This is a genomic window from Thalassospira sp. A3_1, from assembly GCF_017744215.1.
Taxonomy (GTDB): Bacteria; Pseudomonadota; Alphaproteobacteria; order Rhodospirillales; family Thalassospiraceae; genus Thalassospira; species Thalassospira lucentensis_A.
This window is the reverse complement of sequence record NZ_JAGHQQ010000006.1, coordinates 1-57,671: the sequence shown is the minus strand read 5'-3', so window position 1 is coordinate 57,671 and position 57,671 is coordinate 1. Positions and strand designations below refer to the sequence as shown.

Sequence of the window (57,671 nt, the reverse complement as noted above, 5' to 3'; positions counted from 1 at the left end):
CGGGCCAATCCCCGACACGGTCAGACGCAACCGTTCACCCAGATACGACACCGCCTCGACCCGGCCGGTAAAATGCGCCTCGTCCAGATCGCAGGGCGAAAGCCCGTCCGCCCGGAAATAAAGCTCCACCGCACCCTGATCGATAATCGCCCCGTGGCGCGGATCAAACGCATCGACCGCATCAAAAACATGGGCGCCGATATGCAGCCGCCCGTCGCGCATCTGCCCTGTCATCCGGTTGGCCGCTCCGACGAAATCGGCAACAAACGGGTTTTGCGGCTTGCGGTAAATCTCGCGCGGGGTGCCGATCTGGGCGATCTCGCCCTTTTGCATCACCACAATCCGATCCCCCAGCGCCATGGCTTCTTCCTGATCGTGGGTCACGTAAACCGCCGTAATGCCAAGCTTGCGCAACAGCGCATTGATCTCGGTGCGCAACCGCACGCGCAGTTTCGCATCCAGCGCGGTCAGGGGTTCGTCCAGCAACAATACACGCGGCTGCACCGCAATCGCACGCGCCAGTGCCACACGCTGGCGCTGCCCACCCGAAAGCTGATCAATCCGCCGGTCCGCCAGCATATCGATATGCATCATTTCCAGCATCGCATCGACGCGGGCATCACGTTCCGCGCTGGGTACCCCATGCCCCTTAAGCCCATAGGCAACGTTTTCCGCCACCGTCATATTGGGAAACAGGGCATAGGACTGAAACACCATGCCGACCCGGCGTTTTTCAATCGACTGGCGGGTGACATCATCCCCGTCAAAGCTGATCACACCGCCCGCGTCAGAAAATTCAAGCCCGGCAATCATGCGCAAAATCGTTGTCTTGCCGCATCCCGACGGGCCCAGCAAAACAATCGTTTCCCCGCCCTCGATCGTCAGGTCAAAGGGGGCCAGTGCGCGTGTGCCATCGGCAAAGGTTTTCGCACAATTGCGAAGTCTGATCTGCGTACTCATAACGTATCCTCCGCCGTATCGATGCGTCTGGATGCGCGCTTGCCCCGGTCGGCAAGTGCCTGCATCGCAATCAGCAACGGCATGATCAAAACAAAGAAAATCAGGGTATAGGCACTGCCGATCTCAAGGCGCATCGATGCATAGGCATCGGCAAGGCCGACTGGTAATGTTTTGGTAAGCGGCGTATGCAGCATCCAGGTCAGGTTGAATTCCCCGATGGATAACGTCACCACCATAAGCGCACCTGCCAGAATACCCGGCTTGGCATTGGGCACGATGACACCAAAGAACCGCCGCCAGAACCCGGCACCAAGGCTTGCCGCCCCTTCTTCCAGCATCTTCATATCCATCGCCGCCATCACGGCCGCGACAGAGCGCACCATGAATGGCAGGGTAAACAAAACATGCCCGGTCAGGATGAAAAGCCAGCTCGACCGATACCCGCTAACCCCGCCATAGGTAATCAGCAACGCCAGCGCCAATGCCAGCCCCGGTATGGCTACCGGCAGTGTCAGCAATTCCTCAAACAGCCGCATCATCCGGCTGGGCCGTCGCACCAGCACATAGGCCAGCGGCACACCCGCCACCAATGTCACCACAAGGCACGCCATCGCAATGCCAAGCGACAGCAGGATGCTTTGCGCATAAAGGTCCCAGACCTCAAACACCCAGCGCAGGGTAAGCCCCGACGATAGCCCCTTGAACACATTGACCGTCACCCCGGCCAGGGCCGACATCACCACCGGCACCACGATAAACAGGCACAGCACAATCGTCAGGCCAAGCTGGCTGTAAAATTTCCAGTCACGCCGCATGATCACGCTCCCCCACCGGTGCCCGATGTCGCACCATTGCCAACGAAAACCCGCACCGCAGCCAGAACCGCCCATGTCATCGCGCCCAACGCGATGCTAAGTGCTGCGGCCACCGCGATATTGGCGTTTCGGGTAAATTCGGTATAGATCACCATCGGCAGAACATCGATATCGGTCGCCAGCGTAAAGGCCGTGCCAAACGCCCCCATCGCGGTCGCAAAACAGATCGCACCCGACGACACAAGACCGGGCATAAGCCCCGGCAGGATCACATCCCTGACCACCCGCCATGTCGGCGCGCCCAGCGACCGGGCCGCTTCTTCAAGCTGCGGATCAAGCTTCTCGGCCGATGCCATCACGGCTAAAATCACCCGCGGGATCGAAAAATAAAGATAGCCGACAAACAACCCGGTGATCTCATAGGCAAAGACGATCTTCTCGCCCCAAAGCGCATCCGTGATTGATCCGATCACGCCCTGCCGCCCGGCCAGCATGATCACCATGAAACCAACCACCGTCCCCGGAAACGAGAGCGGCAGGGTCAAAAGGGCCGTAATCACATTGCGCCCGGCAAACCGGTTACGCACCAGAAACAGCCCGCAAATCCCGCACAGCACAAGGGCCGTCACCGTAACCCCCGCCGACATCACAAGCGTCTGGATCAGGCTTGCCAGATACCGATCATTTGTCAGGATCACGAAATAGGTCGCAAGCCCGTCGGGGCCATCCGCCACCCGCATCGCCACCAGCGCCATCGGAATGATGAAAAACGCCGCGACAATGATCAGGCCGGGCAACATCAGCAATGCCAGAATGGCCGGGCTTCCCGCCCCCGGTGTTGCCCGCCCGAATAAAGACGACATGAAAAATGGCGGGAAAGAAGGGCGCGAACGCCCCTCTTTGATATGTTCAACCGACGACACTTACCGCACCTCGGACAGATAACGCTCGCCAAAACCGGCCTGAACTTCGGCCATTTTGGCGTAATCGACCGGCTGGGAACGTTCATATTCCGCGGCCGGAAGGAACTTTTCGGAGGCTTCCGGCGACATCGCCGATGCAATCACCGGGCGCAGGAACGCATTGGCCCAATGGGCCTGTCCGGCATCCGACATCACATAATCCAGAACCTTTTTGCCGTTATCGGCATGCGGCCCGTTTTTCACGAGACTCATGACATAAGGAACGGCAACCGTACCTTCAGACGGGATGACGAAGGCCACACTCGCCTCGTCCTTGTATTTCGCACGATAGGCATTGAAATCATAATCGATCAGGATCGGAATTTCGCCCGACAGAACCCGCGCATAGGCGGTCTGTTTCGGCACGATCGGATCGTTTGCCTTCAGCTTCTTGAAAAACTCGATCCCCGGCGTGAAATCGTCAAGCGACCCGCCCATCGCCCGGTTGATCGCAACCGCACCGGCATAACCGACAAACGCGCTTGACGGGTCAAGATAGCCCACCATGCCCTTGTATTCCGGCTTCAGAAGGTCCGACCAGCTTTGCGGAACCGGCGCCCCGCCAAGGGCTTCGGTATTCACAAACAGGCCAATCGTGCCGGAATGAATGGCAAACCACGCGCCTTCCGGATCTTTCAGGCCGTCCGGGATCTTGTCGAAATTGGCCGGTTTGTAATCGGCAACAACGCCTTCCTCTTTGGCCTTGATGCCAAACGAAACCCCGTAATAGGCAACATCGGCAACCGGATTATCCTTTTCCGCCAGAAGCTGCGACAGCGTCTGACCGGAATTCTTGTTATCCTGCGGAACATCGATCTTAAGGTCGCGCGCAATGTTTTTAAGCTGCCCGCCCCAATCGGCCCATTCCGGCGGACAGTTATAGCAAATCGCAACATCTTCGGCGAAGGCGGGCTGCGCAGCCGCAACAGCAAACGCCGCACCCATGACAAGTTGTTTGAAACGCACTTTTGATCTTCCTATACTCGGGTTGATGAACGGCGTCGGGATGATCCTCGGATTGATCCAATGGAGTCCCCGTCGCTTAGATGATGAGGCAGCAACAAACTCTGCGGGTTTGTCTGCCCCTTGATCAGGCCGCGCAGGAATGCAAGCGCCTGCCGGCCCATCTCCTGGGTGGGTTGAACTGCCGAACACAGCTTTGGCGTGATCAGCCCACCCACCGAAATTCCGTCAATACCGCCAACCGAAACATCACCGGGCACCGATAACCCATGCGCCCGGCACGCGCTGATCGCGGCAATCGCCAGCATGTCGGTCGAACAGACAATCCCCGTGACCGCATCCGGCCCCAACAGCAGATCGCGTAATGGCTCCACCAGGTCGGTTTCACCAAACCGCACCTGCACCAGATGCTTTTTCTCAATCCCGGCCTGATCCAGCGCCCGGCAAAACCCGTCATAGCGCTGGCGCGACCGGTCCGAACTTTCAAACTGGCCCGCCACCATCACAAGCGACCGGTGCCCCTTGGCAATCATCGCGTTGGTGATGTCAAAGGCCGACTTGGCGTTATCAACACTGATCGCGGCAATGTCGGCGCGTTCCGGCTGGTTAAACAGCAACACAAACGGGATTTTCTCGGCCAGCAGCAAATCCACCACCGGATTGTTGTCTGCATTGGCAAGGGTCAGGATCAACCCATCGACGCGATTGTTCAAAAGCGCTGAAACCGCCCCCATTTCGCGTTCGGGATCGTAATTCGAGGATGTCAGAAGAACCGTAAGCCCCTCTTGATTGGCTTCCTGCTCGATCCCCTGCACAGATGTCGCAAAAACCGGGTTGGCAAGGGTCGGCACCAGAACGCCCACCGTGCGGGTATGGGTCATCTTCAACCGGCGGCCATTGATGTTGGGCCGGTAATTCAGATATCGCATCGCCGCGGTCACGATTTCGGCCGTCTCCGCCGGAACCTCGCCGGGGTAATTGATCACGCGTGACACGGTCGCAATCGAAAGACCGGATTTACGCGCCACATCGCGCATGGTGGGTTTTGACGACATACCAGAACTCCTGTAACGCCCCCACCATACGGAAATTACAAGTCAGTCTGATAACGCATTTGTTTCCGTTTTATGAATGTTTGAAACGTTTACATTGGCGGAAAACTGCCACTTCTCATATCGACCGATTGCGCCAGATTTTCCCGTATAGGCTTGCCGTTAACAGGGCTTCCGCGCCACGTCCTCCCCGCTTTGCCTTCCCCTTGCCCGGTGTTCCGGTGTAACCTCGGCCAAGACAATTCCAATGATCAGGAGCCCCCCGATGCGCTTTCCCTTTCTTGCCCCCGCAACTGCACTTGTCCTTGCCTTTGCCGTTTCGGGCTGCACGGGGAAAACCGGTGAATATGCCGGGCGCGGTGCCGGGGTCGGCGCGATTTCGGGCGCGGTCGGCGGCTTTGTGACCGCCGCGATCTTTGGCGGCAACCCGGTCGAGGCCGCGGCACGCTCCACCGTTTACGGGGTGGCTGCCGGGGCAACCGCCGGGGCAATTTCGGGGGCCGCGGCCGATGCGCAGCAGGAAGAAACCTTCAGGGCCGCCCAACAGGAAAAGCAGGATCGCATCCGCGCCAAAATCGGCGATGATGCCTTTGCCGGACTGACGGCTCTTGCCAAATGCGATCACGCAACCGCCCTGTCAAATGCCGCCACCGCAACCGGGTCACCCAATGCGGATTACGCGCTTGCCGGTTTGTGGCTCGAAGCCATCACCTATTCCGATCAGGCACGGGAAGACACCGCACGCGGCCTTTACCCCGACATCATCGCCGCCGATCCCAAAATCGATGACACCACGGGTGCCGAGGCGCGGCGTCGCGAACTCGTCGAAGGCCTGACCCGCATTCGCGGTGAATATGACCTGCCAACCGTCTGCGCCTGATCATCGCTTCCGGCCAGTAGCGCAACGGTTCAGGGGATCATCCGGTCGAACATCGCCCGGCAATCGCAAAGCGCGCCAACATCCTGTCGGCTTTTGGCCATTGCCATCGCCCCGGAATAGGATGCGATGACAAACCCGGCAAGCCGCCCTGCTTCCGCCGCCTCATCCACAGCACCATCGCGCATCAGGGCCTTCGCAATCCCATCTTGCCAGCGATCAAAAACCGCGGCACAGGCCACCTGAAAATCCCGATCCCCGCCCGAAAGCTCGTGCGCAAGATTGTTAAGCGGGCAACCGGTGACTTTGGCCTTGGCCGACAACTCTTCAATGATCGCCGTCATCACTGCAAGGATACCTTCCTTGGCGGTGGCTGCCTGCTGCACCGGTGCGATCCAGCTTTGCATCACCGCATCGGCAACCCGTTCCTTCAGAACCGCAAGGCCAAGCTGCTTTTTGCTGGGAAAATGATGCGCGAATGCCCCGCCGCTCACCCCGGCCAGATCCCGGATGTCGTTCATCGCGGTCGCGTGATAGCCCCGCGTGACAAAGGCCTCAAACGCCGCATCCAGAATGCGGTTGCGCATGCCTTCCGGGTCATTGCTGCGTGAACGCACCGGGCTTGCTGGTGATCTCTTGGACGCGCTCATCGGTGATCTCCTGACAGATTTGGGCATATCCTTTTGCCTTCCTATCCTATCGCAGCTTGACAAAACAGGACAAACATCCTGTTAATCAAAACAGGTCATTCATCCTGTTTTATAACCAAGGTCCAAAACCATGCATACCAGCATCATCGAACTGCGCCGTTACCGCCTGAAACCCGGCACGCGGCAGGCCCTGATCGATCTGTTTGATCGTGAATTCATCGAAAGCCAGGAAGCCTGCGGCATGTCCGTCATCGGTCAGTTCCGCGACCTTGATGACGCCAACAGCTTCGCCTGGCTGCGCGGCTTTGCCGATATGGATGATCGCGCCAAGGCCCTTGGCGCATTTTATACCGGCCCCGTCTGGGCGCAGCATTGTGATGCGGCCAATGGCACCATGGTCAATTCCGATAATGTCCTGCTGCTGCGCCCGGCCCATGCCACCACCGGCTTTGCCACACCCGCGCGCCCCCGCCCGGCAATAACGGACGGCATCCCGGCAACCGGCTTTGTCGAGGCCAGCATCTGCGCACTCGCCCCCGGCCGGGCTTCCGAATTCGCCGCTTTCTTTGCTGAAAAACTACGCCCGACCTTGCGCGATTGCGGGGCGGATATTCTGGCCGAACTGATCAGCGAAACCGCGCCCAACAGCTTCCCCCGCCTGCCGGTCCGCGAAGGCGAAACCGTCTTTGTCTGGCTGGCCCGCTTTGACAGCCCATCGGGTTACGCCACCTTCTCCGATCGGCTCGCCAGCCACCCGGACTGGCAAAATCATCTGGCATCCGAACTTGATCAATGGCTATGGCGCCCGCGCGAAATCCTGCGCCTTGCGCCAACCGCGCGCTCACACCTGCGATAGGGATTGCCCCTGTCCACCCATCACCCGCGCCGGGTTGCCAACAACCGTTGTGCCCGGTGCAACATTCCTCGTCACCACCGCACCCGCGCCGACAATCGCATCATCGCCGATGCTGACCCCGGCCAGGATGATGGCACCACCACCGATCCAGACATTCCGGCCAATCGTCACCGGCAGGGCGATTTCAAGATGCTGCTTTCGAAGCTCCGGGTCCTTGTGATGCTGCGCGCAGTAAATCTGCACATTCGGACCCAGCATTGAATGATCACCGATGATCACCGAAGCCGTATCAAGGATCGTGCAGCCGACATTGATGAACACATCGCGCCCAAGGTGGATATTGACCCCATAGGCACAATGAAACCGTGTTTCGATCCGCGCGTCTTCGGCACATTGCGCAAACAGCGCACGCAGCTTTGGCGCGATATTGCCGCGATCAGACGGCGGCAGGATGCTGTGTTCATGCACCGCCTCATGGGCACGTGCCCGCATGGCGTCCAATTCCGGGTCAAGGCAGCTATACCACTGCCCTGCCTTCATTTTTGCAAGCTCGCTTTGGGGCATCTCGATCCGGGGCGTTGTTGATGATGGCGGGGCTCAGACTACGCCTGCGCCTTATCTCGCGCAAACAAAGAAAACCCGCAAAAAAGAAACCCGCCCAAAAGAAACCCGCATGTGTGGGGGCACATGCGGGTCAGGTCGGCAGATCACCATAAAACGTCACAGATCATCTGATCAGGGGGGAGACGGGAAACCTGCCAATCAGTTTTTCAGGGAGGAGGCAAAAAATCGTTACTTCACCACAAGCCTGTAATTGGGCGTGGTATTAAGCGGGCAGCTATAAAGATACTCACCGGGCTCAAGCGTCACGGCATAATCCTTGGTCTTGCCCTGCAAAAGGCCGCCACCCGACACCGAAATCTTCTGGCTCAATATCTTGTCGGTCCAGTCGTAATCCTTGTCACGCAGCCAGAAACCGACCTCGTAGGGCACACCATCATTGGCCACCCGGAAAATGTAATCACCGGGGGCGAGCGTCATTTCACCAGCCTTTTCCACCCGCGCATCACCGCTTTCCTTGTTGATCGCGACGCAATCGGCTTTCTTGGTGCTGGTGTAATGATGGTTGGTGCCCTCGGGCTCCAGAAACTGGCAGGGCACCTGCGTGATTTCGATAACCTTTGGGGCGGCCTGCGACGGGGCGGCAAACCCCGCCAGCATCGCCATCGCAATCCCGCCACCCATAACAACCGATTTCAACATCTGCTTATCTCCGGATTGATCTTTCCATCCGGTGTAAACGGCTTTGTCGATAATCGGAAATCAAGCCCCGATCACAGCTTGGCGAGCAGCGCGAGAGGACCCGCCCGGCGCCACAAAACAAGCCCGCCCACCCCCGTCATTCCCGCGAAGGCGGGAATCCAGTCCTCCGCACCGCAACCTCAAACCCAACCACCGAGCCCGCAGCCCCATGGACTCCCGCCTTCGCGGGAGTGACGAACGGATGGAAAAGCCATACCCAAAAAAAACCGTCATTCCCGCGAAGGCGGGAATCCAGTCCTCCGTGCCGCACCCTCAAACCCCGCCACCGAGCCCGCAGCCCCATGGACTCCCGCCTTCGCGGGAGTGACGAACGGATGGAAAAAACATTCCCCAACCCCGTCATTCCCGCGCACGCGGGAATCCAGCCTTTCGTGCCGCAACCTCAAACCCCGCCAAATTCCCCGTCAATCCGGCGCAAACAGATCAAGGTCCAGTGTCGGCCGTTCGCCAATATCGCGCCGATGCTTGCGCAAGAATTTCGCTGCCGCCTCGCGCCCCTTGTCGCGCAGCATGGTCATGAAATCCCATTCGGCGTTGAGTTTGGAGGATTGATCAAGCTCCAGCATCACATCGCTTGCGATGCAATGCATCCGCATCGCCCCCCATTTGCTGGCTTCACACGCATGGTCGGGCATGTCCTTTCGCAGGATCGAAATCATCCGAAGCTCTTTCATCAGGCTGCTATTGAACGATACCTCGTTCAGACGATTGGCAATCTCGCGCGATGTTTTCGGCACACCGGGACGTTTGACCGGATTGATCTGCACCAAAACCGTATCATCCGATCCGCATTCGCGCACCAGCGGCCCAAGGCTCGGATTGCCGGAATATCCGCCGTCCCAATACGGCACCCCGTCAATCTCGATCGCCTTGTAAATCGTCGGCAGACAGGCCGACGCCAGCAGCACATCGACCGTGATATCGGGGTTGCGAAACACCCGCCCCTGCCCGGTTTCAACATTGGTCGCGGTGACAAAAAGCTTGGCCGGACTTTCATTAAGCGCCCTGAAATCGACGACCTCGTTCAAGATCGCGGCCAGCGGATTATCCCCCGCCGGGTTCAGGTCATAGGGCGAAAACACCCGCGCACTCATATCAAGCCACATATAAGCCAGCGAGTTTTCAAGCGACCAGTTGCCAAACAGGATATCAATCGGGCTGCGCTGAAGCGGGCTGAACCGGGCGGCTTCCGATACCGCGCGCCAGAATGTCTCAAGGTCGATCCGTGCGCCCTCATAACCACCCTTGGCAAAGCCCGACGTCACCACCGCGGCATTCATCGCCCCCGCCGAGGTCCCGGAAATCGCCTCAACCGTGATTTCCTCATCCTCAAGCAGCCGGTCAAGCACCCCCCACGTAAACGCCCCATGCGACCCGCCCCCCTGCAACGCCAGACTGATATGCTTGCGCGGCTTCTTGGCCTTGCCGTTCCCGTTGCCGTTGGTCTTGTTCTTCGCCGTCGGTTTCTTCGCACTCTCGCTCATGCCAACTCCTGCGCCATCTCACTCGCGGGCCACGCCCACCCTCATGATATGTTGCACATGCGAAGAATTACCAGTTTGGAGGGGTTAAAAGGCTATCGCTAAAAAGAACTCAGACTAAATTCGTGATTGTACGGTCAGGAGATGGTATTTTGACCCATGTGAAGGTAAAGCAGATTTATCTTTACTCCTTCCTTCAAATTCCGCAGTCTAATAGATATTTAAACATATATTGGAGCATAAAAAATGAATGGAAATGTTTTTTTATCTCACTCTAGCAAAGACAAATCACTAGTCGACCAAATTTATAAAAGACTTGATGCTTCTGGTACATTTTACGACATCAAAACAATTAATCCTGGTGGTGGGTTCACAGAGGAAATGAAGAGAGGAATCTCGGAGAGCGGTATCTTTGTTTTATTTCATTCACCAAACACCAAAAATTCTTGGGTTGAATTCGAGGTCAACCTAGCAGAAATAGAAAACATTAAATCAAAGAAAAATAGAATACTCGTTTGCCCAATAAATGGAGAGACACATAATTCTCTACCAGATTGGATGAAGTCTTACATGACAACAACTGAACAATATACCATATCTGACATATCAAGATCCATTTTACACATACTAAACAAAAATATAACACAAAACAAAAGCAAAATAGTTGGAAGAGAAGAAATACTTGACGACATTCACCTCTCGACAATACAGGCGCTACCAAAACATGGCCGACCACTACAGCACATCGTACTATCTGGAATCCCGGGGATGGGAAGAACGACTGTTGCCAGTAAAATAATTTCTCGTTCATTTTCGATGATGCGGCAAGGAGGCCCCATATTCGACTTACCGGATATGGCAGAGGCCGTAGATTTTTATATCGCGCTAAAAGAAGACCTTGATGGCATTATGTCGAAGTCCGATCTAGCAGAACAAATACAAAGATTCAGCCCCCTCTCGCCAGAAGAACAAGCCAAAGCCATCGCCCTACAGGTGGATCATTGGTCTGAAATAAATCAACCAATAGTGTTTAAAACTAGGTGGGGGCTTCGGGATAGGAGCATACAACTCAAGCCGTGGCTCAATGAGTTTTTTAGAATCACGACAGAGCAAACAGGCTTGAGAGTGATATACGTTTCCGAGAGGCGCCTGCCAGATGACGAAATAGCAGGAAGAGCAAATATCGCTCAGTTTGCAATTAATGAAGTATCCCAAACAGCGATTCAAGTGCTCTTAAATAACATAGTCACTCCAAGGTACTATGACTCTCAAAAAGTAGAGATATTATCGAGATTGATTGGGGGCCATCCTGCCACCGCACATCATACAGCACTGTTATTAAACGCAGGCCGAAATGCGGATACATTAACAGCAAACCCTGACCCAATTATGGCTTTTCAGGCAAAAGCATTAAAATCTATTTTTAGCGGAGAAATACTCAACGAAACGCAAATAAAAATAATATCATTACTAGGTGTATTCCCGAAACTTTCTTTCAGAATGATCCATCAAGTACTTGAAATAGAAGAAAAAACCCTATCAAACGAGATATGGGAGCTAATTGATTTTTCATTACTCCAATCAGTAGACGCAGAATACTTTAGCTGTCCTGATATGGTAGCAACTCATTCCCGAACTAATCTACAGAGCTTTTCTCAACCTTTACTTATTAAAGTAAGATCAAAAATAGAAGAAAATATAGAACACGGAGAAATGGACTCTCAACTTGTTAGTGCGTTACTCATTGCCGCGATAGAAACATCAGGAGAAATACCTGAGGAATTATCAAACCTGCTAACAAGCTCTTCTCTTCTTGCTATTGTCAGGAGCCAATTTGATCGGGCAAGGTCGATAAAAGGAAATAACAGGGAGGAATTTGCCTCAATTTATAAAACATCTAAACTAGCGATGACAATGAGAGTATCTGATGATGCTATTGAGCAAATATTATTTACCGGGGGAGATAGTGCAATTAGGGCGGGAATTTTCCCAAAAGACATCATAGATTTCATGGAAAGAAACGCCCTTCCCAGTGTTTACTACTTGAGAGGAAGTTACGAATTTCATGTTAGCAGAGATATGGACGCCGCCATTAAAAATCTGCGCCAATCCCTATCACTTAAACACTTTAAGCTGAGAAATATCCGACTTCTTGCCAAAGCTTATATTAGGAATCAAAAATTTTCTGAAGCACTGGAAACCCTAAACCAGCTTGGAAAAAACCAAATTCAACGAGAAACAGGACTTCTCATCCTTAAAATAAGGGCACTTCGAGGACTCCGACTTTTCACAGAAGCAACTGAACTTGAAGCAACGCTCAAACCCGGCGGCGATGAATACGGTGAAGTTCCATTATTTCGGGCTGGTAGATATCTTCGGGAAATGAAACTTGATCTGGCGCAAGAAGAACTCAAGATAGCACGAGATGCCCCAAAAGTGAACCAATTGAGCTGTCAATTACTAGAATGCGCAGTAAGAATTGAAGCTGGAGATGCTTCTCTACTACCTGCAACCGTTGAATTCTCTAATGCAGTTAACAGGCACTTTGACGCTTTTCAACTTCAAGCTCGACATGCTGTTGTAGAAGGACGCTGGGTTGATGCCGAGAGGTTCCTCTCACAGATAACTAGAAAAGATTACTTCGACCTACAGATTGAAAAGCGCTGCTTAGAACTAAAAATTACCGACAAAGCTATTAGCAGGGATTTGGTAGCAGTTGAAAAATGCAAAGAAAGGCTGGATGAAGTAGCAAGATTAAGTACTTCATCACCGGAAGGATATCGTGACGCGTAAGCCTTACCCTCTCCCCCCCCCAAAAAGGGACGACATGTAAGAAAAACTCACCCCCACTCAATCGCCGCAGGCAAATCCATTTTGGGCGCCTGTTCGATCACCATCGCAAGGAAGATCCGCGCAATCGGGGACAGGCTTCTGCTTTGGCGGGTGATGATGCCAATCGGGCGTTTGCGGATGGGCTCGCACAGCGGCACGAAGGCCAGTTTGCCGGGTGCGGCAAGGTCGGCCACCCTTGCTGCCAGTTCCGGCAGGACCGTGATCCCCACCCCTTCGGCCACCATCGCGGCCAGCGTGATCGTGTTGGATGTTTCGACAATCGGGCGCAATTGCGCGATCGGGTCGATCATGGTGCTGCCCGATCCGTCCGCCGCACGGCTTCCGTTTTTGGCGTCCTCCGCACGCTTGGCAAGGTTTGCCTTCGCCACCCGTTCAATCGCCCGTTCGCTGGCATTCGCCCGGCGCAAGGCCTTTTGCGCCTCGGGCAGGCCAAGGGCCGCGGCCCGCTTTATCGCAGGCGATGCCGCGACCTCCGCCGGGTCAACACCGGCATAAGTGGCACCACCAGCGCCACCAGCGCCCCCCGCTTCACCGGCAAAGCTTCCCTGTGCCGCCATCATGGCGCGTGTGCCCGATTCCGGGCCCAGCCCGACAAACGCCTGATCGGCCAGTTCCGACCACGCAATCGCGCTGCGTTTGGCAAAGGCATGGGTCGGGCGGCACAGCACCCCGAACCGGTCGGAAAACAGCGGGCTGAACGCAATATCGGGCAGGGCATGCCATTCCCCGGCAATGCCAAAATCCGCCTCGTTACGCGCCACCGCCTCATGCACCTCGCCCGCGTTAAGCTCGTCCAGGCGAAGCCGTGCGTCGGGATGTTCCCCCACAAACCGGCTGATCACACCGGGCAGAATACGGGTCAGGACCGATGGGGCAGCCGCAATGCGGATCGTCCCGCCAATGCCCTTGGACAGCGCATCCAGATCGCCAAGCGCCTCCTCAAACTCGCTGATCAACCGGCGTGCCGTGGGTAAAAACCGCGCCCCCGTGGCACTCAACGTCACCTGTCGCGTCGTGCGATCAAAAAGCGGGGTGCCCGCCACATCCTCGAACTGGCGGATCGTCGCCGTCAATCCCGACGGCGTCAGCCCCAAAACCTCCGCCGCGGCGGTAAAGGTGCCATGATCGGCGACCGCAACAAAAACCCGCATATGGCGCAAACTGATGGAAGACAGCATGTTTCATCCGCTAACTGGTTGACCGGACTGCAACACTAACGGGTAACGCGCCGATTGTGCAGCTATTCCTGCACGCACCCACGCACCCCGCCGCCAAACCGCCCCAAACCACGCCGCCCCACACCACGGCACAACACGGAACGGCAAGCCTCACCACGCCCCACCACCCCGTCATTCCCGCGAACGCGGGAATCCAGTCCTCCGTGCCGCATCCGCAAAAATCACCACTGAACCCGCAGCCCAATGGATTCCGGGTCTTCGCCCGGAATAACGGATAGGGGATGAGCTTGCCGACGGCAAAACCTCTCCCAACGACACCGGTTTTATATCGCCAAACGCTACTTTAAAGGGCATTCTGGTGCCCAACTGCACCTACGCAAAACAGAGAATGAATTCAGGGATATGACGGAAGAAGCGATACCGGCAAGACAAAAGTTGGAAGGCGAAGCAGCCCTCAAACTGTGGCGTCAAGGTCGAGACGCTTGGAACTCTTGGATTGATCAACATCCAGGCTGGGATATCAGCTTTGCCGGTGTCGATTTCTCAAGCAAACGGGACCCTAAAGGAAACCTCTCCTTCTCAGGTTACCATTTTGGCGACGGCCTCGTGGATTTTTCTTCTGCCATTTTTGGCGACGGCCTCGTGGACTTTTCTCTTGCCAAATTTGGCGAAGGCCATTTGGATTTCTCTTTTGCTACTTTTGGTAATGGCAATGTGAGCTTCATTTGGGCCACTTTCGGTAATGGCAACGTGGACTTCGCTTATACCACTTTCGGCAACGGCAATGTGGACTTCGCTTACATCACTTTCGGCAACGGCTTCTTGCACTTCTATCGAGCCTCGTTCCTAAACAGCGACGTGCACTTCCCCGGAACCACATTCGGCAGCGGAGAAATAAGCTTCCGTCAGGTGAAGATCAACAACTTAAACTTTAACCCTGAATCCGTTGAATTAAGACATATTCAAGCCAAAGAATTATCAATCAAAGGCCGAGCTATTTTCGCCCTTCCCTCCTCTGCCTCTAGTTTAAAATCCTTCAATCTGCACAGCGCATCTTTTGACGGCCCGCTTACTCTTCAAGGTAATCTAACCATCATCCCGGATCTGCGCGCCACCCGATCCTCACATCAGGTCGAACTCAGCGACCTGAATGTCAAACTCCCGCGCATATCGCCGAAACTTGGTTGGCCCCCAAAACTCTCCCGCATGGCAGAAGACCCGCAGGACGGCGCACGCCTACGCCGCCTCAAAGAAATCGCCGAAACCAACAAGGACCATCAGGCCGCCCTGCGATTTTCCGCCGATGAAAACCGAGCGAAACGCTGGATAGAAACCTCTTGGTTTGGCTCGGTTCTTGACATGGCCTTTAGTGCATTCAGCGACTACGGCCAGAATATCCTGCGGCCCTTTGCCGCCCTTATCGTGCTCACCGCCGCCAGCATGGGTCTGTATAAAACACTGGCGACAGAAACATCCGCCGCCGGGTGGGCAGGTTGGGCACAGGCAGCCCTGCTATCCGCCAGCAACAGCCTACCGTTTCTCCCGCAATCACGAGATTTGCGCGAAGATGCGCTAACGGCGCTTTATGGCACGGACCCCGGCTCATGGGTCAATGCCCTCATGATCACCCAAGGCGCGCTCAGTTTCATCTTCCTGTTCCTGATCGGCCTTGGTTTGCGCAACCGGTTCCGTCTGTAAGGCGCGGCACGGTCAATCCCACCACCCCGGTCATTCCCGCGCAGGCGGGAATCCAGTCCTTTGTGCCGCATCGACTAAAATCGCCACCGAACCCGCCGCCCGATTTCACTTCGCGGAAATGTCGGGACGGGAACGGGCCAGAGTTGGAGACAGGACCAGAATCAGGACCAGAGCCCGGGGCGAAAATGTGGCTCAGACAGCATAAATAAAAATCATATGATAAGACTTTTATAATTTCCCGCACCGACAGCGCCTCAAAGCTCTGAACGCCGCAGGTTTCCTGATGGATCGGGACCATTTGCGCGCCAGAACGGCGGTATAATTTATACCAAATCCATTTTAATCATATAATATGACTTTAACAAAACCGACCCCGGAGCCCTTTTTTGCCCCCTCGGCACGGTCGGCATGCGGGTTCCGACCGGGTTGAAAAATCGGATTATTCACTAAAAATGAATAATCCTTCGGAATTTTAAATTTGTCTATTTAATCCACCTCCTGTCAAATGGGTCAAATGACGCCGCCCGCGCGCCGAAAAAGAGACCAGAGAGACATCATGACCGCGCCCGCCCCGACCGCCAGCCCGACCACCAGATCAACCGCCAGATCAACACCCGCCCGCCGCAGCTTTTCCCGGCTCAACCGCCTGCCGGTTCTGACCCCGGACCGGTCGCTTGACAGTCTCACACTTGGTTTCCTCAAAACCCTTGAAAAAGAAGGGAAATTTGCCGGTGAAATCCATGCCGATTTCCCGTCCCGCCTGATCAATGCGACCGATAACAGCGTCTATCAGGTGATGCCAACCGCCGTCCTGCAGCCCAGAAACCGCAATGATATCAATGTGGTGATGGAACTGGCCGGGCGCGAGGAATTTAGCGAGGTCAAAATCACCCCGCGCGGTGGCGGTACGGGCACCAACGGCCAGTCGCTCAACAACACCATCACCCTTGATACATCCAAGCATCTCAATAACATACTGGGTTTTGACGCCGAAAAAGGGCTGGTCCATGTCGAGCCCGGCGTGGTGCTGGACCAGCTTAACGCGTGGCTCAAACCGCATGGTTTCTTCTTCCCGCCCGCCGTTTCCACCGCCAGCCGGGCGACCATTGGCGGCATGATCGGGTCCGATAGCTCCGGCAAGGGATCGCGGATTTATGGCAAAACAAGCCATTATATCAATGACATGACCACGGTTCTGATCGACGGCACCGATTTCCGCACCCATGCGATGAGTGCCGCGGACGCCGCCGAAATCATGGCGCGTGACGACCGCACCGGTCGGCTTTACCGCAAAATCCACGATGAAATCATGCCGCGCCGGGATCAGATCAACGCGATTTTCCCGGAAATGAATCGCGGGCTTACGGGCTATAACCTCAAGGAAGCCGTTTCAGATCAAGGGGATATGAATTTAAGCTTCCTGATCGCCGGGGCCGAGGGCAGCCTTGGCATGGTCAAGGAAATCACGCTGCGTGTCATTCCCCTGCCAAAGCACAAGGCGGTCACGGTGGTGCGTTATGACAGCTTTGACAGTGCGCTTCGCCATGTCGGCACCCTTGTGCAGTTTGACCCGGTCGCCATCGAAAGCATCGATGACAAGGTCATGGAGCTGGCAAAGCAGGATGAAAGCTGGCATCTGCTGGGCAAACTGCTGGGGACCGAGGATAGCACTGTGCCGACCCGCGGCTTCAATGTCGTTGAATTTGTTGGTGAAACGCCCGAAGACGTCGCGGCAAAACAGGCTGAACTGCGCGCCCATCTTGAGGCCACCCCGGATGCGGATTACGCCCCCATCGGCTTTGTGCAGGCCACCGATCCGACGCAGATCGCCGCCATCTGGTCAATCCGGGCGAAATCCGTTGGATTGCTTGGCAATCTTGAAGGCAAACGCCGCGCGACCCCCTTTGTCGAGGATACCGCCGTTCCCCCCGAAAACCTTGCCGATTTTATCGCGGAATTCCGCGCTTTGCTCGATGCCGAAGGCCTTGATTACGGCATGTTTGGCCATGTCGATGTCGGCTGTCTGCATGTCCGCCCGTTGCTTGATATGTGTGACGAGCAGGACGAAGCGCGCCTGCGCCGTGTATCGGACAGGGTCGTTGACCTGACCAAAAAATATAACGGCCTGATCTGGGGCGAACATGGCAAGGGTTTTCGCGGCGAATATTCCCCAACCTATTTCGGCCCTGAGCTTTATGATGTGCTCAAGCGCATCAAGGAAGCCTTTGATCCGGAAGGACAATTAAACCCCGGCAAGATCGCATCCCCCTATTCGAAAAACACCCCGATCACCGCGATTGACGAAGCCCCGATGCGTGGCCAGCTTGACCGCCAGATCGAAGACAGGCTGCGCGATGAATATCTCAACGCGACGCGATGCAACGGCAACGGCGCCTGCTTTAACTGGGACCTGATGGATGCGATGTGCCCGTCCTACAAGGTCACGCGCGACCGCGTTCATTCGCCCAAGGGCCGGGCGGGCCTTGTCCGTGAATGGATAAGGCAGCTTTCGGTCGGCACCGATCCGCGCAATCAGGACCTCGCCGTGATCAATGCACGCGATTTCTCGCATGATGTCTATGATGCCATGGCCGGTTGCCTGTCCTGCAAGGCCTGTGCGGGGCAATGCCCGGTCAAGGTCGATATTCCGGAAATGAAATCACGGTTCCTTGAGGCCTATCACACCCGCTACAAACGGCCGGTAAAGGATTACGTGATCGCACAGCTTGAAAGCATCGCCCCGCTGATGGCAAAGGCGCCGTTGCTTTTCAATGCCCTGCAATCCATCCCGCCGATGCCGTGGATTTTCAAAAGCCTGATCGGCCTGACCGATTTGCCGAAACTCAGCCGCCAAAGCGTGCGTTCGGCCCTGCGCAAACGCGGCATCGGCCCGTTCAAACTGGCCGATCTTGAGGCCCTCTCCGATGCGGATCGCGCCAAATCCGTGGTGCTTTTGCAGGATTGCTTCACCAGCCACTATGACATCAATGTTTTCATCGCCCATATCGACCTTCTGCAGAAGCTCGGCTACCGCGTTTTCGTGCCGCCCTATCGCCCGAATGGCAAGGCCTTGCATGTAAAGGGTTTCCTCAAACGCTTTGATTATCAGGCAAAGCAAAACGATATCGTCTATGGCCGACTGGCCAAAACCGGTGTACCCCTGATCGGGATTGAGGCCAGCGTGACGCTGACCTATCGGCAGGAATATGCCCAGCGCCTTGGTACGGATCGCCCGGATTACCGCGTGCATCTGTTTCATGAATGGCTGGCGGGCGAGATCGCCGAAGGCCGCCTCACGCTGCCCGCAAGCGGCGGGAATGCAGGGGGTACGGCCCCGGCAACCCTCTTCCCGCATTGCACGGAAAAAACATCGATCCCCGATGTCAGCGTCAAATGGCAAAAGATTTTCGAAGCCTTCGGCATCAAACTCGCGACCGAGAAAACCGGATGTTGCGGCATGGCTGGCGTTTACGGCCACGAAACCCGCCATCAGGAAACATCCCGCGCGCTTTATGACCAAAGCTGGAAAAAGAAAGTCGATCAGACGGGCCTGGATAACATGCTCGTCACCGGCTATTCCTGCCGCTGTCAGGTCGCCCGCTTTGAAGGGGCGAAGCCGAAACATCCGGTGGAGTATCTGACCGAACTGGTCTGACGGGTCGACTGATCCACCATCACAGGAACGGCAGCAAATTCCGGATGTGATCCCCAAACGCACTAATCGCCGGGCTGCGCGCGGTGTTTGACGTCACAACCTGCAAACCCAGTTGCGGCAAGGCGGGCATCGGGGATTTGAGGATGTAAAGGTCCGCCGGGACGGCTTTTTGCATCATCACGCTGATCGCAAGGCCGGACCGCGCCACCGCGATCAGGCCGGTCAGGCTGTTGCTGGCATAGGATATTTTATAGCGCATCCCTGCGTCATCCATCGCATCACAGGCCGCCTTGTGATCCATGGCGTTTGAGGCCGGCATCGCAAGCGGAATGGCACCATCGGGGAAATCGTGGAGTTCCAGCGTCGGTTTGCTTCCGACCCAGGCAAGCTGTTCGGTGCGCACGATCTTGTGCCGGTCATGGATTTCCGGGGTCGAGGTGATCGCCATATCGATCTGGCTGGCATGCAGCAGGCGGTTCAATTCCGGGCTTGGGGCCGATACCACCTTGATCTCGACATCCGGGTGGATGGTGCCAAAGCTTTTAAGCAGGGCCGGGAAAAACGTGATCAGGTAATCCTCGGGACAGCCAAACACCATCGAGCCATGCAAGCCCTTGTCGGAAAAGGCCGAAACGGCCTCGTCATGCAGGCGCAAAATCCGTTCGGCATAGCCCAGAAACCGTTCCCCCGCCCCGGTCAGGCTCACCCCGCTGCCGCTTCGGTGAAACAGGCTTTGGCCCAGCGTTTCTTCAAGCCGCTGGATTTGCATCGTCACGGTTGACTGGGTGCGGCCGACCTGAATGGCCGTGGCACTCAGCGTGCCGGAATGCGCGGCCCGCACAAAGGTCGCAAGCAGTTTGAGATCAAGCAAAGTCTGCATCGCCGCACCAGCACCATATCAATTTTTCCAATACTAGAATGCCATAACTATCAATTTTACGGCTTTCCTGCCAGCAGATACCATCAGGATCAGCCAAAGACACAGGCATGCAGGGAGCCCATCATGTCACGCAACACCGATCCGAAATTCTGGGATGCCGCCAAAAAACACCTGATCCGCTATGGCGGCACGTTTGAGCCCGCCATCATCGAACGCGCCAAGGGATCGTTCGTCTATGACGCCGATGACCGCCCTATTCTGGATTTCACATCCGGGCAGATGAGCGCGCTTCTGGGTCACGGACACCCGAAAATCGTCGAAACCGTGCAAAACCAGGTCGAAAAAGTCGCCCATCTGTTTAGCGGCATGCTGTCCCGCCCAGTCGTGACATTGGCGGAGCGTCTGGCGGAACTGGCACCGGGGCTGGATCGGGTTTTGCTGGTTTCCACCGGGGCAGAGTCCAACGAGGCCGCGATCCGGATGGCAAAGCTTGTCACCGGCAAACACGAAATCGTCGCCTTTTCCAAAAGCTGGCACGGGATGACCGGCGTTGCCGCATCGGCAACCTATAGTGCCGGGCGCAAGGGATATGGCCCGGCGGCCGTCGGATCATTCGCCATTCCCGCCCCGAATGCGTTTCGCCCGCGGTTCAAACATGCCGATGGGTCGCTGGACTGGCAGACGGAGCTTGATGACGCGTTTAATCTGGTCGATAGCCAGTCGACCGGCAATCTTGCCGCCTTTATTGCCGAGCCGATCCTGTCATCGGGCGGCATGTTGCCCCTGCCCAAGGGATACTTGGCCGCCCTTAAACAGAAATGCGTTGAACGCGGCATGTTGCTTATTCTGGACGAGGCCCAGACGGGCGTGGGCCGCACCGGCGATATGTTCGCCTTTGAACGCGATGGCGTGACACCCGATATCATGACCCTGTCCAAAACCATCGGCGCGGGCCTGCCGCTTGCCGCCGTCATGACCACGGCCGAAATCGAAGATGCCGCCCATGAAAAGGGCTTCCTGTTTTACACCACCCACGTGTCCGACCCCCTGCCCGCCGCGGTCGGTGTGACGGTGCTTGACGTGGTGCGTGACGAGAAACTGGTCGACCGTGCCCGGACATCGGGCAAAAAGCTGTTTGATGGCTTATCAAAGCTCAAAGACCGCTATGACTGTATCGGCGATGTCCGCGGGCGTGGATTGATGCTTGGCGTTGAAATCGTCAAACGAGGTGCGGACGGCCTGTTCAGGGAACCCGATCATGATCTGGGGGCCGCGATTGCGACCGGGGCGTTCAAAAACGGGCTTAGCATGAATATCGTCAAGCTGCCCGGCATGGGCGGTGTGTTCCGCATCGCGCCGCCGCTGACGATCAGTGACGCGGAACTCGACCTTGGCCTGTCGATCATCGCCAAATCAATTGATGGGGCATTGTCGGGCCACTAATCGCCCCTTCCTCGTTCCCAAAACAAAAGCCCGGCTGATCCCATAACCAGCCGGGCTTTTATCGTATCGGATGTCTTCGGGACTAGCGCGTCAGCACTTCGGCAGCTTCGCGGGTGCGCTTGACCGAGCTCCCGACCCCGCCGGAAATCGAGCGGATTTCGTCAAGCCGCCGGGCAAGTTCATCGACCGAAACGGCCATTGTCTGCATGTTTTGCGACACGCTTTCGGTCACGGCACTTTGTTCTTCGACCGATGCCGATATGCTGGTGACACTGTCGCGTGCCGTTTCGATCGAGCCGCGAATGGTTTCAAGCGAGTTGACAACCTCGTTTGAAATTTCCTGAACCCCGCTGATTTCGGCTGAAATCTGATCGGTGGCCTTGGCCGCCTGATTGGCAAGGTTTTTGACCTCGTTCGCAACCACCGCAAAGCCTTTACCCGCCTCGCCTGCACGAGCGGACTCAATGGTTGCGTTAAGCGCGAGCAGGTTGATCTGCCCGGCAATGCCCTGAATGACCTCGACAATGCCCGTCATGGCCGCGACCACATCGGCCATTTTCTGGGTCGACTGGTTGGCACTGACGGTCTGGGAAAAGGCCCGTTCGGTTTCATCGCGGCTTTGCGCCATGCTGCGCGAAATTTCAGCGATTGAGGCGGACAGTTCCTCGGCACTGGCGGCAACGGTCTGCACCGAGTTAGAGCTTTGCGCCGCGGCGGATGTTCCGCTCATGGCGGCCTCGTCAAGGCTTACGATGTTATCGTCAATTTCGGTGAAATTGGTATCGATCATTTTTTTAAGATCGACCAAAAGCTCCACCTGCTCGGTAATGTCGGTGGCAAGCTTGATCACCCGTTCGGGTTTGCCATTCTGATCAAAAATCGGGTTATAGGTCGCCTCAAGCCAGACCTCTTTGCCCCCCTTTGCCAACCGCTTGAACTGTGCTGCCTGCACATCGCCCTTGCGCAGGCTGGCCCAGAAATCCTTGTACTCGGTTGATTGGGCATAGGCCGGCGCAACAAACATGCTGTGATTCTTGCCGACAACCTCGCCTTCGGAATAGCCCATGGTTTTAAGAAAATTCCCATTGGCCTTAAGGATTTTGCCCGTCAGATCAAATTCGATCATCGCCTGGGACCGGTCAATCGCGGTCAGAATACCTTCATTAAGCGCGCGCTCCTTGCGGCGCGCGGTGATATCGGTGGCGAATTTGATCACCTTTACCGGCTTTCCGGCCGCATTCAGGATCGGGTTATAGGTGGCTTCAAGCCAGACAGTTTCGCCGTCCTTGCGCACGCGCTGGAAAATGCCGGCCGCGAATTCGCCCTTTGACAGTTTTTTCCAGAAATCACGGTATTCGGCACTTTGTGCATAATCGCGGGTCACGAAAACCGCATGATGTTTGCCAACAATATCGCCAAGCTCATAGCCCATCGTGGCAAGAAAATTGGCATTGGCTGTCAGGATTTTACCGTCCAGCGAAAACTCGATCACGGCCATTGATCTACCGAGGGCTTCGTAAATCTGTTGTCCTTGCTGTGACGCGCCGCCGTTCCCGAAAATATTGAATGCCATGTCAATCTGCCCCTTATACGTCTGAATGGATCACCGACCAGGAATCGTTACCCTATACAACTTTTCCTATCCTAAAGTATGAAGTCATTTCTTCAATTCAAGAGGCAAAATCGTGATATGTGTGCTATTTCACATGCCTCTCGACGCAACCCTTGGTTACGGCACACCAAACGGACGGACCGCTGGTTTATCACCGCTATTGACACCGGTTGCGATATCCCGGTTCAATCGCGCTTCACCCCGGCTCCGGAAAGGCCCCAGCCATGATCCGTCATATCGTCCTGATCAAATTCAAACCCGGCATTGACGAGGCCGTGATTAACAGTCTGTTTGACGCCCTGTCCGACCTTGGCGACCAGATCGCGGGGATGCGGGGTTTTGATGGCGGAATATCGGTCAGCCCGGAAAAACTGGAACAGGGTTTCAAGCACGGCTTCTGCATTGATTTCGACAATGAAGCAGCACGTGATGCCTATCTTGAGCATCCGACACATCAGGCGCTGGGCGCTGAACTTGTCAAAGCCGCGGACGGCGAAATTTCAGGACTGATCGTGTTTGATCTGGAGATGTGAGCAGCGGGTTTACAACGCCCCAGACAAAACAGCTCTCAGCACATGGCAAATGCACCGGTCGGTGTTTTTTCAAGCGTTGCCGGCCTTGCAAAAAAGAAACCCTGCATTTCCTCAACGCCAAGCGCCTGCATCCTTTGTGCAACAACGGCGTCTTCGACGCCTTCGGCAACAACGCGGAGGCCCAGATCATGCGACGCTTTCACAATCCATTCTGCAAACGATGATTTGACGCAATCCCCGTTTGACGTTGCGATGAATTCGCGATCAATTTTGACACCGGCGAAAACACCGGCTTCAAGAAGCTCCACCGAATTGCTTCCCGAGCCAAAATCATCGATGTAAATCGCAACACCCCGATTTTTGAGAATTTCGGCATTGGCAAGGAACGCCGGATCTTTGACGATGTCGCTATGTTCCGTGATTTCGACTTCGATCCGGATGTCACAAAGCAGCATGTCACTTCTGAAATGAAGGATTTCCTCAAGGAAGCAGTTATTGCGAATGGAATAGGGCGAACAATTGATCGAAACCGTCGGTGAAAAATCGAACCGGGACCGGATATCCCTGGACTGTTTGCGGACTTCGTTCATCACCGCTGTCGTCAGCAGGTTGATCGCCGGATGCCCTTCGCAGGCCAGAATGATTTCCTCAAGCAGGAAACGTTTCTGCAGGCTCGGGAACCGCACCAGCACTTCAAGCCCGCAAGCCGATCCTGTCTTTGCGTCGATGCGCGGCTGAAAGACAATCGAATAGCCGTTATTTTTTAGCGCCCGCATCACCAGCCCCGGCGTGATCAGGGTCCCGGCCAGATCAATCGCCCGCGTGCTTAACGCCTGTTCGATTGATTTGCGGATCAGTTCGATTGATGCCGGTTTCGACAGGATGCAGGACACGAAGGCCGTGTTGATCGCCTTGTTCATTGCCGAATTGTCAAGATGCCCGGACAAAAGTACCCGCGGGATACTTGGCGCAACACCGACCATTTCGCGCAGGAAGCGCATGCCGGAAAAACCCGGCATTGCCAGATCAGACAGGATCACATCAACTTTTCGGTGATTTTCCTTAAGCCAGGAAAGAGCCCCGGCCGGTTCGCAGAACGAAACCACATTGTAACGCCGCCCCAGGGCCCGAGTAACACCGCGCAGCATGTTTTCGTCATCATCGACAAACACGACAGTCGGTTTAAAGGGGTTAACATTGATCACGATTGCCAAACCTTCCCGATGAAGCAGAACGCGTTCACGCCATTTCGCACAGCGGATCGCCCGTTACATGCAGGAACCTACTCTGGGTCAGAATTTGAAAACATCCCCATTTGGGGACTGCATCGCACCTCCCTGTCGGTATCGTCACAAACATGACACTTCATAATTAGCGCCAGCGGCCCATAATACCTGTGGTAGAATTTCACCTTCACCATGGCACAGCGAAACAAGCATCGGGGGACGTCATGCGGATTGCTGCGTTTAACGTCGAAAACCTGTTTGACCGGGCAAAAGTCTTTAACGATGAAGACCCCGAAGCACATCGTGATGTGCTGGATGCGCATGCAGAACTGAACAAGCTGTTTGAAAAACCGGTTTATGGCGATGCCGACAAGGCACGCATGTTAACACTGATAACAAACCTGGGCATGCTGCGCGGCGACGAAGGCCCCTTTACCCGTATTCGCAAAATCCGTGGCCAGCTGATTTCACGCCCGCGCCCGCCAAAACAGCCCTTTATCAAGGCCAATGGCCGTGATGACTGGGTCGGCTGGTGCGAGCTTCGCATGGGGTCGGTGGACGAGGCCGCAATGTTAAACACCGCCCGCATGATCGGTGATGTCGGGGCGGATGTTCTGGCGCTGGTCGAGATTGAAAGCCGCCCGGTATTGCTGGCGTTTCAGGATTTCATGCGTGAAAAGGGCGTTTTGCCCGTACCCTATCGTCATATGATGATCATTGATGGCAATGACGGGCGCGGCATTGATGTCGGCCTTGCCACCCATGAAGGTTTTCCGATTGGCGAAATGCGCAGCCACGTCGATGACCTGAAACCCGACGGCGCCCCGATTTTCAGCCGCGATTGCCCGGAATACGAAATCATCACACCATCGGGCGCACAGATCATGGTCCTGCCCAATCATTTCAAAAGCAAATATGGCGGCAATGATCCGGCAAGCAAGGCCAAGCGACTGGCGCAATCGCTGGCGGTTGCGGCCTATTACAACCGCCTGATCGCCGAGGGGTTTGAAAATATCGTGGTTCTGGGCGACCTTAACGATACGCCCGACAGTGCCGAACTTGACCCGCTTCTGCATGGCACGGCCCTTCGCGATGTTTCGGCCCATCCGGATTTTACCGAGTTCGAATTCAATGCCGGAAACGGCGATCGGGGAACCGGGACGCACAGCCTTGGCAATGATGACGATAAAATCGATTATCTGCTGCTTTCGCCTGCCCTGTTTGACCGGGTGACCAAGGGCGGTATTTACCGCAAGGGCATCTGGCCGGGATCGCGCCCGGCGCGCTGGCAAACCTATCCCGACCTGATCAAGAAACATCAGGCAGCATCGGATCATCATCTGATCTGGGCCGATATCGATATCTGAGCACGGCGGTTACGATACCATCGGGCACATTCTTGATATTTTTCTAAATTGCGTAAGATCAAAGATTTAGCTTGTCGTTCAGGTCAGGATCATTCCAGACTTTATCGCGTTTAAATTGCGATACCCGATTTTTGCCGGTAGCACATCCGTTGCCAACAGCCCGGCAATCCTGTCTTGGAGGGCGGAATGAGCAAACTGCGTGTGCCTTTGGCGATCCTTGTCGTGATCATCGCGATTGCCGGGGGTGGTTATTATTACTGGCAGCAAAATCAGGAAACCCTCCCCGAATTCATCGCCAGCGGCAATGGCCGGATCGAGGCCGAAGAAGTCCGGGTGGCCACCAAATATGCCGGTCGGGTTGACGAGGTTCTGGTCGACGAAGGCGACGTGGTGCAAGCAGGTCAGGTTCTGGCGCGGATGGATACCGACGAACTTCAGGCAAGCCTTGCCAAGGCCCGCGCCGAGGTCGCCAGCGCAGAACAGGGGATTTTCGAAGCCAAGGCCGATATCGTGCAGAAGGAAAGCCAGCTTTCCTTTGCCGAGCGGCAGTTACAGCGCGCCAACGAGCTTGTCAAAAACAACAATATCGCCCGCGAACAGGTTGATCAGCGCAAATCGGACCGCGATGTGGCCGAAGCCGCCCTTGCCGCAGCGCAATCGCGCCTGACCAGCAGCGAACGCAATGTCGAGGCCGCCCGCGCCGAGCTTGACCGCATTCAGGTACAGATCGATGATTCCGTGCTTAAGGCCCCACGCAGCGGCCGGGTGCAATATCGCCTTGCCGAACCGGGCGAAGTTCTGGCCGGCGGCGACCCGGTGGTGACGGTTCTGGACCTGACCGATGTTTATATGACGATCTTCCTGCCGACCCGGCAGGCCGGTCTGGCCTTTGTCGGCAATGAGGCACGCATTGTTCTGGATGCAGCACCGGGCTTTGTCATTCCGGCCCATGTTTCGTTTGTCGCCGATGATGCGCAATTCACCCCGCGCGAGGTCGAAACCAGAAGCGAACGCGACAAGCTGATGTTCCGGGTAAAAATCCGCATCGCGCGCGAATTGCTCGAAGAACATCGCAAGCGGGTCAAAACCGGCCTGCCCGGCGAGGCCTATGTGATGCTGGCCGACCATCAAAACTGGCCGGAACGCTTTACACCAAATGTTCCCGATGACGCGACCCTGAACAAGAGCCTTCAGGAATGAGTAACGGTCCTGTAGATGGCGCAAGACTTGCCGCACGGCTGGACCATGTCAGCCACAGATACGGCCATGTCCACGCGCTTGACGATATCAGCCTTGATATCCCCACAGGCCGGACCATCGGCTTCATCGGGCCGGATGGGGTGGGTAAATCCACCGCCCTTGCCCTGATATCGGGCGCGCGCAAATTGCAACGCGGCACGGTCGAAACGCTGGGTGGGCCCATGGATGACACAAGCCACCGCAACAGCGTCCTGCCCAAGATCGCCTATATGCCACAGGGACTTGGCAAGAATCTTTACATGGATCTGACGATCCGCGAAAACCTTGAGTTTTTTGGCCGTCTGTTTGGCCAGTCGGCGCGCGAACGCAACGACCGGATCGAACGGCTGGTCAAGGCGACCGGGCTTGAACCTTTTACCGAGCGCGCAGCCGGCAAGCTTTCCGGCGGGATGAAACAGAAACTCGGCCTTTGCTGTGCCCTGATCCATGATCCGGAAATATTGATACTGGACGAGCCGACAACCGGCGTTGATCCCCTGTCGCGCCGGCAGTTCTGGGAACTGATCGAGCAGATCCGCAAAACCCAAAGCAACATGACCGTTCTGGTCGCCACCGCCTATATGGACGAAGCAGCACGGTTTGACCAACTGATTGCGATGAATGACGGCAAGGTGCTGGCAAACGGCACAGCAAGCGAGATTTTGGAACGCACCGGGGCCGATAACCTTGAGACCGCGTTTGTAAGGCTGCTGCCCGAAGAAGAACGCAAGGGTCACAAGGACCTTGTCATCCCACCCCGCACCACACATGGCGATGTTCCCGCCATCGTCGCCGACGGTCTGACGATGCGGTTTGGCGATTTTACCGCGGTCGATAATGTCAGCTTCCGGATTGAGAAAGGCGAGATTTTCGGGTTTCTCGGCTCGAACGGGTGCGGCAAAACCACGACCATGAAGATGCTGACCGGGCTTTTGCCCGCAACCGAAGGCACGGCCAAACTTTTTGGCAAACCTGTCGACGGGCAGGATACCGAACTTCGCAAACGGGTCGGCTATATGAGCCAGGCCTTTTCGCTTTATGCCGAACTCAGCGTCTATCAGAACCTTGAACTGCATGCGCGGTTGTTTCACCTGCCTGCGGACCGGATAAAGCCCCGAATTGACGAGCTTTCCGAACGTTTCGGCCTGAACGAATATCACGATGATCTGGCCGAAAGCCTGCCGCTTGGCGTGCGGCAACGGTTATCGCTTGCGGTTGCGATTATTCACAGCCCGGAAATCCTGATACTTGATGAACCGACATCGGGCGTTGATCCGGTCGCACGTGATGGATTCTGGCAATTGCTGGTGGAGCTTTCCCGTGATCAGGGGGTGACGATTTTCATCTCTACCCATTTCATGAACGAGGCGGAACGCTGCGATCGCATATCGCTGATGCATGCGGGCAAGGTTCTAATCAGCGACACCCCGGCTGAAATAACGCAGAAACGTGGTTGTGACACGCTTGAAGAAGCCTTTATCAGCCATCTGGAAGAAGCCAGCGGCATTGATGACAATGCCCCTGCCCCGGATGCATCGGCGATGCAAGGCGACGGCGAAAACGGGACTGGGAAATGGAAACCGGCCAAGGCATCGATTTTCAGTTTGCGCCGTTTGTGGGCCTATTCTCTGCGTGAAACCATGGAACTGATCCGCGATCCGATCCGGTTGATGTTTGCCTTGCTCGGCACGGCGATCCTGATGCCGGTTTTTGGGTATGGCATCACGTTTGACGTTGAAAACCTGACCTATGCCGCACTGGACCGCGACAGGACCGAAACCAGCCGCACCTATCTTGAAAACCTTGCAGGGTCGCGATATTTCAGCGAACAGCCCCCGTTAAACAGTAATGACGAACTTGAACAAAGGTTGCTGTCGGGCGACATCACATTGGCGATTGAAATCCCACCCGGATTTGGCCGTGACCTTGAAGCCGGACGTAGCCCCGAGATCGCTGCCACCATCGACGGCACCATGCCGTTTCGCGCCGAAACCATCCATGGCTATGTCGAAGGCATTCACAGCAAATATCTGAACGAACGTAGCATGCGCAATACCGGATTACCGGTTCAAAACCTGCCGGTCAGTATCGAAACCCGATATCGCTATAATCAGGATTTCAAAAGCATCTATGCCATGGTGCCATCCGTGATTGCGCTGCTGCTGATGTTTATTCCCGCCGTTCTGATGGCGGTTGGTGTGGTGCGCGAAAAGGAACTGGGATCGATAACCAACCTTTATGTCACCCCCGTCACGCAGATCGAATTCCTGATTGGTAAACAATTGCCCTATGTCGGGCTGGGCCTGATCAATTTCGTTCTGATGGTGGCGATGGCGCTGTTCTGGTTCGAAGTCCCGATCCGGGGCAATCCGCTTACGCTTATTCTCGGCGCGTTCCTGTTTGTGTTTGCCACAACCGGGCTCGGGCTTTTGATTTCGTCCTTTACCCAGACACAGATCGCCGCCCTGTTCGGCACCGCAATTGCAACCATGGTGCCATCCGTGATGTTTTCGGGGATGATGCAGCCGATTTCGTCGCTTGACGGGGCGCCCGCCGTGCTGTCGACCATCATGCCGACATCGCATTTCATGTCGATCAGTGTCGGGGTCTTTACCAAGGCGCTTGGCTTTGCCGAACTTTATCCGGAAATCCTGACACTTGTGATTTTCTTCCCGGCATTGACCACCCTTTCGATGCTGCTGCTTAAAAAGCAGGAGGCTTAACCGCGATGTTTGGCAAACGGATTGAAAATATCTATCGCCTTGGCATCAAGGAGCTTTTCAGCCTTAGGCGCGATGTCGTGTTGCTGATCCTGATCTGCTGGGCGTTTTCATTTGCGATTTACAATGCCGCCACCGGCTTTTCCCATGACCTTAAAAACGCGTCGATTGCGATTGCCGATCTGGATAAATCGAAACTGTCGCGTCAGATCGGTGACGCGTTCCTGCAACCATTCTTCAAGGCACCTACGGAAATCAGCGAAGGCAACATCGACGCGGCCATGGATAGCGGCGAATATACCTTTGTGCTGGTGATCCCGCCCGATTTTGAGAAAGACCTGATTGCCGGTCACCAGCCGGAAATACAGCTTAACATCGATGCTACCGCCATGATGCAGGCCGGGATCGGCCAGGGCTATGTCAGCAACATCATCGCCCAGGAAGTCCAGACCTTCATGGGCGGGGTTTCCGCCTATGTCGCGGCAAGCCATGAACCACCGACAAATCTGGTCACACGCTATGCCTATAACGAAAACGTCACCAGTTCATGGTTCACAAGCGCAATGGAAATCATCAACAACATCACCATGCTGTCGATCATCCTCTCCGGTGCTGCCCTTATCCGTGAACGCGAACATGGCACGATTGAACATCTGCTGGTGATGCCGCTTGATCCGTTTGAAATCATGCTGGCAAAAGTCTGGGCCAACGGGCTTGTGATCCTGATCGCAAGCGCGCTATCGCTGTTTTTTGTCGTCGAACTGATGCTTGGCGTGCCTATTATCGGCTCCAAACTGTTATTCCTGGCAGGGACGATGCTGTATCTGTTTTTTGCCACCGCCCTTGGCATTTTCCTTGCGACCATGACAAAATCAATGCCGCAATTCGGGCTCCTGTTTATCCTTGTCGTATTGCCAATGCGGATGTTGTCGGGCGGGAATACGCCGCTTGAAAGCATGCCTGAAACGCTTCAGAACATCATGCAATTCGTCCCGTCCAGCCACTTTGTCAGCTTTGCACAGGCGATCCTGTATCGCGATGCCGGGATCGATGTTGTCTGGCAGGAATTCTTGATCGTCTTCGTGATCGCCGCCCTGTTCTTCGCCTTTAGCGCCATGCGCTTTCGCAAAAGCATCGCGGCAATGCGATAGAACCGGAAAGCCCGATTATCCGTGGCGAAGCTTGAAAAACAGGATGGTCGAGGCCAGCACAAGGGTAAAACCGTTGGCAATGATCACCGGCCAGTCACCACGGATCAGGCCATAAACCAGCCAAAGCGCGATCCCCGTACACAGGATCAGAAACATCACAAGCGAGATATCCGCGGTCGAGCGCGTGCGCCAGGTACGTATAACCTGCGGCAGGAAGGCAATCGTGGTCAGTGATCCGGCAAGAAGGCCAAGGACGGTTTCAAAAGACATGATCATGGAAGGCCTCCGTCAGATCGCCCGGCCCGATGATAGCGCACCAGACCGGAACAAAACGCTCGATTGAATGCATTCAACACATAACACAACCAACTTCAAGCGGGAAATATACGGCACCGCCGTGACACGCCGGAAGCCTTGATAACCTTGGAGAATGACGGGTTTCTTTGGGCCAGAAACACAAAACCCCGCTCGGAAACCGGCGGGGAGGAAATGGTGGGCCTAACAAGACTCGAACTTGTGACCTCTCGCATGTCAAGCGAACGCTCTAACCAACTGAGCTATAGGCCCCTGTATTTGGGGAAAGATGGTGGGCCTAACAAGACTCGAACTTGTGACCTCTCGCATGTCAAGCGAACGCTCTAACCAACTGAGCTATAGGCCCTCTAACCCATCTTTCATCTGACCGGCCTTCAAAGCGGAAGGCTTGGCCAGCGCCGTTTGTGACGGCGAGGCGGTATTTAGCCCAAGGCAGAAAAAGGTGCAACCCCTCAATTGGTTTTTTGACAAAAAATCTTCATCTATGGGGGACGGGATGGATCGCTGTTGCTATGATCATCATCCAGTTTAGGGAAGATATAACAAACGACAATGAACCAGTTGCCATCGGATCTTACCGGCAGTGGACCGGCAACCGTCATCCTGCCATCCCGGCAAACCCTGCCGGTGGTGTTTGCATCGCCCCATTCCGGGCGCCATTATCCGCAGGAATTGATCGAGATTGCCCGTATTGACTCGTTTGCGCTCCGTGCATCCGAGGATGCCTTTGTCGACCAGCTTTTTGCCAGCGCACCCAAACTTGGCGCACCGATGCTGTGCGCGACATTTCCGCGTGCCTTTGTCGATGTCAATCGCGGGGCGCTGGAGCTCGACCCGCGCATGTTTGATGGCCCCCTGCCTTCTGATGCGGATATTCATTCGATGCGGGCCCTATCGGGGTTGGGATCAATCCCGCGCGTCGTCAGTGGCGGGATCGAGATTTACAAGGCGCGCCTGCCGGTCGCCGAGGCGATGCACCGGATCGATACCTATTACCATCCCTATCACAGTGCGCTTCGCAAACTGATTGACGCAACGCGTGACCAGTTTGGTTATTGCATCCTGATTGATTGCCATTCGATGCCCGGGGATTCTGTCGACAGCAGCAAAAACCGCGTTGATCTGGTTCTGGGCGATTGCTATGGAAGTTCCTGCCATCCGTCTTTGACGCGCTTTGTCGAAGATCGTGTCCGCGATCTGGGCTTTACCCCGTCGCACAATGATCCATATGCAGGCGGGTTCTGCACGCGCCATTACGGGCAACCGGAAAACCATGTGCACAGCCTGCAGATCGAGCTTTCACGCTCGCTCTACATGGATGAGGACACGATCACGCCCCATCGCGGATTTGACACCCTGCGCGAACAGATGACGCATCTGATATCGTGCTTCCACGATCTTGACGGGAATCCCTTCTGATGACCACCAGCCCCGTTTCTTCCTCACCATCGGGCAAACCGATGCCAAATGGCGACGCCTCCCTCGAGGACCTTGTGATCCGGGATGCCGAGCCAGAAGATTTTGGCCGCATCACCGAGATTTACGGCCACCATGTCCTGCATGGCCTGGCCTCGTTCGAGGAACGCGCACCGGAAATCGCCGAACTCACATCGCGCTGGCAGCATGTCCGCGAACGCGGCCTGCCCTATCTGGTCGCCGAAATTGACGGCCGGGTCGAAGGCTTTGCCTATGCAGGCGCCTATCGCCCGAGACCGGCCTATCGTTTTACGGTCGAAGACACGATCTATATCGCGCCCGATGTCGTCGGCAAGGGTGCCGGCCGCGCGCTCCTGTCCGAGCTAATCAGACGCTGCACCGCCCTTGGCTATCGCCAGATGGTCGCCGTAATCGGCGACAGCGCCAACGTGGCCTCCATCGGGCTGCACGCACGCCTTGGCTTTCGGGTGGCAGGCACATTGCAATCAGCAGGCTTCAAACTTGGCCGCTGGGTCGATAGCGTGATCATGCAGCGCGGCCTTGGCGACGGAGACGGCAACTTTCCTGAACGTGATCCGGGACGGGAGAAATAGAGAAAACGTGCCTAGCAGAGAGGAGCATCCTCATCTCTTAGGTCAAAGTATCTTTTCTAGCTTGCGTCGAAAGCTGCATAATTTCATCAGGCGAGAGTATATTTTTGATCACTTGGTTGAAACGCTCGAGGACTTTTTCGAACTCTTCCACCTCTGCATTAATTAGCTCCATATTGATGCGCTTTCCTGCGCATCCTGAAGCCACTAAGACAAGCTCCGCAACATCCTCTGGAGTATCGGAAATCGGGAAGATAGACGCAAAAAGTAGACTAGCACCGATACTATGAAGAGTAGTTACCCTGTCAAATTTTGACCCTATTACTTTGTCAATGTCATCTTTCAGACGACTGTCAATCACAACCAAATGATTCTGACCAGACACATATCCCTCTAACCTCCTCAAGCGAAGACCTTGCCTACATAAAGCAGCATCCCAACTTTTAACAACTTCAGACGCTTTCCATTCATCCATGTCACGCAATGTCTGTATTGGGTCAGCACCAGCCTCTTCAATCAATGCCCTCCCCTCTGACAAACAATCTTTAAAAAGATAAAAAGTTCTTAGAAGGTCTAGAACCGTATCCTTGCGTTCTTTTTTATTTCGAAAATTGTTGAAGTTAACGGTAGCATTAATAACCAGCTCAACAATCTTGACTAAACTCGAGAACACTTGACCTACTCCAAGAGCAATCTACCAACTTTCTCACGCACGATGAGTAAAAAGTATGATCACTATATCTAAGAAGGAAGCCTGCTCACAACTTAGCAAAATTGGCGATAAAAAAGCAGAATCAAGCTCTTTTGTATAAGAGAGGATTTCACATCCAAAGGGAAATTTGCATTGCACAATTCCCATAAAACTGTGTTGCAGTATTTACAGAAAGAATGCTCACCCACATTGAAAACCACGTAAATCGTTGGAATTCAGGCAAAAAAGAAGGCCGCCTGTGACAGCGGCCCAAGTCTAGGGAGGAAACGTCCAAGAAACGAGCGACAAGTCGCTCGCCGGAATGCACTGCGTCCTACCGCAGCGCACAAATAGACATTACCCATTAGATCGCGCGGACGCAACACGTTTTTGACTATTTTTTTATCAAAAAAATAAATGCACTTTTTTTGATCAAAATTTCACCAAACTGACACTTTTTCGAACTGAATCCCGCCCATCTGAGGTCACTTTTTCAGCATTGCCCCCATTCCCGACGCCGGTTCATTTGTGAAAATTCGGCGACTCACAGCGAATCAGAATGCAAGGGAATAACAGAGAACCTGCGATTCCATCGATAAATTCGAAAATTCCCCCTTCGATTCCCGTCATGAGAATATGCTCAAAACCCGCAGAAACTCTCAACTTCACGGTTTCAGGAACGTTGACGCGGGAAAATACATTGGAAAACATATTGGCCGAACCGACCCGACAAAAACGGGATTCGCTTCGATACGGCATAAAAAACGGCCACAGAACGTGTGACCGGCAAAAAGGCAGGATGATTGATTTCGGAAACAGGCCTAGTTCAGGGTCTGATTGACGATCTTGCCATCCGCCCGGACCGATGATTTGACCGATACCGGTTTTGCCACCTTGCGGCCCGACAGGCCATCAGCAACGATCTGTTCGCGGTCATGACGTTTTTTGGCGTCATACATCCGCTGATCCGCCAGATCGATCAGGTTATGCGGCTGTGAAATGGCGTCTTCGATCCGTTCGGCAAGGCCGTAGCTGGCCTGCTGCGTCATGCCATTGGCAAGAGCAGCCAGACCGGGTGACATAACGCGATGCATGACATCGTTCGCACGATCCAGCGTCAGATCCGGCAGAATAACAAGGAATTCCTCCCCGCCCCAGCGGATCACCAGATCGGCACGACGGAACCGTTGCGCCAGATTGCGCCCGGCTTCCTCAAGAATACGATCACCGTAATCATGACCAAACTGGTCATTGATCTTTTTAAAATCATCAAGATCGACAAAGGCCACGGTCAGCGGGCTGCGTTTCCGATAGGCGGTTTCAAAATTCAGTCGCAGCATTTCCATGCCAAAGGCACGGGTATAAACGCCTGTCAGCGGATCAATCGCGATTTCCTGGGCGGCAACAATCGTACGGTAAAGCTGCACCGATGCCGCCATTACCGCAAGCGGCAGTAGGACCGACAGGATCATTTCAACCGGAACATAGCCACTGGCAACCGGCCCCTGCGCCCCAAAAACCAGCAGGACGAGTATGGGCGAGACCATTATCCCCGCCTCAACCAGCGTCAAAGGCATGATCGCGACCAGAACAACGATACCAAGCAGAAGGAAACTGTGCGCGGTCAGCATCTTGGGCGAGGCATCCGGATCAAGCCCGGAAAAACCGCAAAGCAGGGTGGCAGCAATCACAAGGAACAGCATCGGCAGATAAGGCGCACGTCGTCGCCATCGGGAACTGACCGCACGATTGATCAGCACCGCAATCGCAATCCCCATGACGAGGAAGCGCATGATCACGGTTTGCGATTGCCAAAAGCCATTACCAAAAGCCCCGTCCCAGATCGGGACAAGCGCCAGCAGAACGAGGGTGAAAAAAGCCGCGAAGCGTGCCGTCAGCTGGACCGATTCCTTGCGCCGCAGATGCAGCAATTCTGCATGCCGGGGCGTGTAAAGGAAATCTCGATAGCGGCAACGCAGTGGCCCTGCGAAGCGCCGACTATCTCTTCGGGGACCAGATAGCACGCGGATCAGCTCCAACTCATCTTTGCGAAGGAGCCACAGCAGCCCCGAAATTTTTATGATCGTTCCCTGATTTAACCGCCAATTCAACTATCCAGAAGAGGTGGCCGTATAAATTTGAATTAATTTTTAACTAACCGCGAGTGAAAAAATGCAAATAAGTACCTGTTTCAACACAAAGTCGAACGTAGATTCACGTCCTCAGGTTGTTTTTCCGATACACTTCACCCGCAAAACCCTAAGGCGAACTAAGAAACGTTCGCGACTCGTAATAAAGAGCAAGGTCGTTATGTGATAAAAAGAAACCGCCACACCGGAAATCCGGTATGGCGGCAATAATCAAGGCAGGTCGCAACCCTTCTGGAACAGGATCAGCCCCAAAGCGCCCGATCAGGAAGCCCCATAACACCCTTGTCAAACGCCAGACCATTTTCACGGTCCTTTGCCATCCAGAGAGGCCCGTCAAGATCGACAATGCGCGCATCGGCAGCAACGATCATGGCCGGCGCCATCGCAAGCGAGGTCCCGACCATGCAGCCAACCATGATCTGCATGCCGACCTTGGCGGCAGCATCGGCAAGCTCGAGTGCCCCGGTCAGACCACCGGTTTTATCGAGCTTGATATTGATCATGTCGTAAAGCTGCGCAAGGCGCGGGATATCGGCGACGGTATGGATCGATTCATCCGCACAAAGCAGCACCGGACAATCAATATCTAGCAGGCCATCATCCTGTCCGGCAGGCAGCGGCTGTTCGATCATTTCCACACCAAGCGCGTCGAGTTCGGCCCCGATATCTTCAAGCAGTTCAATCGACCATGCCTCGTTGGCATCAACGATCAAACGTGATGTCGGCGCGCCTTCCCGAACCGCACGAACGGATTCGAGAACGTTTTCACCGTTAAGCTTTAGCTTGAGCAACGGTGCCGATGCCGCCTTGCGCGCGGCTTCACGCATCGCATCAGGCGTATCAAGGCTGAGCGTTTCTGCCGTAATCAGGCCTTCGGGTGCCTTGCGCTCGGCAAGTTCCCAGGCACGGCGGCCAAACCGCTTTGCCTCAAGGTCCCAATAGGCACAATCAACTGCGTTGCGCGCCGCACCGGCCTTCATTGCGTCCTGCAGTTCCTTGCGCGTCATACCACGCGAAAGGGCATCGGCCTGGGCCTCGATATCGGCAATCACTTTTTCGACGGTTTCACCATAGCGGGCATAGGGAACGCATTCCCCATATCCGGTGAATTCACCATCGGTCAGGGTGACCTTGACGACATGGGCCTCGGTCTTGGCCCCACGCGAGATTTTGAACGCCCCGCGCAGCGGCCAGACTTCGGATGTGACACTTATGCGCGGCACATCAGATCTCCTGCAGTTTGTCGACGATTGGTGCAACACCGGTCCGAACCGGGTCAACACATGGCAGGCCAAACTCGGCTTCGACTTCGGCCAGAAGCTTTTTGGCCGCCACATCGTCAAGCGACTTGGTATTGATCGCAAAACCAGCAACCACGCAATCGGGGTTGGTCAGGCGTGCATGCATCAGGTTGACTTCCATCGTGGTTTTCAGGTCCGGAAGCTTGTAACCCGGCAGACCACGCATGTGGGTACGGGTCGGTTCATGACAGACGATGATCGCATCGGGCTGCGAACCATGGATCAGGCCCATGGAGACACCGGCAAACGATGCATGGAACAGGCTGCCCTGCCCTTCGACAACGTCCCAGTGATCAGGCTCGTTGGCCGGTGCAATCGTCTCGACCGCGCCGGAAATGAAGTCCGAAATCACGGCATCAACCGAAATGCCCTCGCCCGCGATGAAGATACCGGTCTGGCCGGTCGCCCGGAAGGTTGACTTCATGCCGCGCTTTTTCATTTCGGCATCAAGGGCCAGTGCGGTGTACATTTTCCCGACCGAGCAATCGGTGCCAACCGCCAAGACACGTTTGCCCGGGCGCTTTTCACCATTGCCAATTGGCAATTTGCCGTCGAAGTGACGCACATCGAAAAGTTTTACGCCTTTGGCATTGGCCGCTTCGACCAGTTCGGGAATCGTCGAAAGGCGCGTATGCAGGCCATTGGCGATATCCATACCGGCATCAATCGCTGCCAGAAGGGTTTCCATCCATGCCGGTCCGATAACGCCGCCACGGTTGGCAACGCCCAGAACGATGGTTTTGACGCCTGCGGCCTTGGCTTCGGCAATCGACATTTCCGGCAGGCCAAGATCAGCCTGACAGCCCGGAAGGCTTAGCTGTGCGACACACCATTCCGGGCGCCACTGCTTGATGCCAATCGCGGTTTTTGCAGCCAGTTCGTCCGGTGCATCACCAAGAAACATAAGATACGGATGTTCGATTTTCATTTTACCTCCTTGACCAGCGTCCAACCGCTGCCCTTATAATCTGGGGCGACTATAACGCAACTTGGTGGGAGCCATCCAGATATATGAATTGATATCTTCGACTATCCACCGAAATGTTCGCACAAAATTCGAATATCGAAACAAATAACAAAAAAACATTCTGAATTCATCGAAGACAAACCTCCTTTCTTGTGAATTTCACCGGGAAACGCCCGGAAAAAGCAAGAAAATGCAATTTTGAAGGACTGGCGCGAAAGCGTCCGACTACACATGAGTACCGATCTCAAAAAGTGGCTTTCTGACCGCAAAATTGAAGAAGTCGAATGTATTGTCCCAGATATGTCCGGGGTGGCGCGAGGCAAGGTTCTGCCAACGCAAAAGTTTTTGCGCGGGCTTGAAGCCAAAAGCCTTGCCATCCCCGAGGCAATTTTTTCCATGACGGTCACCGGGGGTTACCCGGAAGAAACCGATGCGTTTCTGGACCCGGCGGAAAAAGACGTTGTCATGGTACCCGATCCGGAAACTATTCGCGTCGTGCCGTGGTACGAAGAACCGACAGCACAGATTATTTGCGACTGTTACCATTTTTATGGCGACGAGGTGTCGATTTCGCCGCGCCACGTTCTCAAACGCGTATTGGCAGCCTTTGAAGAACGTGGCATGAAGCCGATCATTGCCCCGGAACTTGAATTTTATCTGGTGGCAAAAAACACCGACCCGGACAACCCGCTTGAACCGCCAATCGGTCGTTCGGGCCGCCCGGAACGGGCATCGAACGCCTTTGGCATTGATGCGATCAACGAATTCGATCCGCTGATCGAAGACCTCTATGACTATTGCGAAGCCATGGATATCGACGCCGATACCATGAGCCACGAGTCGGGCCCCGCCCAGCTTGAAATGAACTTCAATCACGGTGCGCCGCTTGAACTGGCCGATCAGGCATTCCTGTTCAAACGCACGCTGCGTGAAACCGCGCTCAAGCACGGGGTCTATGGCACATTCATGGCCAAACCGATGGGCAACCATCCGGGCAGTGCCATGCATATCCATCAGAGCGTCATCGACATCAAAACAGGCAAAAACCTGTTTGCCGATGACAATGGCGACAATTCCCAGATGTTCCTGAACTATGTCGGCGGCCTGCAGCGTTACCTTCCGGCTGCGATGCCGCTTCTGGCACCGAACATGAACAGCTATCGCCGTTTGCAGCCCTGGTCGGATGCGCCGATCAACATGCACTGGTCCCTTGATAACCGTACGGTCGGCCTGCGCCAGCCTAACGGTCCGGCCAATGCTCGCCGCATCGAAAACCGGATTCCGGGTGCCGATGCCAACCCTTATCTGGCGATTGCGGCATCGCTTGCCTGTGGCTTGCTCGGTATTATCGAGGAAATCGACCCGACCGCCCAGATCGAGGGTTCGGGTTATGACCGGGCACATTCCCTACCCCGCCACATCCACGAGGCGCTGGCAAAATTCCATCGGTGCAAACCGCTAAAAGACCTGTTGGGCGAAGAATTTTCGGCCGCGGTTCTGGCCGTCAAGGAAGCCGAATGGGATGCCTACCAGACGGTGATCAGCGCGTGGGAGCGTGAACACCTTCTGCTGAACGTTTGATTGAATTCTTGCGCCGGGGCATCATCCCCGGCGCAAGAATGTTGCATGATGAATGCCTAATTTTTCACTTGATGCGAAAAATGCCCAAAAATCCATCTTGTGTTTGACAAAAACCTGAGGCATTCGAAGGATATGAAGGTCTTGGAGAAAGCAATAACAGGACCTTCAAATTTTCAAACGCTGCCACATGGGAGGCTCAGCGAAATGAAATCACTTCTTAAATCTTCAAGCCTTGTTGTCCTTGCCGCAGCCCTTTCGGGCTTTGCCGCAAGTGCATCGGCACAGGAAGTCCTTAACGTTTATAACTGGTCTGATTATATCGGCGAAGAGACCGTAGCCAATTTCGAAAAGGAATATGGCGTAAAGGTCAATTACGACGTTTATGACAGCAACCAGGTTGTCGAAGCCAAGCTTCTGGCTGGCAATTCGGGTTATGATCTGGTCGTTCCGACGCTGGCCGATGCGCAGCGCCTTATCCAGGCAGGCATCTTCCAGAAAGTCGATAAATCGAAACTGGAAAACTTTGGCAATCTGGACAAGGTGATCCTGAACCAGACCGCCAAATACGACCCGAACAACGACTATGCTGTTCCTTACCTTTGGGGTACCAACGGCATTGGCTATAACGTTGCCAAGGTTCAGGAAGCTCTGGGCGACGATGCACCGCTCGATAGCTGGGCGCTGGTATTTGACCCGCAATATGCCGAAAAGCTGTCGAAATGCGGCCTGACCATGCTTGATGATCCGGGCGAGATCGTGCCGCTGGTCAACTTCTATCTCGACAAACCGGATTCCAAGCAGTCGAACGAAGACATCGAAGCCGCGATGGCCGAACTCGAAAAAGTCCGTCCCTACATCACCTATTTCCACAGCTCGCAATACATCAACGACCTTGCCAATGGTAACGTCTGCGTATCTATCGGCTGGTCGGGTGACGTTGGCCAGGCCGCCCTTCGCGCAGAAGAAGCCGGCAACGGCAACGAGATCAAATACGTGATTCCGAAGGAAGGCACGCTGATCTGGTTTGACGTGATGATGATCCCGGCCGATGCGCCGAACCCGGAATTGGCCCACAAATTCATTGATTACATCCTGCGTGCCGATGTCGGTGCAGATCTTGCCAACTATGTCGAATATGCCAGCCCGAACGAAGCGGCCATGGAATTCATCGACGAAGATCTGAAATCCGATCCGGGCGTTTACCCGTCACAGGAAGTCAAGGAACGCCTGCGCTCCAAGATCGAGCCGGGTCCGAAAGAACTGCGTACCCGTACCCGTCTGTGGACCAAGCTTAAAACCGGTCAGTAATCGATCCGGTTGATATCGAAACCTGTCAAAGGGGCGCTGCAGTCATGCGGCGCCCCTTTTGCATGACGGTGATATACGGCTGCGGCATTGTGACTCGCGATGGTGTGCGTGAAACCGCGCAAGGCACCCAGGCAGGACAGCAGGAAATGAAACCGCGAACAATGCCCATTTTCTGAACACCCCTGCTGACTTTTCCGCCATTTATCGCAACATTGGTCACAAAACGTTCAAAATATCGCACACCCCTCTTTACAGATTGTGGAATTACTTCATCCTGTTAATCAGGAAAAACCAAAACATCGGACGGCACGTCAAACGCAATCGGACTGAAAAGACCAGCCGGGCATGTCGCCCGATGTTTTGGGTATATCTCGACAACAAACAAGGGGAGAAGCTTGGTGTCGCAGGGGGCTTTGCAGAAAGCACACGAGGATGTGCACAAGACTCAGCCTTGGAACAATCCCGACGCGGTCCCGTTTATCCGTTTCGAGAATGTGACCAAGAAATTCGGCGACTTTTATGCCGTCGATGATGTGTCGCTTGATATTTACCGGCATGAATTGTTTGCCCTTCTGGGCGGATCGGGTTGCGGCAAAACAACGCTTTTGCGCATGCTGGCCGGGTTCGAGGAACCGACAGCAGGTAAAATCTTCATCGATGGTGTCGATATGGCCGGGGTCCCGGCCTATGAACGCCCGACCAACATGATGTTCCAGTCCTATGCCCTGTTCCCGCACATGACAGTTGAACAGAATGTGGCCTTTGGCCTGCATCAGGACGGATTGCCGAAATCGGAAATCCGCACACTGGTTTCCGATATGCTGGCCCTTGTGCAGATGACCAAGTTTGCCAAACGCAAACCCCATCAGCTTTCCGGCGGCCAGCGCCAGCGTGTTGCACTGGCACGATCCCTTGTCAAAAAACCCAAGGTGCTTCTGCTCGACGAACCGCTGGGTGCGCTTGATAAAAAGCTGCGTGAACAGACGCAGTTCGAACTGGTCAACATTCAGGAAAAGGTCGGCACTACCTTCGTCATGGTCACCCATGATCAGGAAGAAGCCATGACCATGGCATCACGCATTGCCGTGATGAATGAAGGCGTGATCCGTCAGCTTGGCACCCCGTTCGAGCTTTACGAATATCCCAACAGCCGCTTTACAGCGAACTTCCTGGGTCAGGTAAACCTGATCGAGGGAACGCTTGTTGATGACGATGAAAAATACGCGGTCATCCAGTCCGACGATGCCGGTGGCGAGATTTATATCGACCACGCCGTTCAGGGCCACGAAGGTGCGACACTTTGGATCGCGCTCCGCCCGGAACGCTTGCGTCTGCTGACCGAACAGCCGACCGATACGAAATACAATTGCCTGTCGGGCAAGGTCGAGGAAATCGGCTATCTCGGTGGGCTGTCGACTTACCATGTGCGCCTTGACAGCGGCTTCCGCATCAAGGTCACCGAACCCAATTCCAGCCGCCATGTCGAACCGCGTTACACGTGGGAAGATCGCGTTTGGGTGACGTGGGAGGCCGGGGCTGCTTCGGTTCTGAACCAATGAGCAGTGACAAGCCAACCCTTAAACAACGTTATGATCGCCTGATGCTCAAGCACGGCCGGGTCATTGTGATCGGCCTGCCCTATCTCTGGCTGATGCTGTTCTTCCTGATCCCGTTCCTGATCGTGCTCAAGATCAGCTTCGCCACCGCCGAATATGCCCAGCCGCCCTATAGCGCGCTGTTCACGTGGATTGACGAAGGCGTCAATATCACGATCAATTTCGGCAATTACCTATTCCTGCTTAGCGACAGCCTTTATATCTCGGCCTATCTGAATTCGATCCGGATTGCGGCGATTTCAACCGTCATCACGCTTCTGATCGGCTATCCGATGGCTTATGGCATTGCGCGCGCGCAAGGATCGCTTCGCAGTGTCCTTCTGATGATGGTGATCCTGCCCTTCTGGACCAGCTTCCTGATCCGGGTTTATGCCTGGATCGGCATTCTGGACCGCGAGGGGTTGATCAATGCCCTGCTGTTGAACCTTGGCATCATTTCCGAGCCGCTGATCATGCGCCAGACCGAATTCGCGGTCTATATCGGCATTGTCTATACCTACCTGCCCTTCATGATCTTGCCGCTTTATTCCACGCTGGAAAAAATGGATGTCAGCCTGATCGAGGCTGCCCTGGATCTTGGCTGCAAGCCATGGCAGGCTTTCATGAAGGTAACATTGCCGCTCTCCATGCCCGGCATTCTGGCGGGATCACTTCTGGTATTCATTCCATCCGTTGGCGAATTCGTTATTCCGGAACTCCTCGGCGGGCCAAATACCCTGATGATCGGCCGGACATTGTGGAACGAATTCTTTGCCAACCGTGACTGGCCGATTGCGTCCTCGGTCGCGATTGCCATGCTGCTGTTCCTTGTCGTGCCGATCATGTGGTTCCAGCATATCCAGACCAAGCAGGAGGAGAACGGACAATGACCGGCAAACGTTCGACTTTCCTTCTAAGTGCTCTGGTGTTCGGCTTTGCATTCCTCTATGTGCCGATACTGCTTGTGATCATTTACTCGTTTAACGAGGGCAAGCTTGTGACCGTTTGGACCGGCTTCTCGTTCAAATGGTATGTGTCGCTGTTTTCCAATGACGGCATGATTGATGCGGCCTGGAACAGCCTTCGGATCGGGGTGATGTCGGCAACGCTGGCATTGGCTGTCGGGACCCCTGCCGGGCTTGTCATGTCCCGCTTTGGCCGGTTCAAGGGCCGCACCCTGTTTTCGGGTATGGTTGCCGCCCCGCTTGTCATGCCCGAAGTCATCACCGGCCTGTCATTGCTGCTGCTGTTTGTTACCCTTGAACAGCTTATCGGCTGGCCGGCCGGGCGTGGCGTTACCACGATCGTGATCGCGCATACGACCTTCTGTGCGGCCTATGTCGCGGTTGTCGTGCAATCACGTCTGGCGGGTATGGATACCTCGGTCGAAGAAGCCGCCATGGACCTTGGCGCAAAACCGGCAAAGATTTTCTTTGTGATTACGCTGCCAATGATCCTGCCGGCACTTCTCGCTGGCTGGCTGCTGTCTTTCACCCTGTCGCTTGATGATCTGGTGATTGCAAGCTTCGTCGCCGGTCCTGGTTCCACCACCCTGCCGATGAAGGTTTTCTCGTCCGTACGACTTGGCGTTTCACCGGAAATCAACGCGCTCGCAACGCTCATCATCCTTGCGGTATCGGTGATGATCGTGATTTCGAGCCTGCTGATCCTGCGATCCGAACGCGCACGCACCCGATCCATGAACCAGGCGACAATCGACAACTGATCCGATGTTGCCCAAAACAAAAAGCAGCACCTTCAAGGGTGCTGCTTTTTTTATGATCCGGATGGAAAATCCGAATACAAACCCAAATCAGGCCTGATTCTGTTCCGCCATCTGCCGCAGGAATTCACGGCATTTCATGCCCGGCGCAAGGACACGCCAATAAGACACAACGGCTTCTTCGGCTGCCACACTGAAATCGATAATCAGGTTATCCAACGCGTTCTGGCGCATCAGTTCGGCAACACGATCCGGAATCTGTGACATCTGCCACATGCCAATCACCAATGCATAGGATGTACGCATCAGCTTGTTGGCATCTTCGGGCGTGATGGCATAAAGCTCGGACAGGGCATCGGCTGTACGTTTGACCATTGAAGAAACAAATCTTCGATGGCTAAGCACGGCTTCATCATCCGTCCCCTGTTCCAGAACCCCTTGTGACAGGGATGCCAGATGCAGGAACTGCTTCCGCTTGACCAGATATTGCACGAATTGCAGTGCAACGCGTGCCGAATCCCGCTCTTCGGGACGCCGCAACGCTTCCTGTTCAATCACTTCAAGATTGTTTTCAAACCACCCCTTCAGGAATCCGCGCAGGACTTCCAGAAAAAGGGCTTCCTTGCTTGAAAAATAAAGATATAGCGTGCCTTTGGCGAGGTTTGCCTTCTTGGCGACTTCGGCTGCCGATGGCAGTTGTCCGTCCCCCTCAAGGTAAAGCGCCTCGGCCGCGACAAGTATATCGTTTCTACGTTTAAGCTTTTGCTCGTGGCTACGCGCACGAACAAGACATTCGTTTTCCATAGAGAATTATTCCCCCAACATTCTCCCTGACCTTATATTAATGCCTTTTAATTCATTCAAAAGTCAAATCGCGCGGCGACTTTTGATAGAAAAAATCAAAGAAACTTTTATGTAACAAACAGTTCGCCTGTGTTTTTTGAACGCGCGATAGATGAACATTGGTCACCATATCTCAATCAAGGAACGTTTTGGCGCACAAAATCGAAAAATCCGTACAGATTTGATTCGCTGCGGCTGCGAACTGGAACGGAGAATCAGACCGGCAGTTCGGTCGTGCGTTTGACTTCGCGCAGCGTGATGATGGTCTGAACACGTTCCACACCCGGAAGCTGGGTCAGAACCTCGCTATGTATGCGTTCATAGTCGGCTGTGTTACTGTAGACCACATGCACCAGATAATCGCTTTGCCCGGCCAGCAGATAGCATTCTACCACCTCGGGCACTGACTGAATTTCCTTTTCAAAGGTTTCAAGCGCCTCGCGGGTCTGGCGCGCGATCGAGATATTGACGAATGCATTGCCCGGTTTGCCGATGCGGGCCGGATTAAGCAGCATGGTGTAACGGTCAATCAGACCGGCTTCTTCCAGAAGCCGGACACGGCGCAAACAGGCCGACGCCGACAGATTGACCTTTTCGGCCAGTTCGGCGTTGCTGATACGGCCATCGCGTTGAAGCAGCCGCAGGATCATCCGGTCACGTTCGTCCATCTGCATTTCGAATATTCTCCCTGCCTGAAGCGGATTTTTTAAAATTATATAGCATTAATACCACCAAACTCACCGATGATTGAAGGGAAATTGCCACAATTTTCGGGTATCCTGCATAGACAACTAAAAACGGGACAACCCGTTATCGCTGCCACGTTTGTCCGGGAGAAACACAATGCTTATTGGCATTCCGAAAGAAATCAAAAACCATGAATATCGCGTCGGCCTGACCCCAAGTTCCGTGCGTGAAGTCACGGCACACGGGCATGATGTGATCATCGAAACCAATGCTGGTACCGGTATCGGTTGCAGCAACGATGATTACCTCGCAGCCGGCGCAAAAATCGTCGACACCGCGGCCGAAATCTTTGCCAAATCCGAAATGGTCGTAAAGGTCAAGGAACCGCAGAAAGTCGAATACGAGCAGCTCCGCGAAGGGCAGCTTCTGTTTACCTATCTTCATCTTGCACCCGATCCCGAACAGACCGCAGGTCTGGTCAAATCCGGTGTGACGGCGATTGCCTATGAAACCGTTACCGATAAAAATGGTGGCCTGCCATTACTGGCCCCGATGTCCGAAGTTGCCGGGCGCATGGCACCGCAGGTTGGGGCTGCTGCCCTGCAAAAGGCCAATGGCGGGCGTGGCATGTTGCTGGGCGGTGTGCCCGGCGTTGCCCCGGCCAAGGTCGTTGTAATCGGCGGCGGTGTTGTCGGCACCAATGCCGCCCGCATTGCTGCGGGCATGGGCGCGGACGTCATCATTCTCGACAAGAATGTCAAACGCCTGACACAGATTGACGATCTGTTTGGCCCACGCATCAAAACGCAATATGCCACCATCGATGATACCGAGGCACTGGTCTATGATGCCGACATGGTTGTCGGCGCGGTCCTGATCCCGGGTGCCGCGGCACCGAAACTGATCCACAAGGACCAGCTTTCAAAAATGAAGCCGGGTTCGGTGATTGTCGATGTCGCGATTGATCAGGGCGGCTGCTTTGAAACATCCAAAGCCACCACCCATGCCGATCCGACCTATATCGTCGATGACGTGGTGCATTACTGCGTTGCCAACATGCCCGGCGCAGTGGCCCGCACATCGACTTTTGCGCTCAATAACGCAACCCTGCCCTTTACCCTGGCACTGGCCGACAAGGGCTGGAAAAAAGCCTGCCAGGAAGATCCCCATCTGGCCGCAGGGCTCAACGTTCACGAAGGTCGCATCACCTATGAGGCCGTCGCGCGTGATCTTGGCTACGATTACCTGCCCCTTGACCGGGTGCTTGCGTAAACCAGCTTAATCCAACCTCCCGGCGGGGCTAGTCACCCTGCCCGAGCAAACCCCGCCAGTCAGTTTGGCGGGGTTTGTTGTCTCAGGCTGTGCTAGCATTACCGAAAAGACATACGGGATGAAACAACCATGGAAATATCGATGCTGATCGGGGCGATGGTCGCGGCCGCCATCTATACCCTGACACCCGGCCCGGCCTTTTTGGCAATGCTGGGCATCGGCGCCGCACAGGGCCGCCGGGCAAGTGCCGGCTTCCTGTTCGGGCATTTTGCCGGGGATATCATGTGGGCCAGTCTGGCGCTGGTGGCGATCATCGGGTCACGCGTCCTTGATCCGATGGTGTTTGATATTCTGGCGATGATTTGCGGGGTCTACCTGTTCTGGCTTGGTGTCCGGGCCGTCACCGCCAAGCGCAAGGTCGACGGTGCGGTCAATATTACCGTGCGCCGTCCGTGGCGACGCGGCTTTATCTTCGGGATCACCAATCCCAAGGGATATCCGGTCGCGGTTGCGATGTTCACAGCCCTTCTGGCACAGGATGCCGCATCGCTTGGCTGGGACAGCATGACAGGGCTTTTGCTGGCCTCTGCCGTCGGGTTTCTGATTGCCGATCTGATCCTGATCTGGGTTGTCGGGCTTGGGATTTTGCGCCGGGCCTATCAGCGCCATGAAATCTGGATCGTGCGCGCCACCGGGGTTCTGTTTATTGGTTTTGCCGTGCAGGCAATCACGAGTGCTCTTCTCGGCCCAGAAGCAGAAGGAAGCAGCAATATACCTTATAGTATTAGGAAGAATACCAACAGTTTTTAATCAACATCCTCTTTCCTCAATAGAGATATGATCTTAAAAAATACAAAAAAGTCTAATCACTTTCCAAGGCCTCAGAAAACATAACCCGGTCTATTCCCCAGTAATCTAGCAAGCAATACAAAACACCGCGAAGATCTGCACTGGCGGTACCATGGAAAGAAGGCTTTCTTGACATAGCTAAATTTTCGAACTCTCTGGCAACATGAAATAAATTTCGAGAAACTTCATTCTTTGAGAAAAAATCAGCCAAAATTGAGGTTTTCATTTGAGCCAATTGATTTTCAACACTTATTCTAACTTGTCGTGAAATGGATGGACCGTCATTTACATGTTGCTCGACCAGCCCCATCGCGATATTCAACACCTTTCTTAAACCAGCATTCCCCCTCGATCCATAAGTAAATCCATCTTTGATCAGCGCACCACGCTCAGGCTGCTCAAGGAAAGATATTTCCTTCATGCAATAGTCAATTGCAACAGATATGAAAGAACAAACAAGATACAAACATCTAAGCGCAGTCTCTCGATGTTTTCCCCGTGTAACAGACTGCTCAGCAAAGAACCTAGCTTGCGTCAACCATTCGTTACAACTATCAAATGACAATGATTTAGCGAGAAGACTCTTAGACAGCTCCAACCTTCCCTTCCAATCTCCATCTAATTTACTTAGAGAATATTCGTTTATTCTCGAAAAGAACTCTTCATCGGATAATCGCATCAAATTCGGATCATCCGAATTGGCAAGTCTGCTTAAGAACTTTCCATCTAGAACAAGAACACCAATCTCCCGCCCAAAATCTTTGACTTCTTGACGCTTCTCTGTTGTTGCAACGATAGCGTTTGTCGCTTTTGTTGCGATACGAAGCCCCTGAACCCAAAAAATGCGTTCGATAGCCTGAGGAGTTTTCTTATTTTTTGAGTCTACTAGAGTGACTTCACGAGACACAGAAGATGTCCGACTATATAACCACAAATCTATGTCGGTAACGTCAAACCCTTCGTAAACAAATGGAACTCCACGGACGACATAGTAACCTGCTTTAAGGAAATACCCTCGCAGCAACTCCTCCATCTTAAGGCCTTTAGATAAATTACTTTGATTTTTACTCACAATCCGCCCCCTGTTCTGAGAACAGCCAGCATATCATTAGTAGCTTTGGGGCTCATTTTGGTTTGTCTCCTGCGGACGATTTCGCGGTTTGCCTCCGGCCCCTTGAATAAGGTAACGGCAGCAGTTGGCAGCGAGCTTATAGAATGCTCACTTACATCCCCTTGATTAATAGCTTGCAGAGCAAGCTCACCAACTTCTTTCTTAAGCAAACGCAACATAGGTCCCGAGCGCCCCTTCTTAGTTCCGTGCCGAACCTCTACTACTCCCTTTAATTCAAGCACTTTATAATCTTGAGCGATGGCACGAACTGGCCCAACACTCTCGCCTCTAACCAAAGCACTCAATAAGGCTTCAACCATCTGAATTTGCCCACGCTCGTAGGCGCTCTTAGTCATGCCATAGGTAACCGAGCTAACGAAAGCCTTTGCGAGATCGAAAGCGTCATCAACCATCGAACTGCTGTATTTTGAGAAAGCAGAGGGCAAGGTCAAGAATCCGACATCCTCAGTAGAATTACTGACAACGCTGATATCAAATAGTCCAATAGCCGTAACTTTTTGAAAAAGGTTTTCACCAAGAAAATGTTTTGCTGCATCAACGCTAATACACGCTTTCTTTCGCAAGTTTTCCGTAAAATCACTTAAAATCAACTGCTCATTCTCCTTTAGAGAATCAAGAACATTTTTAATTTTCTGGGTAGATTCACGACGAAATAAGTTACCATTAAATAACAGCGTTTCACTTTTACTTAGTCTTTCAGTATCGACAAATCCGATTTGCTCCGCATCAGAAAGCAATTGACTGATTTCTGGCTTCGCCAATTTATACATGTCGGCCAAATCTTCCGAAACGTCATCAGCAAGTATCGGAGATAGCGACGCGCGCTCAGCAAGCGCAATAGTGGCCGTCTCGGTTGGACTTGGAGTCAGAGAATCGAAAATGTCGGAAGTATGCTGCAATGCAGTTGCCGTTGTAACGCCAAGCACTGCAATTCCACTAGATGACTTATCAATAAGTTGCTGTTGCTGCAATACTTCAACGAGCTTAGGAAGTTCAAATGTTGTATTGATGTTGGCAGCTTTTGCCAACACCTCCAATCTATCATTATTAACTGTGATTTGTTTATTCGCTGAGATAGCTGACAGCAGTATACCGGCCTTACCCGCCAAATAGGTGTTTTCATAACCAGATTGGTTCGTAACCCCGTGTAGTTTATTTGTGTGGTGGATCAACCAAGACCCTTTTGTTTTTTTGTCCATTTCCCACCTCAGCCATCTACATCTTGCGCCCAAAAAGTAGAATTCCTAAAATCTGACAAAGAAGTTTAAAGGAACATCATTACTAGATAACACACACTATTGATCACCTAAAGCGTGTATTTATATCATTTATTATACCATTCTCTGTTGTGTGAACGGGCACTATTTTAACGTTTTGCTCATAAAGAAAAAGACCGGAGCTCCAATTCCTGCGCTCCGATCTCTTTGCTTAACTCTTAACGAAATTCGAAATCAGCTAACCACCCACCTGCGTCACATCGCGAACCGCACCCTGATCGGCACTGGTTGCAAGCGCAGCATAGGCCCGAAGGGCCGTTGTGACCTTGCGCTTGCGCGGCTTGGCCGGTTTCCAAGCATCCTTGCCCTTGGCTTCCATTTCCTGACGGCGTGCCGCCAGAACCGCATCGTCGACCGCAATTTTGATCGAACGGTTCGGAATATCGATTTCGATCATATCACCTGGCTCGATCAGGGCAATTTCACCGCCTGCCGCCGCTTCGGGCGATACATGGCCAATCGAAAGACCCGACGTCCCGCCCGAGAAACGGCCATCAGTCACAAGCGCGCAGGCCTTACCCAGCCCCATCGATTTCAGATAGCTGGTCGGATACAGCATTTCCTGCATGCCCGGACCACCTTTGGGCCCTTCATAACGGATGACAACAACATCGCCTTCCTTGACCTCACCACCCAGAACCTTGGCGACCGCCTCGTCCTGGCTTTCGCAAATCACGGCCGGACCGGTGAATTTCAGAATGCTTTCATCCACACCACCGGTCTTGACGATGCAACCATTGGTCGCAAAATTACCAAACAGAACCGCAAGACCGCCATCCTGACTGTAAGCATGCGCAACGTCGCGAATACAGCCTTCTTTTTCATCAAGGTCGAGATCATCCCAGTAACGTTCCTGACTGAACGCGGTCTGGGTCGGAATACCGCCCGGCATGGCGCGATAGAACTTTTGGACGGCTTCGTTCTTGGTGCGTTTGATGTCCCACTTTTCCAAGGCATCGGCCATGGTTTTGGCATGTACGGTCGAAACATCGGTATGGAGCAAACCGGCACGATCCAGTTCGCCCAGAATACGCATGATACCGCCCGCACGATGAACATCTTCCATGTGGAATTTCGGGTGGTTTGGCGCCACTTTCGAAAGATAAGGGATCTTGCGCGACAGGCGGTCCATATCCGCCATGGTAAAATCGACTTCCGCTTCCTTGGCGATAGCCAGAAGATGAAGAACCGTATTGGTCGAACCGCCCATCGCAATATCAAGCGCCATGGCATTTTCAAAGGCTTCAAACGTCGCGATGCCGCGCGGGGTCGCGGTAACGTCTTCTTCCTCGTAATAACGGCGCGCCAGCTTGACGGATGTGCGCGCTGCCTCAAGGAACAGTTCCTGGCGCGCGGCATGCGTTGCCAGCACCGAACCGTTACCCGGAAGTGCAAGACCAAGAGCCTCGGCCAGACAGTTCATCGAGTTGGCGGTAAACATCCCCGAACACGAACCACAGGTCGGACATGCCGACCGTTCGACAACAGCAACCTGTTCGTCCGAGATTTTCGGATCGGCGGCTTCGACCATCGCATCAACAAGGTCAAGATGACGTTCCTGACCATTGATGGTGACCTTCCCGGCCTCCATCGGGCCACCGGAAACGAAAACCGCCGGAACGTTAAGGCGCATGGCAGCCATCAGCATGCCCGGCGTGATCTTGTCACAGTTGGAAATGCAGACCATCGCATCCGCGCAATGAGCATTGACCATATATTCGACGGAATCAGCGATGATTTCACGCGAGGGCAGGCTGTAAAGCATGCCGTCATGGCCCATCGCAATACCATCATCAACGGCAATGGTATTGAATTCCTTGGCAACACCACCGGCGGCTTCGATTTCGCGTGCCACCATCTGACCAAGGTCTTTAAGGTGAACGTGGCCGGGGACGAACTGGGTAAAGCTGTTGACGACCGCAATGATCGGCTTGTCAAAGTCTTCATCCTTCATGCCCGTGGCGCGCCAAAGGCCGCGCGCACCGGCCATATTGCGGCCATGGGTGGTTGTACGGGACCGATATTCCGGCATGGTCGAACCTCTCTATCTTCGCGGGGTATTTATCATTGTCACATATTTAGGGCTTCTAGCACAGTCTTCGCGCCCAATGACAGTTTTTTGCCCGAAAATTTCGTGTTTTTGCGCCATATGGAACGAATGCTACCTGAAAGATAGCCGCCCTTTCCAAGACAGCACTTTCAATCACCGGGTTAAGTTTCGGGAATTCCACCACCTTCCCCTAGCCAACCTACCCGAAAGACCCAAAATGCTATCCCATTAGATAGGCGACGGCCTCGACCACAATCCATATCTTAATAGGTGATTATCGCCGCCAGGCGATTCTCCCACTCCCATTCTCACCCCGGCCTGCTTGCAGGCTCGGGGTTTTTTTTATGCTTTTTCCGGCGCCATCATTCTTTTTCCTGAAACGATGAAATGCTTTAAAGCAATGACAGGACGTTCCTTTTTCTGCATGCTGCCCCATATGACAGCGATCAGGACTGTCCATCTTACGAGGTAAAGCATATCAATGTCGGCCGATCTCAAGACCCTGCTCAGGCGTGGACTAAGCGCGCATGAAGGCAACCGTCCTGATGAGGCCGAGAAGATTTACCGTCGTGCCCTGTCGCTTTCGCCCGGAAATCCCGAAGTCGAACATCTGCTGGCGACTCTTCTGACCGGCATTGATCGCCACCGCGAGGCGCTTGAACTGTTTGATAGCTGCCTGCCCCGGCTTGGTGCCAATCCTGCAGTTCGGTGCAATTTCGCGATTGCACTGGAACGCGCCGGGCAGATCGAAAAGGCCATCGACGAATTCCGCCAGGCCATCAGCTATCACGGCGATTTCCCCACTGCCCTTTATCATCTCGCCCGCCTTGAAATGCCGCGCGGCCATATCGGGCAGACTGTGGACCTTCTGGGGCGGTTGCTGGGCCTTAAACCAGATCATTACGAAGGCCTTTTGTTATTTGGCGAGGCATTGCACGCACTGGGACAGGAAGAGGCCGCACTCGCGTCGCTTGATCGCGCTGCCGAGGCCGCCGGCATCACCCCCGATATGATTTGCCGTGTCGGGGATGTGTCGCTGCGGCTTGGCTATCCCGGCATGGCGCAAAACCTGTATCAACGCGCGCTTAGCATCGATCCCCGCAATGTCCCTGCGTTGCACGGTTTGGGCCGCGCGCTCTCAGCACAGGGCGATTATGCCAAGGCGATCGCGATCCTTAAAACCGCCAAGCGCCTTGCCAAGGGCAGGATAGAAATCGATCTTGAAATTGCCGATATCGAATTGCGCTGCGGCGATATCGCAAGCGCGATTGCCGAACTGACCGTTCTTGTGGAAAAACACCCGGCAAATGCCGCGGTCCACACCGCCCTTCTGGCTGCCGTTGCCAAGCTGCCTGATATCGGCGGGGTCGAATATCTTAAACAGGCCCGCCAATGGGCACGCAGCCACATGCCAGCCTTGCCCGAGCCGAACTTCACCAACAGCAAACAGGTCGATAAACGGCTTCGCATCGGATGGCTGTCACCGCATTTTTGCGAACATGCTTCCTTCGCCCTGCTGTCCAGCGTTGCTCGGCACCTTAACCGCAACGAGGTCGAACTGTTTCTGTATTCGGCCACCCCGCGCCCGGACCAAACCACCCGTTCATGGCAGGTCATGGCCGATGGCTGGCGCGAGGTTTACGGCCAAAGCCCGCTTCAGATCGCTGAGCGCATCCGCAAGGACAGGATCGACATCCTGTTTGACCTGACCGGTCCGGTCGCAAATCAGCCGATCACGGTATTTGCCCATCGCGCTGCCCCGGTTCAGGCCAGTATCGCTCCGATGACAACCGGCATCAGCCAGATGGATTATATCCTTGTCCATCATCGTGCGATCCCGGCCAAACCTGCCGAAAACAAGCTGTTTTGCGAAAATGTGCAGCATCTGGGATCAGGACCTTTCGCCTATGCCGGTGCCGATGATGCCGCGCCCCTAAGCCTCCTTCCGGCGGCAATTGACGAGGTCGTGACCTTTGGCTGCTTTGACCAATTATCAAACATCAGCGACGCCAGCCTGAACTGCTTTGCGCGTGTTTTAAACAAGATCAAGGGCAGCCGCCTTGTCATTCAGGATGATGTTCTAGGCGACGCCTTTGCCAGAAAGACGATGCTGGATCGGCTGAGGCAGGCAGGGCTGCACTCGGATCGCGTCAATCTGATTGGTACGGTCAGTCCCGAAGACAAACCCGATCTTTACGCCCGGATTGATATCGGCTTGGCCCCGTTCCCGATGATCGATATCGCGCGCTATTTTGATATGCTCTGGCACGGTATTCCGTTTGTCACGATGGCCGGAGAAACACCGGCATCCCGCACGGGCCTTTGCCTGCTATCCGATGTCGGGCTTGATGCACTGGCGGCAGAAACGCAGAAAGGCTACGTCGAAAAGGCCCTCCTTCTGACACAGGATATCAACGCCCTTACCACCATTCGGGCCGGCATGCGCGACCGGATGAAAAACAGCAAAGCCATGAGCGGCCACGCCGCCGCCCGCGAGCTTGAAGAAGCCTGTCGGGATATGTGGAAAACCTGGTGCGCGTTATGATGCGCCTAACGCGCCAGAACACCGCGCGCGAATAATTCCGAGACAGCCGCCAGCAAATCATCGGCGATAAAGTCGGCTTCTGCCGCCTCAGGCCAGGTGGTTTCCTTTGCCCCGTGCCCTGTCCGCACGATCACCGCGTGGGTTCCGGCCGCACGTCCGGCACGGATATCATTGATGCGATCCCCGATCAGAACACTGTCAGGCAGCGAAATCGCAAAATCCTCGGCTGCGGCAAGGATCATGGCCGGGCCCGGTTTTCGACATTCGCTGTCTCGGCGATACTCCTCAATCCCATCCGGATGATAGGGTGAATAATAAATCCCCTGCACTGATGCCCCCGCACGCGACAGCATCGCAATCATCGCCTCGTGCAGATCACGAAGACCCTCTTCGGACAGATAGCCACGCGCCACCGCCGACTGGTTGGTCACGATCACAACCGGAATACCGGCATCGTTAAGCTGCTTGATCGCGCTGGCGGTTCCGGGGATCAGGGCAAGATCATCAATCTTTGACAGGTAATGAACCTCTTCATTCACCACCCCATCACGATCGAGAAAAACCGCAGGCACAGGATTGCGCTGATCGCGCCAGCGCGGAGCCGGATCGATGAAATGGCGATGAACGAAATCGTATTTCCTGTGGCTCATGTCGAACACTGTATCTTGTCTAGCTGCGCCAATATCGCGCTACCATGCACCATCAGCATCCGGAATGACAAGTTTTCACGACGCAGGTTTGCGTCGACTTATCGCGATGCGGAAAACCAACTGGTATTACCATTATTCGCTTGCCCCGCGACTATCGGTCATGACAATTTCACCCGGGGCCATTTGGGCCAAGCCATCTGGGGATACTGAATTTCATGTTTGCCGATATCTTTGCCATTCTTGCACCGGTTTTCATAACCACGGGTCTTGGTTATATCTGGGCACGATCCGGCAGACATTTCGATACGGGCCTGGTGACATCCATCGTCACCTATTTTGCGACCCCCTGCCTGACCTTTGCAGCCCTTGCCACGGTCGACCTTGGTGCGGATGCGCTGGTATCAATGGGGACTGCCGCCCTTGCCGCGAACATCATTTTCGTCCTGATCGGCTGGCCAATCCTGAAAGTTTTCAAACTGGCCCCGCGGACCTATCTGCAATCGCTGGCCTGGCCGAATGTCGGCAATGTCGGTCTGCCGCTTTGCATGCTGGCTTACGGGCAGGATGGTCTGGCACTGTCGGTTGCGTTTTTTGCTGTTTACGTGGTTTTGCAACTGACCATCGGGGTGGCGTTCGTTTCGGGCAGTTTCTCGCTTAAATCGATCATCAAGATGCCGATCATCCCGGCAACCCTGATTGCAACAGGCTTCCTTGCGACCAATACCGAAGTCCCCGCATGGCTTTACAATACGACCAACCTGATCGGGCAGCTGACCATTCCGTTAATGCTGTTTACATTGGGTGTGTCACTGGCCCGCCTTCGCCCGGTCAGCCTTGCACGCAGCACCGCGCTTAGCATGCTGCGCCTTGCCATGGGCTTTGCGGTTGGCGTCGGACTTTCCGAAGTCATGGGACTTACCGGGATCGAACGCGGGGTCGTCATCCTGCAATGTTCGATGCCGGTTGCGGTGTTCTGCTATCTGTTTGCGCAGCTTTACAACCGCGAACCCGAAGAAGTTGCCGGTGTTGTCATCAGTTCCAGCTTCCTTGCCGCCATCGCCCTGCCCGGCCTGCTGTGGTACGTGCTCTAGATGTGGAACCTCAATAGGTTGTCCCGGTTTAGGCCGAGACGACTGATAGGAGTCTTGTCTTTTATCCCGCCGTGCGGTCTGTGCCAATTGTAGAGATGGACCCAGAGGGGCAGGTTTTTTGCG

Annotated in this window: 46 protein-coding genes, 2 tRNA genes and 1 pseudogene (1 of these 49 running past the window's edge); 22 read left to right on the top strand and 27 right to left on the bottom strand. The window is 54.5% G+C overall.

The features are described 5' to 3' along the window. The 5 genes in view from J7395_RS19605 to J7395_RS19585 are tightly spaced (at most 60 nt apart) and all read right to left on the bottom strand, a layout consistent with a single transcriptional unit that may run on beyond the window. Positions 1-960, bottom strand: partial view of an ABC transporter ATP-binding protein gene (locus J7395_RS19605; protein WP_209223312.1) — the 5' portion only. 117 nt of this gene lie to the left of the window's left edge; the window shows 960 of its 1,077 coding nt (coding positions 1-960); its start codon is at positions 958-960; its stop codon lies beyond the left edge, outside the window. Continuing rightward, on the bottom strand, positions 957-1,775 hold the full coding sequence (locus J7395_RS19600; protein ID WP_062951740.1) for an ABC transporter permease subunit: 819 nt from the start codon (positions 1,773-1,775) through the stop codon (positions 957-959). The genes J7395_RS19605 and J7395_RS19600 overlap by 4 nt, the downstream gene beginning before the upstream one ends. A 2-nt stretch (positions 1,776-1,777) precedes the next feature. Beyond that, positions 1,778-2,638 carry an ABC transporter permease gene (locus J7395_RS19595; protein WP_209223310.1) on the bottom strand — a complete coding sequence of 287 codons (861 nt, stop codon included), beginning with the start codon at positions 2,636-2,638 and terminating at the stop codon, positions 1,778-1,780. Positions 2,639-2,698: 60 nt separating this feature from the next. Continuing rightward, complete coding sequence (locus J7395_RS19590; protein ID WP_209223308.1) at positions 2,699-3,703, bottom strand: ABC transporter substrate-binding protein; 1,005 nt, start codon at positions 3,701-3,703, stop codon at positions 2,699-2,701. Positions 3,704-3,714: 11 nt separating this feature from the next. Further along, positions 3,715-4,755, bottom strand: a complete 1,041-nt coding sequence (locus J7395_RS19585; RefSeq protein WP_209223306.1) for a LacI family DNA-binding transcriptional regulator — start codon at positions 4,753-4,755, stop codon at positions 3,715-3,717. A gap of 262 nt (positions 4,756-5,017) precedes the next feature. Between J7395_RS19585 and J7395_RS19580 the strand changes: the two genes are divergently transcribed. Then, complete coding sequence (locus J7395_RS19580; RefSeq protein WP_209223305.1) at positions 5,018-5,632, top strand: hypothetical protein; 615 nt, start codon at positions 5,018-5,020, stop codon at positions 5,630-5,632. Positions 5,633-5,661: 29 nt separating this feature from the next. Here the strand turns inward: J7395_RS19580 and J7395_RS19575 are convergent, their stop codons facing one another. Further along, complete coding sequence (locus tag J7395_RS19575; RefSeq protein WP_209223303.1) at positions 5,662-6,279, bottom strand: TetR/AcrR family transcriptional regulator; 618 nt, start codon at positions 6,277-6,279, stop codon at positions 5,662-5,664. Between the two features lie 130 nt (positions 6,280-6,409). On the opposite strand from J7395_RS19575, the gene J7395_RS19570 reads away from it, so the two are divergent. Continuing rightward, positions 6,410-7,135 (top strand): NIPSNAP family protein, encoded by a 726-nt coding sequence (locus J7395_RS19570; protein WP_209223301.1) that lies wholly within the window; start codon positions 6,410-6,412, stop codon positions 7,133-7,135. Here the strand turns inward: J7395_RS19570 and J7395_RS19565 are convergent. The 3 genes from J7395_RS19565 to J7395_RS19555 all read right to left on the bottom strand — a co-directional run bounded on the left by J7395_RS19565 (position 7,121) and on the right by J7395_RS19555 (position 9,942). Continuing rightward, entirely contained in the window at positions 7,121-7,699 is a 579-nt protein-coding gene (locus tag J7395_RS19565; protein ID WP_209223299.1) for a sugar O-acetyltransferase, read from the bottom strand. The genes J7395_RS19570 and J7395_RS19565 overlap by 15 nt on opposite strands. 228 nt (positions 7,700-7,927) lie before the next feature. Continuing rightward, the gene (locus J7395_RS19560) at positions 7,928-8,398 is read right to left on the bottom strand and encodes a hypothetical protein (RefSeq protein ID WP_209223297.1); all 471 of its coding nucleotides are present in this window, start codon (positions 8,396-8,398) and stop codon (positions 7,928-7,930) included. A gap of 464 nt (positions 8,399-8,862) precedes the next feature. Continuing rightward, positions 8,863-9,942, bottom strand: coding sequence for a patatin-like phospholipase family protein (locus J7395_RS19555; RefSeq protein ID WP_209223295.1), 1,080 nt, complete (start codon positions 9,940-9,942; stop codon positions 8,863-8,865). Between the two features lie 243 nt (positions 9,943-10,185). Here J7395_RS19555 and J7395_RS19550 point away from each other — a divergent pair, with 243 nt between their 5' ends. Next, entirely contained in the window at positions 10,186-12,732 is a 2,547-nt protein-coding gene (locus J7395_RS19550; RefSeq protein ID WP_209223293.1) for a TIR domain-containing protein, read from the top strand. Positions 12,733-12,779: 47 nt separating this feature from the next. Here the strand turns inward: J7395_RS19550 and J7395_RS19545 are convergent, their stop codons facing one another. Further along, a complete protein-coding gene (locus J7395_RS19545) occupies positions 12,780-13,970 on the bottom strand; it encodes a LysR family transcriptional regulator (RefSeq protein WP_209223291.1) in 1,191 nt (396 codons plus the stop codon). A gap of 402 nt (positions 13,971-14,372) precedes the next feature. Here J7395_RS19545 and J7395_RS19540 point away from each other — a divergent pair, with 402 nt between their 5' ends. Then, complete coding sequence (locus tag J7395_RS19540; protein WP_209223289.1) at positions 14,373-15,668, top strand: hypothetical protein; 1,296 nt, start codon at positions 14,373-14,375, stop codon at positions 15,666-15,668. Between the two features lie 556 nt (positions 15,669-16,224). Beyond that, positions 16,225-19,323: an FAD-binding and (Fe-S)-binding domain-containing protein gene (locus tag J7395_RS19535; protein WP_209223287.1), complete on the top strand. Its 3,099-nt coding sequence runs from the start codon at positions 16,225-16,227 to the stop codon at positions 19,321-19,323. A gap of 19 nt (positions 19,324-19,342) precedes the next feature. On the opposite strand, the gene J7395_RS19530 is transcribed toward J7395_RS19535, so the two are convergent. Beyond that, on the bottom strand, positions 19,343-20,203 hold the full coding sequence (locus J7395_RS19530) for a LysR family transcriptional regulator (RefSeq protein WP_209223285.1): 861 nt from the start codon (positions 20,201-20,203) through the stop codon (positions 19,343-19,345). A gap of 123 nt (positions 20,204-20,326) precedes the next feature. On the opposite strand from J7395_RS19530, the gene J7395_RS19525 reads away from it, so the two are divergent. Further along, entirely contained in the window at positions 20,327-21,646 is a 1,320-nt protein-coding gene (locus J7395_RS19525) for an aspartate aminotransferase family protein (RefSeq protein WP_209223283.1), read from the top strand. An 82-nt stretch (positions 21,647-21,728) separates the two neighbouring features. Here the strand turns inward: J7395_RS19525 and J7395_RS19520 are convergent, their stop codons facing one another. Beyond that, positions 21,729-23,219 carry a PAS domain-containing methyl-accepting chemotaxis protein gene (locus J7395_RS19520; RefSeq protein ID WP_062951716.1) on the bottom strand — a complete coding sequence of 497 codons (1,491 nt, stop codon included), beginning with the start codon at positions 23,217-23,219 and terminating at the stop codon, positions 21,729-21,731. Between the two features lie 263 nt (positions 23,220-23,482). On the opposite strand from J7395_RS19520, the gene J7395_RS19515 reads away from it, so the two are divergent. Beyond that, a complete protein-coding gene (locus J7395_RS19515) occupies positions 23,483-23,791 on the top strand; it encodes a Dabb family protein (RefSeq protein WP_209223281.1) in 309 nt (102 codons plus the stop codon). A gap of 35 nt (positions 23,792-23,826) precedes the next feature. On the opposite strand, the gene J7395_RS19510 is transcribed toward J7395_RS19515, so the two are convergent. Beyond that, the gene (locus J7395_RS19510; RefSeq protein ID WP_209223279.1) at positions 23,827-24,996 is read right to left on the bottom strand and encodes an EAL domain-containing protein; all 1,170 of its coding nucleotides are present in this window, start codon (positions 24,994-24,996) and stop codon (positions 23,827-23,829) included. Between the two features lie 245 nt (positions 24,997-25,241). Between J7395_RS19510 and J7395_RS19505 the strand changes: the two genes are divergently transcribed. The 4 genes from J7395_RS19505 (at position 25,242) to J7395_RS19490 (ending at position 31,494) form a co-directional block, all read left to right on the top strand. Beyond that, positions 25,242-26,384, top strand: a complete 1,143-nt coding sequence (locus J7395_RS19505; protein ID WP_209223277.1) for an endonuclease/exonuclease/phosphatase family protein — start codon at positions 25,242-25,244, stop codon at positions 26,382-26,384. 186 nt (positions 26,385-26,570) lie between these two features. Continuing rightward, positions 26,571-27,584 carry an HlyD family efflux transporter periplasmic adaptor subunit gene (locus J7395_RS19500; RefSeq protein ID WP_209223275.1) on the top strand — a complete coding sequence of 338 codons (1,014 nt, stop codon included), beginning with the start codon at positions 26,571-26,573 and terminating at the stop codon, positions 27,582-27,584. Next, positions 27,581-30,346 carry a ribosome-associated ATPase/putative transporter RbbA gene (gene rbbA, locus J7395_RS19495; RefSeq protein WP_209223273.1) on the top strand — a complete coding sequence of 922 codons (2,766 nt, stop codon included), beginning with the start codon at positions 27,581-27,583 and terminating at the stop codon, positions 30,344-30,346. Before J7395_RS19500 ends, rbbA begins: the two co-directional genes overlap by 4 nt. A 5-nt stretch (positions 30,347-30,351) precedes the next feature. Then, positions 30,352-31,494 carry an ABC transporter permease gene (locus J7395_RS19490; protein ID WP_209223271.1) on the top strand — a complete coding sequence of 381 codons (1,143 nt, stop codon included), beginning with the start codon at positions 30,352-30,354 and terminating at the stop codon, positions 31,492-31,494. A gap of 15 nt (positions 31,495-31,509) precedes the next feature. Here the strand turns inward: J7395_RS19490 and J7395_RS19485 are convergent, their stop codons facing one another. From J7395_RS19485 to J7395_RS19475, 3 genes are all read right to left on the bottom strand, one after another. Further along, entirely contained in the window at positions 31,510-31,770 is a 261-nt protein-coding gene (locus J7395_RS19485; protein WP_082824739.1) for a SemiSWEET transporter, read from the bottom strand. A gap of 214 nt (positions 31,771-31,984) precedes the next feature. Further along, positions 31,985-32,061: transfer RNA gene (locus J7395_RS19480), tRNA-Val, on the bottom strand. A 17-nt stretch (positions 32,062-32,078) separates the two neighbouring features. Continuing rightward, positions 32,079-32,155 (bottom strand) — tRNA-Val (locus J7395_RS19475). Between the two features lie 206 nt (positions 32,156-32,361). On the opposite strand from J7395_RS19475, the gene J7395_RS19470 reads away from it, so the two are divergent. Both J7395_RS19470 and J7395_RS19465 read left to right on the top strand, forming a co-directional pair. Next, entirely contained in the window at positions 32,362-33,228 is an 867-nt protein-coding gene (locus tag J7395_RS19470) for an N-formylglutamate amidohydrolase (protein ID WP_062951709.1), read from the top strand. Positions 33,229-33,269: 41 nt separating this feature from the next. Continuing rightward, a complete protein-coding gene (locus J7395_RS19465; RefSeq protein ID WP_209223471.1) occupies positions 33,270-33,839 on the top strand; it encodes a GNAT family N-acetyltransferase in 570 nt (189 codons plus the stop codon). A gap of 37 nt (positions 33,840-33,876) precedes the next feature. Here J7395_RS19465 and J7395_RS19460 read toward each other — a convergent pair whose 3' ends face one another. From J7395_RS19460 to dgcN, 4 genes are all read right to left on the bottom strand, one after another. Continuing rightward, a complete protein-coding gene (locus tag J7395_RS19460; protein WP_209223269.1) occupies positions 33,877-34,509 on the bottom strand; it encodes a hypothetical protein in 633 nt (210 codons plus the stop codon). A gap of 839 nt (positions 34,510-35,348) precedes the next feature. After that, positions 35,349-36,458, bottom strand: a complete 1,110-nt coding sequence (locus J7395_RS19455) for a GGDEF domain-containing protein (RefSeq protein WP_231858246.1) — start codon at positions 36,456-36,458, stop codon at positions 35,349-35,351. 461 nt (positions 36,459-36,919) lie between these two features. Further along, positions 36,920-37,900 (bottom strand): N-acetyl-D-Glu racemase DgcA, encoded by a 981-nt coding sequence (gene dgcA / locus J7395_RS19450; RefSeq protein WP_062960058.1) that lies wholly within the window; start codon positions 37,898-37,900, stop codon positions 36,920-36,922. A gap of 1 nt (position 37,901) precedes the next feature. Then, positions 37,902-38,906 carry an N-acetyltransferase DgcN gene (gene dgcN / locus J7395_RS19445; RefSeq protein ID WP_209223267.1) on the bottom strand — a complete coding sequence of 335 codons (1,005 nt, stop codon included), beginning with the start codon at positions 38,904-38,906 and terminating at the stop codon, positions 37,902-37,904. Between the two features lie 270 nt (positions 38,907-39,176). Between dgcN and J7395_RS19440 the strand changes: the two genes are divergently transcribed. From J7395_RS19440 to J7395_RS19420, 5 genes are all read left to right on the top strand, one after another. After that, complete coding sequence (locus J7395_RS19440; RefSeq protein ID WP_062960060.1) at positions 39,177-40,526, top strand: glutamine synthetase family protein; 1,350 nt, start codon at positions 39,177-39,179, stop codon at positions 40,524-40,526. Between the two features lie 204 nt (positions 40,527-40,730). Further along, the gene (locus J7395_RS19435) at positions 40,731-41,834 is read left to right on the top strand and encodes a polyamine ABC transporter substrate-binding protein (protein ID WP_062951704.1); all 1,104 of its coding nucleotides are present in this window, start codon (positions 40,731-40,733) and stop codon (positions 41,832-41,834) included. A gap of 398 nt (positions 41,835-42,232) precedes the next feature. Continuing rightward, positions 42,233-43,393 carry a polyamine ABC transporter ATP-binding protein gene (gene potA / locus J7395_RS19430; protein WP_062951703.1) on the top strand — a complete coding sequence of 387 codons (1,161 nt, stop codon included), beginning with the start codon at positions 42,233-42,235 and terminating at the stop codon, positions 43,391-43,393. After that, positions 43,390-44,319, top strand: a complete 930-nt coding sequence (locus tag J7395_RS19425) for an ABC transporter permease subunit (protein ID WP_062951702.1) — start codon at positions 43,390-43,392, stop codon at positions 44,317-44,319. The genes potA and J7395_RS19425 overlap by 4 nt, the downstream gene beginning before the upstream one ends. Continuing rightward, positions 44,316-45,155: an ABC transporter permease subunit gene (locus J7395_RS19420; RefSeq protein ID WP_062951701.1), complete on the top strand. Its 840-nt coding sequence runs from the start codon at positions 44,316-44,318 to the stop codon at positions 45,153-45,155. The genes J7395_RS19425 and J7395_RS19420 overlap by 4 nt, the downstream gene beginning before the upstream one ends. An 87-nt stretch (positions 45,156-45,242) precedes the next feature. Here the strand turns inward: J7395_RS19420 and J7395_RS19415 are convergent, their stop codons facing one another. Further along, positions 45,243-45,956 carry a TetR family transcriptional regulator gene (locus J7395_RS19415; RefSeq protein WP_062960061.1) on the bottom strand — a complete coding sequence of 238 codons (714 nt, stop codon included), beginning with the start codon at positions 45,954-45,956 and terminating at the stop codon, positions 45,243-45,245. Between the two features lie 254 nt (positions 45,957-46,210). Further along, entirely contained in the window at positions 46,211-46,669 is a 459-nt protein-coding gene (locus J7395_RS19410) for an Lrp/AsnC family transcriptional regulator (RefSeq protein WP_007092109.1), read from the bottom strand. Positions 46,670-46,838: 169 nt separating this feature from the next. On the opposite strand from J7395_RS19410, the gene ald reads away from it, so the two are divergent. Next, positions 46,839-47,954, top strand: a complete 1,116-nt coding sequence (gene ald / locus J7395_RS19405) for an alanine dehydrogenase (RefSeq protein WP_209223265.1) — start codon at positions 46,839-46,841, stop codon at positions 47,952-47,954. Positions 47,955-48,083: 129 nt separating this feature from the next. Further along, the gene (locus J7395_RS19400) at positions 48,084-48,764 is read left to right on the top strand and encodes a LysE family translocator (RefSeq protein WP_247742309.1); all 681 of its coding nucleotides are present in this window, start codon (positions 48,084-48,086) and stop codon (positions 48,762-48,764) included. A 52-nt stretch (positions 48,765-48,816) separates the two neighbouring features. On the opposite strand, the gene J7395_RS19395 is transcribed toward J7395_RS19400, so the two are convergent. The 3 genes from J7395_RS19395 to ilvD form a co-directional block, all read right to left on the bottom strand. Then, a complete protein-coding gene (locus J7395_RS19395; protein WP_209223263.1) occupies positions 48,817-49,875 on the bottom strand; it encodes a hypothetical protein in 1,059 nt (352 codons plus the stop codon). Continuing rightward, positions 49,872-51,134: a hypothetical protein gene (locus J7395_RS19390; RefSeq protein ID WP_209223261.1), complete on the bottom strand. Its 1,263-nt coding sequence runs from the start codon at positions 51,132-51,134 to the stop codon at positions 49,872-49,874. The genes J7395_RS19395 and J7395_RS19390 overlap by 4 nt, the downstream gene beginning before the upstream one ends. A gap of 256 nt (positions 51,135-51,390) precedes the next feature. Beyond that, positions 51,391-53,244, bottom strand: a complete 1,854-nt coding sequence (gene ilvD, locus J7395_RS19385) for a dihydroxy-acid dehydratase (protein ID WP_209223259.1) — start codon at positions 53,242-53,244, stop codon at positions 51,391-51,393. A 499-nt stretch (positions 53,245-53,743) separates the two neighbouring features. Here ilvD and J7395_RS19380 point away from each other — a divergent pair, with 499 nt between their 5' ends. Then, on the top strand, positions 53,744-55,807 hold the full coding sequence (locus J7395_RS19380) for a tetratricopeptide repeat protein (protein WP_209223257.1): 2,064 nt from the start codon (positions 53,744-53,746) through the stop codon (positions 55,805-55,807). A 5-nt stretch (positions 55,808-55,812) separates the two neighbouring features. Here the strand turns inward: J7395_RS19380 and J7395_RS19375 are convergent, their stop codons facing one another. Continuing rightward, positions 55,813-56,457, bottom strand: a complete 645-nt coding sequence (locus J7395_RS19375; protein WP_209223255.1) for an HAD family hydrolase — start codon at positions 56,455-56,457, stop codon at positions 55,813-55,815. Between the two features lie 215 nt (positions 56,458-56,672). On the opposite strand from J7395_RS19375, the gene J7395_RS19370 reads away from it, so the two are divergent. Next, positions 56,673-57,548 (top strand): AEC family transporter, encoded by an 876-nt coding sequence (locus J7395_RS19370; RefSeq protein ID WP_062951881.1) that lies wholly within the window; start codon positions 56,673-56,675, stop codon positions 57,546-57,548. Here J7395_RS19370 and J7395_RS19365 read toward each other — a convergent pair. After that, positions 57,545-57,671, bottom strand: a pseudogene (locus J7395_RS19365) (IS481 family transposase); the annotation flags it as partial. The gene J7395_RS19370 and the pseudogene J7395_RS19365 overlap by 4 nt on opposite strands.

What these genes read in the sequence shown, in the direction of transcription:
- J7395_RS19600 (WP_062951740.1), bottom strand. Translation starts at nt 1,775, where the DNA reads ATGCGGCGTGACTGGAAATTTTACAGCCAGCTTGGCCTGACGATTGTG.
- J7395_RS19595 (WP_209223310.1), bottom strand. Translation starts at nt 2,638, where the DNA reads ATGTCGTCTTTATTCGGGCGGGCAACACCGGGGGCGGGAAGCCCGGCC.
- J7395_RS19585 (WP_209223306.1), bottom strand. Translation starts at nt 4,755, where the DNA reads ATGTCGTCAAAACCCACCATGCGCGATGTGGCGCGTAAATCCGGTCTT.
- J7395_RS19580 (WP_209223305.1), top strand. Translation starts at nt 5,018, where the DNA reads ATGCGCTTTCCCTTTCTTGCCCCCGCAACTGCACTTGTCCTTGCCTTT.
- J7395_RS19575 (WP_209223303.1), bottom strand. Translation starts at nt 6,279, where the DNA reads ATGAGCGCGTCCAAGAGATCACCAGCAAGCCCGGTGCGTTCACGCAGC.
- J7395_RS19570 (WP_209223301.1), top strand. Translation starts at nt 6,410, where the DNA reads ATGCATACCAGCATCATCGAACTGCGCCGTTACCGCCTGAAACCCGGC.
- J7395_RS19565 (WP_209223299.1), bottom strand. Translation starts at nt 7,699, where the DNA reads ATGCCCCAAAGCGAGCTTGCAAAAATGAAGGCAGGGCAGTGGTATAGC.
- J7395_RS19560 (WP_209223297.1), bottom strand. Translation starts at nt 8,398, where the DNA reads ATGTTGAAATCGGTTGTTATGGGTGGCGGGATTGCGATGGCGATGCTG.
- J7395_RS19555 (WP_209223295.1), bottom strand. Translation starts at nt 9,942, where the DNA reads ATGAGCGAGAGTGCGAAGAAACCGACGGCGAAGAACAAGACCAACGGC.
- J7395_RS19550 (WP_209223293.1), top strand. Translation starts at nt 10,186, where the DNA reads ATGAATGGAAATGTTTTTTTATCTCACTCTAGCAAAGACAAATCACTA.
- J7395_RS19545 (WP_209223291.1), bottom strand. Translation starts at nt 13,970, where the DNA reads ATGCTGTCTTCCATCAGTTTGCGCCATATGCGGGTTTTTGTTGCGGTC.
- J7395_RS19540 (WP_209223289.1), top strand. Translation starts at nt 14,373, where the DNA reads ATGACGGAAGAAGCGATACCGGCAAGACAAAAGTTGGAAGGCGAAGCA.
- J7395_RS19535 (WP_209223287.1), top strand. Translation starts at nt 16,225, where the DNA reads ATGACCGCGCCCGCCCCGACCGCCAGCCCGACCACCAGATCAACCGCC.
- J7395_RS19530 (WP_209223285.1), bottom strand. Translation starts at nt 20,203, where the DNA reads ATGCAGACTTTGCTTGATCTCAAACTGCTTGCGACCTTTGTGCGGGCC.
- J7395_RS19525 (WP_209223283.1), top strand. Translation starts at nt 20,327, where the DNA reads ATGTCACGCAACACCGATCCGAAATTCTGGGATGCCGCCAAAAAACAC.
- J7395_RS19520 (WP_062951716.1), bottom strand. Translation starts at nt 23,219, where the DNA reads ATGGCATTCAATATTTTCGGGAACGGCGGCGCGTCACAGCAAGGACAA.
- J7395_RS19515 (WP_209223281.1), top strand. Translation starts at nt 23,483, where the DNA reads ATGATCCGTCATATCGTCCTGATCAAATTCAAACCCGGCATTGACGAG.
- J7395_RS19505 (WP_209223277.1), top strand. Translation starts at nt 25,242, where the DNA reads ATGCGGATTGCTGCGTTTAACGTCGAAAACCTGTTTGACCGGGCAAAA.
- J7395_RS19500 (WP_209223275.1), top strand. Translation starts at nt 26,571, where the DNA reads ATGAGCAAACTGCGTGTGCCTTTGGCGATCCTTGTCGTGATCATCGCG.
- rbbA (WP_209223273.1), top strand. Translation starts at nt 27,581, where the DNA reads ATGAGTAACGGTCCTGTAGATGGCGCAAGACTTGCCGCACGGCTGGAC.
- J7395_RS19490 (WP_209223271.1), top strand. Translation starts at nt 30,352, where the DNA reads ATGTTTGGCAAACGGATTGAAAATATCTATCGCCTTGGCATCAAGGAG.
- J7395_RS19485 (WP_082824739.1), bottom strand. Translation starts at nt 31,770, where the DNA reads ATGATCATGTCTTTTGAAACCGTCCTTGGCCTTCTTGCCGGATCACTG.
- J7395_RS19470 (WP_062951709.1), top strand. Translation starts at nt 32,362, where the DNA reads ATGAACCAGTTGCCATCGGATCTTACCGGCAGTGGACCGGCAACCGTC.
- J7395_RS19465 (WP_209223471.1), top strand. Translation starts at nt 33,270, where the DNA reads ATGCCAAATGGCGACGCCTCCCTCGAGGACCTTGTGATCCGGGATGCC.
- dgcN (WP_209223267.1), bottom strand. Translation starts at nt 38,906, where the DNA reads ATGAAAATCGAACATCCGTATCTTATGTTTCTTGGTGATGCACCGGAC.
- J7395_RS19440 (WP_062960060.1), top strand. Translation starts at nt 39,177, where the DNA reads ATGAGTACCGATCTCAAAAAGTGGCTTTCTGACCGCAAAATTGAAGAA.
- J7395_RS19435 (WP_062951704.1), top strand. Translation starts at nt 40,731, where the DNA reads ATGAAATCACTTCTTAAATCTTCAAGCCTTGTTGTCCTTGCCGCAGCC.
- J7395_RS19425 (WP_062951702.1), top strand. Translation starts at nt 43,390, where the DNA reads ATGAGCAGTGACAAGCCAACCCTTAAACAACGTTATGATCGCCTGATG.
- J7395_RS19420 (WP_062951701.1), top strand. Translation starts at nt 44,316, where the DNA reads ATGACCGGCAAACGTTCGACTTTCCTTCTAAGTGCTCTGGTGTTCGGC.
- J7395_RS19415 (WP_062960061.1), bottom strand. Translation starts at nt 45,956, where the DNA reads ATGGAAAACGAATGTCTTGTTCGTGCGCGTAGCCACGAGCAAAAGCTT.
- J7395_RS19410 (WP_007092109.1), bottom strand. Translation starts at nt 46,669, where the DNA reads ATGCAGATGGACGAACGTGACCGGATGATCCTGCGGCTGCTTCAACGC.
- ald (WP_209223265.1), top strand. Translation starts at nt 46,839, where the DNA reads ATGCTTATTGGCATTCCGAAAGAAATCAAAAACCATGAATATCGCGTC.
- J7395_RS19400 (WP_247742309.1), top strand. Translation starts at nt 48,084, where the DNA reads ATGGAAATATCGATGCTGATCGGGGCGATGGTCGCGGCCGCCATCTAT.
- J7395_RS19390 (WP_209223261.1), bottom strand. Translation starts at nt 51,134, where the DNA reads ATGGACAAAAAAACAAAAGGGTCTTGGTTGATCCACCACACAAATAAA.
- ilvD (WP_209223259.1), bottom strand. Translation starts at nt 53,244, where the DNA reads ATGCCGGAATATCGGTCCCGTACAACCACCCATGGCCGCAATATGGCC.
- J7395_RS19380 (WP_209223257.1), top strand. Translation starts at nt 53,744, where the DNA reads ATGTCGGCCGATCTCAAGACCCTGCTCAGGCGTGGACTAAGCGCGCAT.
- J7395_RS19375 (WP_209223255.1), bottom strand. Translation starts at nt 56,457, where the DNA reads ATGAGCCACAGGAAATACGATTTCGTTCATCGCCATTTCATCGATCCG.
- J7395_RS19370 (WP_062951881.1), top strand. Translation starts at nt 56,673, where the DNA reads ATGTTTGCCGATATCTTTGCCATTCTTGCACCGGTTTTCATAACCACG.